At 35.8% G+C, this 57,671-nt stretch carries 60 protein-coding genes and 1 riboswitch (1 of these 61 only partly in view); of the genes, 57 read left to right on the top strand and 3 right to left on the bottom strand.

Translation table 11 applies throughout. The features are described from left to right. From mutS to HMPREF1504_RS03555, 20 genes are all read left to right on the top strand, one after another. Positions 1-1,678, top strand: partial view of a DNA mismatch repair protein MutS gene (gene mutS, locus HMPREF1504_RS03650; protein ID WP_038123519.1) — the 3' portion only. It extends 944 nt beyond the left edge of the window; the window shows 1,678 of its 2,622 coding nt (coding positions 945-2,622); its start codon lies off the left edge, out of view; its stop codon occupies positions 1,676-1,678. Further along, a complete protein-coding gene (gene mutL, locus HMPREF1504_RS03645) occupies positions 1,678-3,636 on the top strand; it encodes a DNA mismatch repair endonuclease MutL (protein WP_038123518.1) in 1,959 nt (652 codons plus the stop codon). Before mutS ends, mutL begins: the two co-directional genes overlap by 1 nt. 1 nt (position 3,637) lies before the next feature. Next, positions 3,638-4,441 (top strand): class I SAM-dependent methyltransferase, encoded by an 804-nt coding sequence (locus HMPREF1504_RS03640; protein WP_038123515.1) that lies wholly within the window; start codon positions 3,638-3,640, stop codon positions 4,439-4,441. Next, positions 4,429-5,352 carry a tRNA (adenosine(37)-N6)-dimethylallyltransferase MiaA gene (miaA, locus tag HMPREF1504_RS03635; protein WP_038123513.1) on the top strand — a complete coding sequence of 308 codons (924 nt, stop codon included), beginning with the start codon at positions 4,429-4,431 and terminating at the stop codon, positions 5,350-5,352. Before HMPREF1504_RS03640 ends, miaA begins: the two co-directional genes overlap by 13 nt. Positions 5,353-5,369: 17 nt before the next feature. Then, positions 5,370-6,608 carry a methionine gamma-lyase family protein gene (locus HMPREF1504_RS03630; protein ID WP_038123511.1) on the top strand — a complete coding sequence of 413 codons (1,239 nt, stop codon included), beginning with the start codon at positions 5,370-5,372 and terminating at the stop codon, positions 6,606-6,608. Between the two features lie 198 nt (positions 6,609-6,806). Beyond that, positions 6,807-7,868, top strand: coding sequence for a tRNA 2-thiouridine(34) synthase MnmA (mnmA, locus tag HMPREF1504_RS03625; protein WP_038123508.1), 1,062 nt, complete (start codon positions 6,807-6,809; stop codon positions 7,866-7,868). Between the two features lie 38 nt (positions 7,869-7,906). Continuing rightward, positions 7,907-9,706, top strand: a complete 1,800-nt coding sequence (lepA, locus tag HMPREF1504_RS03620) for a translation elongation factor 4 (RefSeq protein ID WP_038123505.1) — start codon at positions 7,907-7,909, stop codon at positions 9,704-9,706. A gap of 1 nt (position 9,707) precedes the next feature. Beyond that, on the top strand, positions 9,708-10,886 hold the full coding sequence (hemW, locus tag HMPREF1504_RS03615) for a radical SAM family heme chaperone HemW (RefSeq protein WP_038123504.1): 1,179 nt from the start codon (positions 9,708-9,710) through the stop codon (positions 10,884-10,886). Between the two features lie 81 nt (positions 10,887-10,967). Next, positions 10,968-11,570, top strand: a complete 603-nt coding sequence (locus HMPREF1504_RS03610; protein ID WP_005379020.1) for a nitrite and sulphite reductase 4Fe-4S domain protein — start codon at positions 10,968-10,970, stop codon at positions 11,568-11,570. 278 nt (positions 11,571-11,848) lie between these two features. After that, on the top strand, positions 11,849-12,865 hold the full coding sequence (hrcA, locus tag HMPREF1504_RS03605; RefSeq protein WP_038123502.1) for a heat-inducible transcriptional repressor HrcA: 1,017 nt from the start codon (positions 11,849-11,851) through the stop codon (positions 12,863-12,865). Positions 12,866-12,877: 12 nt separating this feature from the next. Further along, complete coding sequence (gene grpE / locus HMPREF1504_RS03600; protein ID WP_038123500.1) at positions 12,878-13,429, top strand: nucleotide exchange factor GrpE; 552 nt, start codon at positions 12,878-12,880, stop codon at positions 13,427-13,429. Positions 13,430-13,456: 27 nt separating this feature from the next. Continuing rightward, positions 13,457-15,295 carry a molecular chaperone DnaK gene (gene dnaK / locus HMPREF1504_RS03595; RefSeq protein ID WP_038123498.1) on the top strand — a complete coding sequence of 613 codons (1,839 nt, stop codon included), beginning with the start codon at positions 13,457-13,459 and terminating at the stop codon, positions 15,293-15,295. 16 nt (positions 15,296-15,311) lie between these two features. Beyond that, the gene (dnaJ, locus tag HMPREF1504_RS03590) at positions 15,312-16,469 is read left to right on the top strand and encodes a molecular chaperone DnaJ (RefSeq protein WP_005383294.1); all 1,158 of its coding nucleotides are present in this window, start codon (positions 15,312-15,314) and stop codon (positions 16,467-16,469) included. A gap of 55 nt (positions 16,470-16,524) precedes the next feature. Further along, positions 16,525-17,388, top strand: a complete 864-nt coding sequence (locus HMPREF1504_RS03585) for a 50S ribosomal protein L11 methyltransferase (protein ID WP_009661238.1) — start codon at positions 16,525-16,527, stop codon at positions 17,386-17,388. Then, a complete protein-coding gene (locus HMPREF1504_RS03580; RefSeq protein ID WP_038123496.1) occupies positions 17,385-18,116 on the top strand; it encodes a 16S rRNA (uracil(1498)-N(3))-methyltransferase in 732 nt (243 codons plus the stop codon). Before HMPREF1504_RS03585 ends, HMPREF1504_RS03580 begins: the two co-directional genes overlap by 4 nt. A gap of 52 nt (positions 18,117-18,168) precedes the next feature. Then, entirely contained in the window at positions 18,169-19,464 is a 1,296-nt protein-coding gene (mtaB, locus tag HMPREF1504_RS03575) for a tRNA (N(6)-L-threonylcarbamoyladenosine(37)-C(2))-methylthiotransferase MtaB (protein ID WP_038123494.1), read from the top strand. A gap of 16 nt (positions 19,465-19,480) precedes the next feature. Continuing rightward, entirely contained in the window at positions 19,481-19,825 is a 345-nt protein-coding gene (locus HMPREF1504_RS03570; protein ID WP_005378992.1) for a histidine triad nucleotide-binding protein, read from the top strand. 188 nt (positions 19,826-20,013) lie between these two features. Next, entirely contained in the window at positions 20,014-20,193 is a 180-nt protein-coding gene (gene rpsU / locus HMPREF1504_RS03565; protein ID WP_004695751.1) for a 30S ribosomal protein S21, read from the top strand. A gap of 120 nt (positions 20,194-20,313) precedes the next feature. Next, the gene (locus HMPREF1504_RS03560; protein ID WP_005379010.1) at positions 20,314-20,757 is read left to right on the top strand and encodes a GatB/YqeY domain-containing protein; all 444 of its coding nucleotides are present in this window, start codon (positions 20,314-20,316) and stop codon (positions 20,755-20,757) included. 161 nt (positions 20,758-20,918) lie between these two features. Continuing rightward, positions 20,919-22,820, top strand: coding sequence for a glutamine synthetase (locus tag HMPREF1504_RS03555; RefSeq protein WP_038123491.1), 1,902 nt, complete (start codon positions 20,919-20,921; stop codon positions 22,818-22,820). 77 nt (positions 22,821-22,897) lie between these two features. Here HMPREF1504_RS03555 and HMPREF1504_RS03550 read toward each other — a convergent pair whose 3' ends face one another. Both HMPREF1504_RS03550 and tpx read right to left on the bottom strand, forming a co-directional pair. Beyond that, positions 22,898-23,293 carry a phosphate-starvation-inducible protein PsiE gene (locus HMPREF1504_RS03550; RefSeq protein WP_005378783.1) on the bottom strand — a complete coding sequence of 132 codons (396 nt, stop codon included), beginning with the start codon at positions 23,291-23,293 and terminating at the stop codon, positions 22,898-22,900. Positions 23,294-23,353: 60 nt separating this feature from the next. Further along, positions 23,354-23,869, bottom strand: coding sequence for a thiol peroxidase (gene tpx / locus HMPREF1504_RS03545; protein ID WP_038123489.1), 516 nt, complete (start codon positions 23,867-23,869; stop codon positions 23,354-23,356). A 198-nt stretch (positions 23,870-24,067) separates the two neighbouring features. Between tpx and HMPREF1504_RS03540 the strand changes: the two genes are divergently transcribed. The 11 genes from HMPREF1504_RS03540 (at position 24,068) to HMPREF1504_RS03490 (ending at position 34,979) form a co-directional block, all read left to right on the top strand. Beyond that, positions 24,068-25,783, top strand: coding sequence for an ABC transporter ATP-binding protein (locus HMPREF1504_RS03540; RefSeq protein WP_038123487.1), 1,716 nt, complete (start codon positions 24,068-24,070; stop codon positions 25,781-25,783). Beyond that, a complete protein-coding gene (locus HMPREF1504_RS03535) occupies positions 25,783-27,513 on the top strand; it encodes an ABC transporter ATP-binding protein (RefSeq protein WP_038123484.1) in 1,731 nt (576 codons plus the stop codon). The genes HMPREF1504_RS03540 and HMPREF1504_RS03535 overlap by 1 nt, the downstream gene beginning before the upstream one ends. After that, positions 27,495-28,289 (top strand): RNA methyltransferase, encoded by a 795-nt coding sequence (locus HMPREF1504_RS03530; RefSeq protein ID WP_038123483.1) that lies wholly within the window; start codon positions 27,495-27,497, stop codon positions 28,287-28,289. Before HMPREF1504_RS03535 ends, HMPREF1504_RS03530 begins: the two co-directional genes overlap by 19 nt. Before the next feature lie 253 nt (positions 28,290-28,542). Continuing rightward, positions 28,543-29,397, top strand: coding sequence for a ChbG/HpnK family deacetylase (locus HMPREF1504_RS03525; RefSeq protein WP_016475564.1), 855 nt, complete (start codon positions 28,543-28,545; stop codon positions 29,395-29,397). Beyond that, positions 29,394-30,380 carry a lysylphosphatidylglycerol synthase transmembrane domain-containing protein gene (locus tag HMPREF1504_RS03520; RefSeq protein ID WP_005383313.1) on the top strand — a complete coding sequence of 329 codons (987 nt, stop codon included), beginning with the start codon at positions 29,394-29,396 and terminating at the stop codon, positions 30,378-30,380. The genes HMPREF1504_RS03525 and HMPREF1504_RS03520 overlap by 4 nt, the downstream gene beginning before the upstream one ends. A gap of 16 nt (positions 30,381-30,396) precedes the next feature. Then, positions 30,397-30,846, top strand: coding sequence for an ACT domain-containing protein (locus HMPREF1504_RS03515; RefSeq protein WP_005379031.1), 450 nt, complete (start codon positions 30,397-30,399; stop codon positions 30,844-30,846). A 42-nt stretch (positions 30,847-30,888) separates the two neighbouring features. Next, entirely contained in the window at positions 30,889-32,178 is a 1,290-nt protein-coding gene (locus tag HMPREF1504_RS03510; protein ID WP_038123479.1) for a homoserine dehydrogenase, read from the top strand. Positions 32,179-32,182: 4 nt separating this feature from the next. Beyond that, positions 32,183-33,109 carry a homoserine kinase gene (gene thrB / locus HMPREF1504_RS03505; RefSeq protein WP_038123477.1) on the top strand — a complete coding sequence of 309 codons (927 nt, stop codon included), beginning with the start codon at positions 32,183-32,185 and terminating at the stop codon, positions 33,107-33,109. Positions 33,110-33,155: 46 nt separating this feature from the next. Beyond that, positions 33,156-34,016, top strand: a complete 861-nt coding sequence (htpX, locus tag HMPREF1504_RS03500; RefSeq protein ID WP_005379787.1) for a zinc metalloprotease HtpX — start codon at positions 33,156-33,158, stop codon at positions 34,014-34,016. Between the two features lie 18 nt (positions 34,017-34,034). Further along, positions 34,035-34,442, top strand: a complete 408-nt coding sequence (gene ndk / locus HMPREF1504_RS03495) for a nucleoside-diphosphate kinase (RefSeq protein ID WP_005378852.1) — start codon at positions 34,035-34,037, stop codon at positions 34,440-34,442. Between the two features lie 21 nt (positions 34,443-34,463). Next, complete coding sequence (locus HMPREF1504_RS03490; RefSeq protein WP_038123476.1) at positions 34,464-34,979, top strand: cob(I)yrinic acid a,c-diamide adenosyltransferase; 516 nt, start codon at positions 34,464-34,466, stop codon at positions 34,977-34,979. Positions 34,980-35,017: 38 nt separating this feature from the next. Here the strand turns inward: HMPREF1504_RS03490 and HMPREF1504_RS03485 are convergent, their stop codons facing one another. Continuing rightward, positions 35,018-35,356, bottom strand: a complete 339-nt coding sequence (locus tag HMPREF1504_RS03485; RefSeq protein ID WP_005379051.1) for a hypothetical protein — start codon at positions 35,354-35,356, stop codon at positions 35,018-35,020. Between the two features lie 64 nt (positions 35,357-35,420). Here HMPREF1504_RS03485 and cobU point away from each other — a divergent pair, with 64 nt between their 5' ends. From cobU to dapA, 26 genes are all read left to right on the top strand, one after another. Next, the gene (gene cobU, locus HMPREF1504_RS03480; RefSeq protein WP_038123474.1) at positions 35,421-35,999 is read left to right on the top strand and encodes a bifunctional adenosylcobinamide kinase/adenosylcobinamide-phosphate guanylyltransferase; all 579 of its coding nucleotides are present in this window, start codon (positions 35,421-35,423) and stop codon (positions 35,997-35,999) included. Beyond that, positions 35,992-37,518 (top strand): cobyric acid synthase, encoded by a 1,527-nt coding sequence (locus HMPREF1504_RS03475; RefSeq protein WP_005378845.1) that lies wholly within the window; start codon positions 35,992-35,994, stop codon positions 37,516-37,518. Before cobU ends, HMPREF1504_RS03475 begins: the two co-directional genes overlap by 8 nt. Before the next feature lie 5 nt (positions 37,519-37,523). Then, entirely contained in the window at positions 37,524-38,516 is a 993-nt protein-coding gene (gene cbiB / locus HMPREF1504_RS03470) for an adenosylcobinamide-phosphate synthase CbiB (RefSeq protein ID WP_038123472.1), read from the top strand. A gap of 7 nt (positions 38,517-38,523) precedes the next feature. Then, complete coding sequence (gene cobS / locus HMPREF1504_RS03465) at positions 38,524-39,411, top strand: adenosylcobinamide-GDP ribazoletransferase (RefSeq protein ID WP_038123469.1); 888 nt, start codon at positions 38,524-38,526, stop codon at positions 39,409-39,411. Between the two features lie 45 nt (positions 39,412-39,456). After that, on the top strand, positions 39,457-40,335 hold the full coding sequence (locus HMPREF1504_RS03460) for a hypothetical protein (RefSeq protein ID WP_016475569.1): 879 nt from the start codon (positions 39,457-39,459) through the stop codon (positions 40,333-40,335). A 13-nt stretch (positions 40,336-40,348) separates the two neighbouring features. Beyond that, a complete protein-coding gene (locus tag HMPREF1504_RS03455) occupies positions 40,349-41,479 on the top strand; it encodes a histidinol-phosphate transaminase (RefSeq protein WP_038123466.1) in 1,131 nt (376 codons plus the stop codon). 9 nt (positions 41,480-41,488) lie between these two features. Continuing rightward, positions 41,489-42,127, top strand: coding sequence for an alpha-ribazole phosphatase (gene cobC, locus HMPREF1504_RS03450; protein ID WP_038123465.1), 639 nt, complete (start codon positions 41,489-41,491; stop codon positions 42,125-42,127). A gap of 35 nt (positions 42,128-42,162) precedes the next feature. After that, complete coding sequence (locus tag HMPREF1504_RS03445) at positions 42,163-42,861, top strand: pseudouridine synthase (protein WP_038123461.1); 699 nt, start codon at positions 42,163-42,165, stop codon at positions 42,859-42,861. Between the two features lie 70 nt (positions 42,862-42,931). Continuing rightward, the gene (locus HMPREF1504_RS03440; RefSeq protein ID WP_038123460.1) at positions 42,932-44,005 is read left to right on the top strand and encodes a Xaa-Pro peptidase family protein; all 1,074 of its coding nucleotides are present in this window, start codon (positions 42,932-42,934) and stop codon (positions 44,003-44,005) included. A 15-nt stretch (positions 44,006-44,020) separates the two neighbouring features. After that, complete coding sequence (efp, locus tag HMPREF1504_RS03435; RefSeq protein WP_005378924.1) at positions 44,021-44,578, top strand: elongation factor P; 558 nt, start codon at positions 44,021-44,023, stop codon at positions 44,576-44,578. A 131-nt stretch (positions 44,579-44,709) separates the two neighbouring features. Further along, the gene (locus HMPREF1504_RS03430; RefSeq protein ID WP_038123458.1) at positions 44,710-45,099 is read left to right on the top strand and encodes an Asp23/Gls24 family envelope stress response protein; all 390 of its coding nucleotides are present in this window, start codon (positions 44,710-44,712) and stop codon (positions 45,097-45,099) included. 11 nt (positions 45,100-45,110) lie between these two features. Beyond that, positions 45,111-45,482, top strand: a complete 372-nt coding sequence (locus tag HMPREF1504_RS03425) for an Asp23/Gls24 family envelope stress response protein (RefSeq protein WP_005383334.1) — start codon at positions 45,111-45,113, stop codon at positions 45,480-45,482. A 9-nt stretch (positions 45,483-45,491) separates the two neighbouring features. After that, complete coding sequence (nusB, locus tag HMPREF1504_RS03420) at positions 45,492-45,896, top strand: transcription antitermination factor NusB (RefSeq protein ID WP_038123456.1); 405 nt, start codon at positions 45,492-45,494, stop codon at positions 45,894-45,896. Then, positions 45,896-46,834, top strand: a complete 939-nt coding sequence (locus HMPREF1504_RS03415; protein WP_038123455.1) for a metallohydrolase — start codon at positions 45,896-45,898, stop codon at positions 46,832-46,834. Before nusB ends, HMPREF1504_RS03415 begins: the two co-directional genes overlap by 1 nt. A gap of 7 nt (positions 46,835-46,841) precedes the next feature. Beyond that, complete coding sequence (xseA, locus tag HMPREF1504_RS03410; protein WP_038123452.1) at positions 46,842-48,065, top strand: exodeoxyribonuclease VII large subunit; 1,224 nt, start codon at positions 46,842-46,844, stop codon at positions 48,063-48,065. Then, the gene (gene xseB, locus HMPREF1504_RS03405) at positions 48,040-48,246 is read left to right on the top strand and encodes an exodeoxyribonuclease VII small subunit (protein WP_038123450.1); all 207 of its coding nucleotides are present in this window, start codon (positions 48,040-48,042) and stop codon (positions 48,244-48,246) included. The genes xseA and xseB overlap by 26 nt, the downstream gene beginning before the upstream one ends. 6 nt (positions 48,247-48,252) lie before the next feature. Then, entirely contained in the window at positions 48,253-49,131 is an 879-nt protein-coding gene (locus HMPREF1504_RS03400; protein ID WP_038123447.1) for a polyprenyl synthetase family protein, read from the top strand. A gap of 20 nt (positions 49,132-49,151) precedes the next feature. Continuing rightward, the gene (locus HMPREF1504_RS03395; RefSeq protein WP_005378985.1) at positions 49,152-49,637 is read left to right on the top strand and encodes a divergent PAP2 family protein; all 486 of its coding nucleotides are present in this window, start codon (positions 49,152-49,154) and stop codon (positions 49,635-49,637) included. After that, entirely contained in the window at positions 49,634-50,437 is an 804-nt protein-coding gene (locus tag HMPREF1504_RS03390; protein ID WP_038123445.1) for a TlyA family RNA methyltransferase, read from the top strand. The genes HMPREF1504_RS03395 and HMPREF1504_RS03390 overlap by 4 nt, the downstream gene beginning before the upstream one ends. Positions 50,438-50,448: 11 nt before the next feature. Then, complete coding sequence (locus HMPREF1504_RS03385) at positions 50,449-51,333, top strand: NAD(+)/NADH kinase (protein WP_038123442.1); 885 nt, start codon at positions 50,449-50,451, stop codon at positions 51,331-51,333. Positions 51,334-51,348: 15 nt separating this feature from the next. After that, positions 51,349-51,924, top strand: a complete 576-nt coding sequence (locus HMPREF1504_RS03380) for a class I SAM-dependent methyltransferase (RefSeq protein ID WP_038123440.1) — start codon at positions 51,349-51,351, stop codon at positions 51,922-51,924. Between the two features lie 344 nt (positions 51,925-52,268). Then, complete coding sequence (gene argR / locus HMPREF1504_RS03375) at positions 52,269-52,724, top strand: arginine repressor (RefSeq protein WP_005378897.1); 456 nt, start codon at positions 52,269-52,271, stop codon at positions 52,722-52,724. A 7-nt stretch (positions 52,725-52,731) separates the two neighbouring features. Next, positions 52,732-54,396: a DNA repair protein RecN gene (gene recN / locus HMPREF1504_RS03370; protein WP_038123438.1), complete on the top strand. Its 1,665-nt coding sequence runs from the start codon at positions 52,732-52,734 to the stop codon at positions 54,394-54,396. Positions 54,397-54,437: 41 nt separating this feature from the next. Then, positions 54,438-54,611, top strand: a riboswitch (Lysine riboswitch). Positions 54,612-54,689: 78 nt separating this feature from the next. Then, on the top strand, positions 54,690-55,487 hold the full coding sequence (dapB, locus tag HMPREF1504_RS03365) for a 4-hydroxy-tetrahydrodipicolinate reductase (protein ID WP_005378955.1): 798 nt from the start codon (positions 54,690-54,692) through the stop codon (positions 55,485-55,487). Positions 55,488-55,523: 36 nt separating this feature from the next. Further along, positions 55,524-56,555: an aspartate-semialdehyde dehydrogenase gene (locus HMPREF1504_RS03360; protein WP_005378803.1), complete on the top strand. Its 1,032-nt coding sequence runs from the start codon at positions 55,524-55,526 to the stop codon at positions 56,553-56,555. A 23-nt stretch (positions 56,556-56,578) separates the two neighbouring features. Continuing rightward, positions 56,579-57,466 carry a 4-hydroxy-tetrahydrodipicolinate synthase gene (dapA, locus tag HMPREF1504_RS03355; RefSeq protein WP_005378923.1) on the top strand — a complete coding sequence of 296 codons (888 nt, stop codon included), beginning with the start codon at positions 56,579-56,581 and terminating at the stop codon, positions 57,464-57,466. Positions 57,467-57,671 lie beyond the last annotated feature (205 nt).

Genomic DNA, 57,671 nt, shown 5'->3' with positions numbered 1-57,671 from the left:
TATATCTACTATTCAACGACGTCAAGCTGCTGTTGCGGAACTCATATCTCGCAATGGTGAAAGATGCGAAATTCAAAGTTATTTAGATTGTATTTATGATTTTGAGCGTATCGTAGGTCGTATCGAAACAGGTTCTGTATCGCCTCGCGATTTTACATCGCTTCGTGAATCCCTCCAAGTATTACCGCAAATTAAGAATCTTCTTAAAGAATTTTCTGGCCTTTCATTGTCATCTATTAATAATCGCATTGATAATCATGCTGATATATATGATTTATTGAATCGAGCTATCGCAGAACAACCGGCATTAACATTGAAAGATGGACGCGTAATTCGGGATGGCTATAACGAAGAATTAGATGAACTACGATCCTTAGCAACCAATAGTGAGGTTTGGCTTCAAAAGTTAGAGGATAAGGCTAGAGAAGAAACAGGCCTTAAACTAAAAACGAAATATAATAAGGTTTTTGGATATTTCTTTGAAGTAAGTAAATCTCAAATTGATAAGGTACCGGCCTATTTTATTCGGAAACAAACCACAGTCAATGCAGAGCGTTATATTACACCTGATTTAAAAGAATTTGAAATTAAAATTCTAAGTGCCAAGGAAAAAATTGTTTCCTTAGAGCAACAGCTCTATCAAGATTTACGCGATCAAATCAAAGGCGTTATTAAAAAGGTTCAGGAAACAGCTAGAGCTTTGGCAGAACTGGATGTACTTGCATCATTAGCGACTGTTGCCTATGAGTCTAACTATATTTGCCCGAATATCGTTATGAATGGTCAAATTAATATTCGTGATGGTCGTCATCCGGTGATAGAAAAATTCTTAAAAAGAGAGGTTTTTGTTCCTAATGATGTAGTACTCAATCATGATGATGAAGAATTTATGCTTATAACTGGACCTAATATGGCTGGTAAATCTACCTATATGAGACAGGTAGCGATACTTATGATTATGGCTCAAATTGGGTCATTCATTCCTGCTAGAGAAGCCACTATTTCTCCTGTAGATCGCGTATTTACACGTGTAGGTGCGAGCGATGATATTTCTACAGGTCAAAGTACATTTATGGTAGAAATGAAAGAGGTTGCGTATATTCTTGAAAATGCTACCTCTAAGAGTTTGATTATCCTTGATGAAATAGGACGTGGTACAAGTACCTTTGATGGTTTAAGTATTGCACAAGCAGTGGTAGAACATATTTGTAAACATATTCATGCAAAAACATTGTTTGCTACACATTACCATGAATTGATACCTTTGGAGGACGTATACCCTCGTTTGAAGAATTACACGGTAGCTGTAAAGGAAAAAGGTAAGGATATAGCCTTTTTACGCCGTATTATTAGAGGTGGTGCCGATAGGAGCTATGGTATTCACGTAGCAAAATTAGCAGGTTTACCAGCTCAAGTATTGAAACGAGCGGAAGTGATTCTTGAATCCTTAGAGGAACAAAATACCGATACTGATGATTTAAATAATCGCGTTATAACATCAGATTCTGTTGTTAAGTATACTAAACCATCTATCGAACAAGATGATTTTGGCAATTTATTCACCCATTCTGTTGTGGATTCCTTGTTAGCTATAGATGTGAATACGATGACACCTATAGAGGCGCTAAATGCAATTCATCAGTTACAAGCAGAGGCGCGTAATGGAGGCGGTAAATAATGGCAACCATACATGTTTTGGATGAAACTACAATCAATAAAATAGCAGCTGGTGAGGTTGTAGAACGTCCCGCATCAGTTGTAAAAGAACTGATTGAAAACTCTATTGATGCTGGTGCTACATCGATTGAAGTGGAAATTGGCGAAGGTGGTAGTGCATATATGCGCATTACTGATAATGGCAAGGGGATGACAGAAGAAGATGCCCGCCTTGCAGTTTTGCGCCATGCTACCTCTAAGATTCAAAATGTAGAGGATTTATTCGATATTGCATCCTTAGGGTTTAGGGGAGAGGCTTTGGCGAGTATCGCCTCTGTTTCTCATTTTATTTTGACTACTAGAACTGTAGACCAAGAACTTGGTACACGTATCCTCATCGATGGAGGAACCTTTACTGATTGTATTCCTTATGGTGCAGCACCTGGTACGACAATTGAAGTGAAGGAATTATTTTTTAATACACCAGCTCGTCGTAAATTTCTTAAAACTGAACGAACTGAATCATCTAAAATTCAAGACATTGTTGGTAAATTGGCGTTAAGTAATCCGCATATTGCTTTTAAATTAACTATTGATGATCGTGTAGCCATTATTACACCAGGATCTGGCTCCATACAAGATACAGTGGCTGCATTATATGGTTATAAGACCAAGAATGATATATTTCCTATCGCTTATGAAAGTGAACATATCTATATCGAAGGTGTTGTATCAAAACCAACATTGTTAAAAAGCACGCGTATTTGGCAAACTATTATTGTCAATAATCGAGTTATATCAGATAAAACAATTTTTAAAGCCATAGATAATGCGTACCATGCATTATTACCAAAATCTGGATATCCATTGGTTTTACTACATATAACTGTACCGGCTAGTATGGTGGATATCAATGTACATCCTCGGAAGAGTGAAGTTAAATTCGAAGATGATAAAATCATATTTAAAGCTGTGTATCATGCAATTCTAAATGCCTTAAATAACCCTCTTCATGAACGGTATGAACGTGAATCATCATCGTTTACTCAACCTTTAGAAACTGAATCACAAGGTAGTAGCTATAACTCGTACCAAGCTCCACAAGTTTTGAGTGATCATAATGATACGGCTGAACATATTGCTACAGCCATTGACTATGATAAGGTTTTTGGCGGACGGCGCACTAAGGGATATGAGGTATTACGTCAGGATACACGCGATTTTGTAGATGCTTTAAAAGAAAAAGGGTTTACACCACCAGCTCCAAAAGCAACGTATGAACAGGAAACATTTGAGGAATCCTCATTTACATCAGTTCCTACAGCTTATACTAGCTATACGACGGAAGATAAAGAGAAATTCCATCAAATACAAGAACAGCATATAGAAGATGAGTCTAGAGATATACAAAAATCAGGCTTTTTACCAATGGGGCAGGTTGCATCCTGTTATATATTAGCCAAAAAAGGTGATGATTTATATATTATAGATCAGCATGCAGCACACGAACGTGTCCGTTATGATCGTTTGTGTAAATCTTCGGAAGCTATACCAATGCAAAGCCTGCTTGTACCGACTTATAGCAATGCTACAGAGGATGAAATGAATCTTGTTGAGAATGAACAGGACGCTTTGTTGGATTTAGGCTTTGAAGTAGAGCTTGGCGGTCCTAATCAAATCAAATTAGTTGGTGCACCTGTAGATCTAGTAGAAAGTAAAGCTCAGGAAATTTTATCTTATGTATTTACTTTTTTGCATGACCATGAACAGCCTACTAAAGCTCAATTGCGTCATGAAATGCTAGCTTATGCATCGTGTAGGGGTGCCATTAAATCTGGACACAATCTTAATATGTACCAAATGACAACACTTATTGAAGATTTATTCCATACAGATAAACCTTATGTGTGTCCTCATGGTCGCCCAACAATTATTAAATTTACACCTGATGAATTGGGTAAGTTATTCTTAAGGTCTTAATATGATTATTACTACTTCACAAAAAGCGTCTTCAGCGATAAAAGAAGAAACAAAAGAATTAGCTAAATCATTAGATTTAGTATATCTAAATCGTCAAAAGAGACCTATTTCTGAACTACTATTAGAGGATACACCTATTGCGGTTGTTTCTAAGAATCAATTGACAATTCATTTTAACGAAGAACAGGAACATAGATTTCATTTATCCATGGCTCAATTGCGTATTTTACGCTTACAACGCGGAGATGATGACCACCTTGTAAACGCTATAGAATTGTTAACAACTGAATCATCTAATTCCATATCTATAGTTGATTGTACACTAGGCCTTGGCAGTGATAGTATTATCATGTCCTATGCATTCCCTAATGCACATATTATAGGATTAGAAGCGTCATATCCTATATGGCTATCTACATGGTTTGGATTGAAACATTATACTCATGAGGATATGACTGTAACAAATGCACTACGTCGTATTGATGCTCGTCATGATAATTTTGAAAGCTTTTTACAGGGGCTACCTAACGATAGTGTAGATATATTATATTTTGACCCTATGTTTGAAGTTCCTATTGAAGAAAGTCCTCAATTTAAACCGTTGCGTGGGCATACTTCGGAAGGTAGAATCACAGATTCTGTGATTCAGGACGCTAGGCGCGTTTGTCGATTAGGTTTTATTATTAAAGAACGACCGTTTAGTTCTGTATTTAAAGATTTCCCACCATCCACATGGGTGGGCGGCAAGTATAGTCGTATAGGATATGGTGTTTACAGTAATAAGGGGTTACAATGGAAAAATTAATAACAATTGTAGGTCCTACAGCTGTAGGTAAGACTGACTTAACATTAGCATTGGCTAAAGGCTATAATGGCGAAGTGATTTCTGGTGATGCATATCAGGTATATAAACATTTAAATATTGGTACTGCAAAGCCGACAACAGATGAATTAGCTACTATACCTCAACATCTCATAAACATTTTAGAACCTGACGATGATTACAGTGTTTCTATCTTTCAACAACAAGCTAAATCATTAATAAATCAATTAAATGACAATCATGTTGTACCAATCTTATCTGGTGGCACTGGTTTATATGTTCAGTCTTTGTTAGAAAACTATAATTTTAATGATATAAAGCCTAATACAAAATTAAGAATCGAATTAGATGAGTTATATACTGAATATGGCGTAGATGGATTACGTGAGTACGCTCAGAATTTGGCAGAAAAAGGTGGCATAGAAATTAAATATACCGATAAACATCGGTTGTACCGTGCTATTGAATTGATGACTGCTGGTGATTATAAATCGTTAATAAAGCAAACAAAAGAGGGTTTATCCTATAAAGGCCCAGTTATTGGATTACAACGAGAACGTAGTGATTTATATGATCGAATCAATCGTCGCGTAGAAATTATGTTTGAAAAAGGTCTAGTGAATGAAGTTAAACAATTACTAAAAAATGGAGTAAATCCAAATTGTCAGGCTTTTAAAGGTATTGGCTATAAAGAGGTTGTTCAGTATTTAGAAGGATTAATCAGTTATGACGCATGTGTAGATTTAATTCAGAAAAATACGCGTCACTTTGCAAAACGACAAATTACGTGGTATAAACGTATGCCGTACATAGAATGGATTACCATAGACTCACAAACAACAGAAGCCGAAATTTATGGTATGGCTTGTAATATAATTGACTCAAGTTTTTAATAGATAAAGGATAGAGAATGACATTAGAAGAAATACGTAGTAAAGCCCTTGAAATGGCTGAACCACAATTTAAAAAGTTTGAACCTATTGCATTAGCAAATACGAAAAAGGTATTAGAAGCATTTAAAGAGTGTCAAGTATCTGACTATCATTTTACAGGCACAACCGGTTATGGTTATAACGATGTAGGCCGTGAAAAATTAGATGAAGTATTTGCCTATGTATTCAAAGGCGAAAAGGCTCTCGTGCGCCCACATTTTGTATCGGGTACTCACGCATTAGCCACTACACTGATGGCTATTATGGGAAATGGCTCTAAAGGAACTGAATTTATCTATGCCGTTGGAGCTCCTTATGATACCATGCAATCCGTTATAGGCTATACTCGTCCTGTTAAGAGTTCATTGATTGAAAAAGGTTTTACCTATACAGAAGTGCCCCTTAACAATAACACCTATGATTTGGACGCTATAGGACAGGCTGTTAATTCCAATACACGTGTCGTCGTTATCCAACGTTCACGTGGGTATAGTACTCGTGAGCCATTGTCGATTGCGGATATTAAAGCGATCGTTGATGTTGTGAAAGCTAAGAATCCGGAAACCATTTGCTTTGTAGATAATTGCTACGGTGAATTTACAGAGCTTCAAGAGCCATTAGAGGCCGGTGCTGATATCATGGCAGGTTCTCTCATCAAAAATGCTGGCGGTGGTTTAGCACCAACCGGTGGCTATATCGTGGGCCGTGAGGATTTAGTTGAAGATGCGTCATACCAATTGACGGCTCCAGGGCTTGGTGATCATATGGGTTCCTATGCTCCTGGCTATCGTCTATTCTTCCAAGGCTTATTTATGGCCCCTCATGTAGTATTACAAGCCCTTAAAGGAGCTGTATATACAGCTGCAGTAGGTGAATTACTTGGATATGAAGTATTTCCTAAGGTAGATGCAGCGCGTTATGATTTGATTCAAGCCATCAATTTAAAAAATGGCGAGGAAATGGAGCATTTCTGTGTAGGTATGCAAGCTTACTCTCCTGTAGATGCGCATGTGCATCCAATTCCTGGGGATATGCCTGGTTATGAAGATAAAATTATCATGGCTGGCGGTACCTTTGTACAAGGGTCATCTATTGAGCTTAGTGCCGATGGTCCTGTGCGCCCTCCATATACAATCTTCATGCAAGGTGGTCTTGTATTCGAACATTCTATGCTCGGCATTTTAGGGGCGGCAGAGGAATTATTAAAACATAGATAATAATTAGAATCTCTTTCTTTGATGGGAAGAGATTCTTTTGTTTCAAATCTTTTCAATATACCTCGTTCTAGGCTATAATATAAGTTGCTATAATTTCATAGCAATACTACTCGGACTTTTACACCGAACTAGTGTTTTACACGTCAGGCTTTCACCCTGATTAGTTTTATGATCAAGAGATCATTAAAAGGAGAAAGTATGGAAAAAGTTATCGCTGTAGCTATGAGTGGCGGCGTAGACAGTTCTTTGACTGCTGCAATGCTACTAAAACAAGGCTATAAAGTATTTGGTATTACCCTATGGCTATGGGTGAGTGGGACACCGTATGATGAGGTGCCTCTTGCCGTAACAGATGCTAAGAAAATGTGTGATTTTCTTGGTATCGAGCATCATGTTATCGATGCTCGCGATGTATTCTACGAGAATGTAGTAGATTATTTCGTGAAAGAATATGCTTATGGGCGCACACCAAATCCTTGTGTATTCTGTAATAAAAATATTAAATTTGATTTAATGCTTAATCGGGCATTAGAACTAGGTGCTACACATATGGTAACCGGTCACTATGCACAGGTTAATTATAATGAAGACACTGGTTTATATGAATTGCATAAAGGTGTTGACCCAACTAAAGATCAAAGCTATGTTATGTATAATATGAATCAACGTATTTTGAGTCATCTTATGTTCCCATTGGGTGGCCAATGTAAAACAGAAACACGTAAATTAGCTGCTGAATATGATTTGCCAGTAGCTAAGAAACCAGACAGTGTAGATATTTGTTTCTTACCGCATGGTAATTATCAAAAACTCGTAGTAGAAGAAATGAAAACCAAACCAAAATCTGGTAATATTGTTACTGAAGATGGTGAAATATTAGGAAAGCATACGGGTTTATTCAATTACACGATTGGTCAACGTAAAGGACTAGGCATTGCTTATAAACACCCTTTATATGTTATTGGCTTTAATGGTGAACGCAATGAAGTTATTGTAGGACCTAATGAACGACTTTTTACAAATCGTATGATTTGTAAGTTTTATAATTTCTTAGATGATACAATCCATAAAGAGTTAAAGGCGGAAGGTAAAATTCGTTACGCAGCCAACCCATCGCCTTGTACGGCACGTATCTTAGACGACGATACGATGGAGGTTATCTTTGATGAACCACAACGGGCTATTACACCAGGTCAGTCCGTAGCCTTTTATAATGGCACTCAATTATTAGGAGGTGCTGTTATCGATCGCGTATGTTAGAAAGGAGAATACAAGTTCCTTGAACTTGTTCATATAGTATGTCAACGAAAAAAATTAGAAACTTCTGTATTATAGCTCATATCGACCATGGTAAATCTACCATCGCTGATAGATTAATTGAATATACTGGTACTCTACAAAAACGGGAAATGGAAGCTCAAGTATTAGATTCCATGGATTTAGAACGTGAACGTGGTATTACTATTAAAGCGCAATCCGTTCGTATTTTGTATAAGGCTCAAGATGGTGAAGAATACATTTTGAACCTTATTGATACGCCGGGCCATGTGGATTTCAGCTATGAAGTATCTCGTTCTCTTGCAGCTTGTGAAGGGGCATTACTCGTTGTAGATGCTGCACAAGGTGTAGAAGCGCAAACGTTGGCAAACGTGTATCTCGCTTTAGAACATGATCTTGAGATTATTCCTGTTATCAACAAAATTGATTTGCCTTCTGCCGATCCTGATCGGGTTAAACATGAAATTGAAGATATCATTGGTTTAGACGCATCAGAAGCAGTATTATGTTCTGCTAAATCTGGTATTGGCATTCCAGATATTTTAGAAGCCATTGTAAATAAGGTGCCTGCACCACCAGATAAATCTGATGAACCAACAAGAGCGTTGATTTTTGATAGCCGCTTTGATGCTTATAAAGGTGCTATTGCTTATGTGCGCGTACAAGAAGGTACTATTAAGGCAAAAGATACCATTCGTATGATGCATGATAATAAGGATTTTGATGTAACTGAGCTCGGTATCTTCACACCAAATCTTGTGCCTGTCCAAGAATTACCATGTGGTTCTGTAGGTTGTATTGCAGCAAGTATTAAGAATGTAGCTGACTGTCACGTAGGTGATACGGTAACATTAGCTGATAATCCTGCACCTGAACCATTACCAGGTTACCGCAAGGCTGTATCTATGGTATATTGTGGTCTCTACCCTACAGAGTCTAAAGACTACGAAAATCTTCGTGATGCATTAGAAAAATTACAGCTTAATGATGCTGCCTTAGAATATGAAGCAGAAACATCCTTGGCTCTTGGCTTTGGTTTCCGTTGTGGTTTCTTAGGCTTACTACATATGGATGTTATTCAAGAGCGCTTAGAGCGTGAATATAATCTAACACTTATCACTACGGCTCCATCTGTTAACTACAAGGTATATAAAACAAATGGGGAAATGCTAGAAGTGGATAATCCTGCTAAGTTACCACCTCCAACGGAAATCGATTATATTGAAGAACCATATGTTAAGGCTACGACCATTGTACCTAAGGATTTTGTTGGTACTATTATGGAATTGTCTCAAGATAAACGTGGCGAATATCAATCCATGGAATACTTGGATGAAACGCGTGTATCCGTTGTATATCACTTACCATTAAGCGAAATCATTTATGATTACTTTGATAAATTAAAATCTGCTACAAAGGGGTATGCATCTCTTGATTATGAATTGATTGGTTATAAACAATCTCCAATGGTTAAGATGGATATCTTGTTAAATGGAGAACCTGTAGATGCATTATCTATCATCGTTCATAAGGATCGCGCTGCTACACGTGGTCGTGCATTAGCTGAGAAATTAAAAGAATTAATTCCTCGTCAAATGTTTGAAATTCCTATTCAAGCAGCAGTAGGCACAAAAATTGTAGCTCGTGAAACTGTAAAAGCTTGGCGTAAAGACGTTTTAGCAAAATGTTATGGTGGCGATATTTCTCGTAAACGTAAACTCTTAGAAAAACAAAAGGCCGGTAAGAAACGCATGAAAGCTGTAGGTTCTGTAGAGATTCCACAAGAAGCATTTATGGCAATTTTAAAGGTAGAAGATTAATATGAAAACAAATCGTAACGATTTGTTTGTACAGCGGGATATGGGGATATACATCCATATCCCGTTTTGCAAACAAAAATGTATATATTGTGACTTTCCAGCGTATCAAAATTTAGAGGAATATTACGATACATATCTGTATGCCTTGGTTCAAGAAATGACTATGTTCGGTGATGCATATCCTAAATCTCGTACTAAACTTGTAGACACTGTTTATTTTGGAGGCGGTACACCGACGGAATTATCCTTATTACAGTTAGAACAAATTTTGAATACCATTAAAACTAACTATAACGTATCTCCTGATTGTCAGTTTACCATCGAATCAAATCCTGGAGAGGTAGATCAGGCTTATTTAAAGGGGCTGCATAAGTTAGGATTCTCTCGTATCAGTTTTGGGGTTCAAACTTTTAATGATACATCTCTAGTAAGTTTACATAGAAGTCACAATCGTGAGGATGCTATACATGCAGTTCAATGGGCTTTTAAGGAAGGATTTCAAGATATTAATATCGATTTAATATATGGATTACCGAATCAAACAACTGATGAAATTAATAAAAATTTAGATATTGTTAGTACATTGCCTATTAATCATATTTCTACCTATGGTTTACAAGTAGAAAAAGGAACACGATTATATCATTTGGTCGATAAAGGAGTCATTTCTTTACCTGATGAATCAACAGAGGATACGATGTATGACATGATGATGCAAGGGATTCAAGATTTGGGATTTGAGCGTTATGAAATATCCAATTTTGCGAAAGATAAAGCCTATAGTAAACATAATCTAAAATATTGGCAATATTGTGATTATTTAGGTTTTGGTGCTGGTGCTCATTCATTTTTTGATAGTGTAAGAAGAGCTAATAATCGCAATGTCATGCCTTATGCTAGAAAAATAGACTGCTTTGAATTTCCTGTTGTAGATGAGGAAGTTATCGATTCCAAAAGAGCTAGAGAAGATTATTGTTTTTTAAGCTTGCGAACCAAGTGGGGAATCAATACAGTCGATTTTGCTGACAGATTTAATATACGATTAGAAGATATATATGGCTCTATTTTAGATAATTTAATTGAAAAGAATTTAATTATACAAGATGGCGACTTATATTATCTTACGCCAGAAGGTGCTAAGCATGGAAATTATGTGTTTAGTCAATTCATAAAACAGTAAGATTTCTCATAGTTTCTCAATAAGTAACATGTTAGAATAAATAGGATGATGATGAATATGCATGCTTATTTAGGAGGAAAGATGAAGACATCTGTTATAATACATGGATTACATAATGAATTTTCTTTGGACCAAATGAAAGCATGTATATCATTAGCTGAAAAATACGGTGGTTCCTTTAGACATGTGGTGACTGGTATACAAATTACAGGTATTGATAAGGATGATAAAGAGGCTTTGATTGCTGAGTTACCTGATGGGGTTACTACGGTTATTCATAGAGGTGTCAATTCATTAATTGCCTGTGTAGGTAAAGGAAAATGTAAAAACGGTCAGATGGAGACTGCTGAATTAGCAGATTATATAGAACGTAAACATTATGGTCGTAAAACAAGTCACAAATGTAAAATAGGAATTAGTGGTTGTGGTCGTAATTGTCCTGATTCTATGGTTAAAGATATTGCCTTTATTGGTACATCTCAAGGATTTATGCTCGCCGTAGGTGGTAATACTGGTATGCGCCCTGAAGCAGGGAAAATACTAATGCGTAAATTATCTGTTGAACAAGCAAAGAAGGCTGCTGATATACTGATCGATTGGTATGCAGAAAATGGGGAACCAAAGGAACGGATGGGGAAATTGTTAGAACGTCTTGGCAATCCATTAGAAAATAAAACTTTATAATTTAACAATAGCTCCTAGTGATAAATTGACTAGGAGCTATTTATATTTCTATAAAACCTTATAAATATAGATAGGCCTTGTCTTTTTGACTATTTTTCCATATCTATTTGGTTGTCTTTTTGACCTATTATTCTGTGAAATCACATTGTCTTTTTGACTAAACTTGATTTTATTAGGTTTTTAAGGATAAATTTACTTGACATTTTATTTTGGTATGGTAATATTATACATGCGATTAGCACTCGAATATTTTGAGTGCTAACAAGTGAGGTGTCATTATGGATGAAAGAAAACAACGCATCTTACGAGCGATTATAGAGGATTATGTAAAATCTGCTGAGCCTGTTGGTTCTAGGACGATTGCTAAAAATTATAACTTAGGTATTAGTCCTGCCACGGTGCGAAACGAAATGGCTGATCTTGAGGACTTAGGCTATTTAGAAAAACCTCATACATCAGCTGGTAGAATACCATCGTCAAAAGGCTATCGCTTATACGTTGATTCTATGATGCATCAAGGTCCAATGGAGAATGAGGATGTGAAACAAATCCATTCTATATGGAATGATCCGCAGCTTTCTGGCAATGAAATGTTATTACATATGGCTCGATTAGTTTCTCAAATCAGTCATAGTATGAGCTTATTATTAGCCCCTGGACATGATCAAGCAATGTTAAAATATATACATATTTTACCTCTTGATGCTCACCAAGCTGTTATGGTTGTAATAACTGCAACCGGTGCACTTGATAATGAATTGATGTATTTTACATCACCAGTGAAAGCTGATGAATTACAACGATTAGCTATACAATTTAGCAATGCCGTTCAAAATAAGCTTTTACGTGATATTACATCGGCTCAAATAAGTGCAATTATCGCACACATAGACGGTTCAAAATCCGTATCATTACAAATCGGAGAAACCTTATTAAGGGCCATCACAAAGCGACGTTTATTTTATTCCGTTGGTACTACTGAGTTGTTACGACAACCGGAATTTAAAACGGTTGAAAAGGTACAGCCTGTACTTTCATTATTAGAAGAACAACAAGAATTAGGTCACATATTGCAAGATAATTCAAACAAACTAATTAAGATTAAGATTGGTTCAGAAAATCAAATGGAAGCATTAAGTGATATGAGTCTTATTCAAACTGATTTTTCTCAAGATAATAATCAACTTGGTACATTGGCTATATTGGGCCCTACGCGAATGGAATATAGTCGAATTATTAATATGCTTTCCTATATGAAACATTTAATGGAAACGATGGCAAGAAATCAAACATAGAAAGGATAAGGCATGTCTGAAGAAAAAATTAAACAAGATGTGGTAGACGAAGAAATTTCTGAGCCTACAGAAGCAACGAAGGCACAATCGGAAGCGCAAAATGCTGAAGAGTCTGTAGTTGATGCAAGTGAGGTGTTAGAAGAATTAAAAGCCGATTTTGATAATCGTTATAAACGCTTACAAGCGGATTTTGAAAATTTTAAACGCCGTACTAATCAAGAAAAAGAACAGTTGGCAGGCTTTGTTAAGGGCGATGTCCTAAAAGATTTGCTACCTGTATTAGATAATTTTGAGCGAGCTATACAAGCCCCTGCAGAAGGGGATACAAAGGTATTCCTTGATGGATTTATCATGATTCATCAAAACTTGATGGCTATGTTGTCTAAGCATGGTTTAGCTGTTATCGATGCAGTTGGTAAACCATTTGATCCAAATTTCCATCAAGCAATTATGCGCGTACCATCAGATGAATATGAATCTGATACGGTATGTGAAGTACTGCAAACTGGCTATACTGTGGATGGTCGTTGTATTCGACCAGCAATGGTTAAGGTTGTTGAATAGATTATAAGTATTAGGAGGTCATATATTATGGCAAAGGTAATTGGTATTGATTTAGGGACTACAAACTCTTGTGTTGCTGTTATGGAAGGCGGCGAACCTACGGTTATTACAAACCAAGAAGGTGCACGTACAACTCCTTCCGTAGTTGGTTTTGCAAAAAATGGCGAACGTTTAGTTGGTCAATTGGCTAAACGTCAAGCTGTATCCAATCCAGAAAACACAATTATTTCTATTAAACGTCATATGGGTTCTGACTACAAAGTAACTGTAGAAGGTAAATCTTATACACCTCAAGAAATTTCTGCAATGATTCTTCAAAAAATTAAAGCTGACGCAGAAGCTTATTTGGGCGAACCTGTAAAACAAGCTGTTATTACTGTTCCAGCATACTTTACAGATGCTCAACGTCAAGCTACAAAAGACGCTGGTTCTATTGCAGGGCTTGAAGTACTTCGTATCATCAATGAACCAACAGCTGCAGCTCTTGCATATGGTGTAGATAAAGACGAAGATGGTAAAGTTCTTGTATTTGACCTTGGTGGTGGTACATTTGACGTATCCATCCTAGAACTTGGCGATGGCGTATTCGAAGTATTGGCAACATCTGGTAATAACCACCTTGGTGGCGATGATTTCGACCAACGCATTATGAACTACCTTATTGAAGAATTCAAAAAAGAAACTGGTATCGATTTATCCAATGATAAATTAGCTGATCAACGTTTAAAAGAAGCTGCTGAAAAAGCTAAAATTGAATTGTCTGGCGTAGCTAGCACAAATATCAACTTACCATTTATCACAGCTGATGCTACTGGTCCTAAACATTTGGATGTAACATTGACTCGTGCTAAATTTGAAGAATTAACTGCTGATTTGGTACAAGCTACTATTGAACCTACTCGTAAAGCTATGAGCGATGCTGGCTTATCTGCATCTGATATCGATAAAGTATTGTTAGTTGGTGGTTCCAGCCGTATCCCAGCTGTCCAAGAAGCTATTAAAAAAGTATTGGGTAAAGAACCAACTAAAAACGTTAACCCAGATGAATGTGTAGCTATTGGTGCTGCTATTCAAGGTGGCGTATTAGTAGGTGAAGTTAAAGACGTATTGTTACTTGATGTAACTCCATTGTCTCTAGGTATCGAAACAATGGGCGGTGTATTCACTCGTATCATTGATCGTAACACTACAATTCCTACATCTAAATCTCAAGTATTCTCCACTGCAGCAGATAACCAACCATCTGTAGACATCCATGTATTGCAAGGTGAACGTGAATTCGCAGCGGACAATAAAACATTGGGCCGTTTCAACTTGGATGGTATCCCAGCTGCTCCTCGTGGGGTTCCTCAAATCGAAGTAACTTTCGACATCGATGCTAATGGTATCGTACATGTAAAAGCTAAAGATTTGGGTACTCAAAAAGAACAAAAAATTACAATCACTTCTTCTAGCGGCTTGAAAGAAGACGAAATTGAACGCATGGTTAAAGAAGCAGAAGCTCATGCAGCAGAAGATAAAGCTAGAAAAGAAGAATTAGATGTTAAAAATAATGCAGATTCTTTAGTATACCAAGCTGAAAAAGCTTTGAAAGACCTTGAAGGTAAAGGCGATGCTGCATTATTGAAAGATGTTGAAGAAGCTAAGGACAAATTGAAAAAATCCATCGAAGCTGGCAACATTGAAGATATCAAAAAAGATAGTGAAGCTTTGGAACAACCTTTGCACAAATTAGCTGAACAAATGTATGCTGCTGCACAACAAGCACAACAAGCTGCTGGTGATGCTAAACAAGGTGAACAAACAAAAGCTGACGATAATGTAGTTGATGCTGATTACACTGTAGTTGATGACGATAAGAAATAAGAAGGGTTGGTAACTAATGGCACGAGATTATTATGACATCTTAGGGGTCAGCAAAAATGCAACCCAAGATGAAATTAAAAAAGCCTTCCGTAAAAAGGCTCGCCAATACCATCCAGATGTAAATAAAGATAATCCAAAGGAAGCAGAAGCAAAGTTTAAAGAAGCTAACGAAGCTTACGAAGTATTGTCTGATGAAACTAAAAAAGCTCAATATGACCAATTCGGCCACGACGCCTTCAAACAAGGAGGCGGCGCTGGGGCCGGTGGTTTCCAAGGTGGCTTTGGCGGTTTCGGCGGTCAAGCTGGTGGCTTCAGTGATATCTTTGGTGATTTCTTTGGTGGCATGTTTGGTGGTGGACACCAACAACATGGTCCTCAAAAAGGCAATGATCTTCGTGAAGACATAGATATATCCTTTGAGGATGCTGCCTTTGGTAAATCAATGGCAATCAATATTCAACGTCATGAAGAATGTAATCATTGTCACGGTACCGGCGGTGAACCTGGGTCTAAAGTTGATACATGTCCTAATTGTCACGGCTCTGGTCAAGAGGTTGTGATTCAAAATACACCATTTGGTCGTATGCAATCTGCTCGTACTTGTTCTCGTTGTCATGGCTCTGGTAAGGTCATTGAAAAACCATGTTCCAAATGTCGTGGATCTGGTGAAATCTTAGTAAAACGAAAAATCGATATTAAGATTCCAGCTGGTGTAGATAACGGATCTCGTCTACGCGTTTCAAATGAAGGTGAACCGGGTATATTAGGTGGTCCAAAAGGCGACCTATACGTTTATATTTACGTACGCCCTCACAAAGAATTTGAACGAAATGGCAATGATGTTATCAGTCGTGTTACAATTAGCTTTGCACAAGCTGCATTAGGAGCGACTATACAAGTGAATACCTTAGATGGTAAAGTAGAATTGAAGATCCCAGAAGGCACTCAAACGGGAACTGCATTCAGACTTAAGGGCAAAGGTATTCCTTATTTACGCAATCCAAAACAACGTGGTGATCAACACGTAGTCGTTACGGTTCAAACACCTAAAAAATTAACTGAAACACAACGTGAATTATTACTTCGATTTGCCAAAGAAGGCAATGAAGATGTGAATAACTTACAAGTTAGTAAGAGTTTATTCGAGAAAATCAAGGATCGTTTAACTAAATGAACAGCTCTGATGCGTGAATGGTTTGTTCCTGCGCATCAATAGTAAAGGAGCATTTATGCAATGGATAGAAATATCTATTGTCTGCGAAAGAGTAGCCACCGATGAGGTGACTACTCTTTTTGGCGATTATGCAGACAATGGAATTATAGAAGAAGATGTAGATAATCAACCGAATTTAGTACAATTAACGCTTTATGCTGATGCATCATTAGATCCTAACACGATTAAGTCTGATATAAAGGGGCGTCTTAACGAAAGCAATATCGAAATCACATCAATAGATGCACATATATTAGATGAATCTACGTGGCTTAATTCTTGGCAACAGTATATAGAACCTACAGAAATACTACCTAATTTAATAATCAAACCTGCATGGCAAGAATATGATAATGAACAGAATAAAACTATTATCGAAATCGATTCAGATATATCATTTGGTACTGGTTCTCATGAAACTACGAGAACTTGTGCAGAACTTTTACAGGCCTATAGTAAATCCATGAATTTAGATTCTGTTACTTGTTTAGATATTGGGACTGGGACAGGCATTCTGTTGTTAGTAGCTGCTCATTTGGGTATAAAACATCTTGTAGGTATCGATATAGAAGAATATGCAGCTAAACAGGCAAGAATTAATTGTGATAATAATCATGTCGTAGCTGATATCATTTGTGGTAATTTAGATACTGATTTTAAGGGTACCGCTCAATTGATTTTAGCGAATTTAACAGTAGATCCTTTAAAAATTTTATTGCCACAAATTGGTAAAAAACTTGATGATAAAGGTATTCTCATCATTAGTGGTATTATTGATGATCGGTATGATGAGATTATGCCTTATATTAATAAAGAGTGGCATATTATTGAGGAGCGCATTGCTGGACCTTGGCATACATTTGCGCTGGAAAAACGATGAAAAAGATATTTATTTCTACACCATTAGATGAATCCATTGTATTACCTAAAGATGTGACTCATCATATATTACATGTATTTCGCCATAATATAGAGAAACCAATTACTGTCACAGGTAGCGATAACCGTTGTGGTATCTATCAGATTAATGATGAGATAAATGGCTTAGCACAAGCTAGTCTTATAGAATACATTGATTCTCCTACATCTATGCATAGAACCATATTAGTACAATCTTATTTAAAAGGTGAAAAATTAGAATGGGTTTTACAAAAAGCTACAGAGCTTAATGTTGATACCGTATATCTTGTACCTACATCGAACTGTGTTGCTAAGTACGATGCAAAAAAATTACAGTCAAAATATAGTCGTTGGGAAAAGATTATGTTAGAAGCTTCTCAACAATGCGGGCGCACACAGCTACCTACGCTCGTTGTGGGTGAGCCCCTTTCGAATGTATTAGACATCGAATCTGAATCTTTAAAGTTGGTTGCCTATGAAAATGAAGCGGGCTATACCATAAAAGATGCTTTAAAGGCTATTAATAGTGATTCAACTAATAGGGATATTTTAATTTGTATTGGCCCTGAAGGGGGCTTTCAAGAGAAAGAAATCAATGATATTATAGAATGTGGTGGACAATCAGTTACATTAGGTCATACTATATTACGTGCTGAAACGGCTGCGATTGCTGCATTATCGATGGTTCACTATGAATTAGAACTATAAAATACTATATACATATACTATATGATGTCTATATAAAGAAATGGGAGGTGCAATGAAAACCGTTGCCTTTACAACTCTAGGGTGTCGTGTCAATCAGTATGATACGGATGCTATGAAGGGGTTATTTTTACAACATGATTATGAAGCTGTTGATTTTGATTCTAAGGCTGATATTTACGTTATTAATACATGTTCTGTTACGAATATGGGGGAGAAAAAGTCTCGTCAATTAATTCGTAAAGCTAAACGTCAAAATCAAGATGCTTATGTTATCGTTACAGGTTGTTATGCACAACTTGATCCTGATGCAATTGCTGCCATTGATGGCGTTAATCTAGTTATTGGCACAAACAATCGCTCAAAAATTGTTGAACTTGTTGAACAACTCGAAACAACAGAACGTCAAATTAATGCTGTTCGCGATATCATGAAAGAGTCTAATTTTGAAGAGATGCCATTATTTGGTAATGAATCTGATAAATCGAGAGCTTTCATGAAAATTCAAGAAGGTTGTAATAATTATTGTGCATTTTGTATCATTCCTTATACGCGTGGGAAACTAAAGTCCCGTAAAGTGGATGATATTGTAAATGAAGCGAAACGTTTAGTAGAACATGGATTTCATGAGATCGTTTTAACCGGGATTCACCTTGGAAACTATGGCGTTGAATTACCAGGAAGACCTACGCTAGCCGATGTGGTAAAAGCCCTCTTAGAAATTCCAAACTTACATCGCATACGTTTTGGATCTATTGAGTCTGTTGAAGTATCGGATGAACTCATAGAATTAATGGCTACGGATAAGCGCGTATGTCCACATTTACATTTACCTCTACAAGCGGGGTCAGATCATGTTCTAACATTGATGAAACGTCATTATACGCTTCAAGAATATAAAGATTTGATTAAGAATTTAAGAAATCGCATCCCAGATTTATCGATTACTACTGATATCATTGCAGGATTTCCACAAGAAACGGATGAAGACTTTGATGAAACAATGAATACGGTAAAAGAAATTGGCTTTACTCATATTCATGCATTTCCATATTCTATTCGTGAAGGTACACCGGCTGCAATAATGCCAAATCAAGTACCAGAAGCCGTTAAGAAGGCTCGCGTAGCGCTTTTAAATGATCTAAGCGAAAAAGGTTTACATGCGTATGCAACATCTCGTATAGGTAAACCTGGTGAAATCCTCATTGAAAAAGAGGAAAATGGATATTATACAGGCTTAACAAATGAATATATTCATGGTAGAGTTAAATCAGATGGTCAACACTCTATAGGTGATCTTATAGGCGGTACTGTGGTGGCTGTTGAAAAAGATTTTGTAATCATTGAATAAGATAGAGGAGGTCCCCATGAGCGACTGCATTTTTTGTAAAATTATTAATGGTGAAATTCCATCAAAAAAAGTATTAGAAAACGATAAATTCTATGCTTTTTATGATATTGAACCTGTAAAAAAAGTTCATGTACTCATTGTTCCTAAAAATCATGTTGCTAATATTGCTCATATTACAGAGAAGAATGAAGACTATGTTGAAGGTTTATTACCATTTGTTCGTGATGTGGCAAAAGAACTTGGTATTTCTAAGGATGGCTATCGATTGATTTTTAATACTGGCGCAAAAGCTGGTCAAAGTGTATTCCATATGCATGCTCATCTATTAGGTGGCGAAGAAATGGGTTGGCCTGAAGCGTAATAGCTTGTAATAGGAAATTATTAATTTTGAAGTAGTAAGACATCAAAAAATATTGATTTGTAATAAAATTCCTATAAAATATAGCGGTATATATTGACAGAATCTAGTGTTCTACATATAATATGTATATGTGCGTAAATAAAATTATCAGCACTTCCCTGAGATTAATTTTGGAGGGAGGGATATAGATGTCTGAAATTAAAGTCGGTAAAAACGAAACGCTTGAAAGTGCTCTTCGTCGATTCAAACGCTCCTGCCAAAAAGCAGGTGTTTTGTCTGAAGTAAGAAAACGCGAACACTACGAAAAACCAAGCGTAAAAAGAAAGAAAAAATCTGAAGCAGCAAGAAAACGCAAATTCAGAGCATAAGATGATTACCCTAATTCTGCCTTTTCATGGCTTCATGAAATCCAGAATTAGGGTTTCTTTATATATTAGTTTCTAAGGTGCTAATATGTATTTAATGATTGAGTCGTATAGGAGGTTCCCATGAGTTTAAAAGATCAATTAAAAGAAGATATGAAAGCTGCTATGAAGGCTCGAGAAGAAGGCAAAATAGCTTTATCTGTTATTCGTATGGTTAATAGTGCCATTAAGAATACAGAAATAAATGATAAAATTGAACTTGATGATAATGGTGTATTAGGCATTTTAGCTAAAGAAATGAAAACACGCCAAGATTCTCTTACAGAATTTGAAAAGGCAGGTCGTGAAGATCTAATTAGTCATGTTAAGGAAGAAATAGCTGTTCTTCAAAAATATATGCCAGCGCAAATGACAGAAGATGAAATTCGCGATGTTGTAAAAAAAGCCATTGCTGAGTGCGGAGATAATGTAAATATGGGCAACGTTATGAAACATGTTATGCCACATACTAAAGGCCGTGCAGATGGTAAATTAGTAAATACCATCGTAAAAGAATTACTAGGTTAATATTCTGGTAAAATTCTATAGAAATTTGTTGACAAGAATTTTCTCACTATGGTAATATGTACTCAAGAAAATAATTAGTCAATGAAGACTCCACTGGATAGGTATGCAATTTGTATATCTATATTGTTGGAGTCTTTTTTTATAGTTTAGGAGGCACAAATATGGCTACAAAAGAATTATTGTATTACATTCCTGCAGGTCAATATGGTAAAGAAGGTGTTTTATCTCTATTAGAACAACATCCAGAAATTAAATTCGTATCTTTAGTAGGTATCGATTTAGCTGGTAATGATACAGATGAAAAAATCCCAATGGCTGCATTCTTTGATGATTATGAAGCATTCTTTGAAGGCCGTGCTGTTCAAACTGATGGTTCCTCTGTAGTATTGACAAATATCGCTACATTGAACAATGCTCGTGTTGATATGTGGGGCGACCCAAGTGTAAACTGGTTTGTTGATTACAACTACGAAAACATTGATGAAGCAACAGGTTTGCCAACTGGTACACTTCGTATTCCTGCATTCTTGATGCATAATTACCGCTATGTAGATTCTCGTTCTATTTTGAAACGCAGCTGTGACTATGTTCGTGCAGAATTGTTATCCTTGATCAAAGAAAAAGGTTTACCTGGTATGCCTCATGTGAAAGCTGATGATGTGTTAGATATTGTTTTCACATCTGCTACTGAATTAGAATTCTGGGTAAAAACACCTTCTAAAACAGTTACTAAAAAAGAATTATCCGTTTCTCAACGTTTGCAAGAACAATACTGGCAACGTACACACGGTACTGTTCGTACTGCATTAGAACAAGCCGTAGAACGTCTTGATAAATACGGTATGGTGGCTGAAATGGGCCATAAAGAAGTTGGTGGTGTAAAAGCTAAACTTGATGAAGATGGTCATGAATCCGTTGTATTGGAACAATTGGAAATCGACTGGAAATTCTCTGGCAACCCATTACAAACAGCAGATAACGAATTACAAGCTCGTATTATCGTTCGTGAAGTATTCCGTGAAAATGGTCTTGATGTAACATTCAATGCAAAACCAATTATCGGTGTTGCTGGCTCTGGTGAACATACTCACTTTGGCGTAATGGCAAAATTAAAATCTGGCAAACTTGTTAACTTGTTCAGTCCAGAAGATATGAAAAAAGAATCTGCTAGCTCATTGGGTATTGGTGCAATCATGGGTCTATTGAAACACTATGAAGCTATTAACCCATTCATCAGCTCTACAACAGATTCCTTGAATCGTTTGAAACCTGGATTCGAAGCTCCAGTTTGTATCGTAACTTCCTTAGGTAATGATCCTTCTGAACCTAGCCGTAACCGTACAATCCTTTGCGGTTTGATTCGCGATATCGACAATCCTATGGCTACACGTTTTGAATTGCGTTCTCCAAACCCTTATACAAATACATACACTGCATTAGCATTGATTTTCATCTCTGCATTTGATGGTATGAAATATGCCATTACAAGTGGTAAAACGCAAGCACAATTGGAAGCAGAACTTTCCAAAGAAGCTGGTCAAGATGCGGATTACTTACCTAAAGAACGTGCATTCCGTTCTGAAAAAGATGTATTCGAAGACTACACTCAAGAAGAACGCAATCAAATGTTCGGCGTAGCGCCTGCAACAGTATGGGAAAACATTAAAGGTTATAAAAATAATCCTGAACTTGTAAATACATTGGCACAAGGTGATGCATTTGCTCATGATTTAATGGATTCCTTCATTGCATCCATTTTGAAACGTTGGAAACTCGTATTGGCTCATCGTATCATTCCTGATAATATGGATACAGTACGTAAAATGGTTTCCATTCACACAGATAGCCGCAATAGCATTGATGACAAACGCTTTGCAGAAGTTAATGACTTACGTTTCTATCTTGCAAAAGATAGCGATGATCGCAAATCCTTGTTCACACGTATTGTAGAAGCTTTACAATCTGAAGATTATGATACTGCATCTGCATTACAAATCGAAATGAATGACAAAATGGAAGAATTAGAAGCTAAATACGCTAATTACAGCAAAAACATTTTCTAATCCTTTGGATATGGATAAAGGTCCTACCGAAAATCGGTAGGACCTTTTTGAGTATTATAGAATCATAAATAATTATATTATTCATCGTGACCAATATATTTTTTTACCAATACTAAACTACATACGAGCACAAAAATAGAGATAGCCCATATGAGGATGTCAAAGGCTGTATCATGGGCAATAATTACTGATCGAACAATGGCCGTAATACCAATATATAGGAAAAAGTCTAAAGGAAAGTGAAAGTTATTTTTAAAGTACTTTACAATTAACGCAATAAACTCGAAATAGAGGAAGAAGGTAATTAATTCTTCAATAAGATTGTAATATGTGCTTTCATCATTAATATTGGCCCATGTAATAACACCTAAATTAATTAGTGAATTAACTAAAGCGATACACAAGGCTATACCAACGCCGAGGAGGGCGATATTTTTTATAGTTAATAATAGTTTTGAAAATTTAATCCACATACATAACTCCCATGAATAGAAAAAGGCCGTACGATGTACGACCTTAACAAGTAGCTAATATTAGATATCAGCTTTAATTGCTTCTAATGCTGCGTCAAAATTAACAGCTTGAGTTACTTCTGGAACATATTCAACATATGTTACTTTGTTATCTTTATTGATAACTACAACACCACGGGATAATAGACGTAATTCTTCGATTAAGAAACCATAGTTTGTACCGAAAGAAGCATCTTTGTGGTCAGATAATGTTTCTACTTTATCTACGCCTGCAGCACCGCACCAACGTTTTTGAGCAAATGGAAGGTCCATAGAAACTGTCAATACTACAATATCATCAGATAAACCTGTTGCATCTTGGTTGAACCAACGAGTTTGTGCATCACATACGCCAGTATCAAGAGAAGGTACTACGGAAATTACCTTTACTTTACCTTCATAATCTTTCAAAGTTTTAGGTTGTAAATCATTAGATAATACTGTGAAATCAGGTGCTTGTTGACCTACTTTAATTTCTGGGCCTACCAATGTAATAGGGTTACCTGCAAATGTTACAACACCAGTACGTTTTTCCATGTTTTATTCCTCCTAAGAGTTTATATACTAAATAGATTAAACAATGTTTCTATAGTTAGTATACCATTTCTATCCATTTTAGTAAACTAATTTTTTCGATATAGTTTGTTATTAATTTTGGATATAGTTCAGTTTAATGTTTTAGGTAGAAGAATTATGTAGTAAATGGTACGATAGAAAGAAAACAGGAGGTAGTCGATGAATCCATATGCAATTTTCAAGGAATTTTTTCGCCGTGAAGGTATATATTATCTCATCGGATTAACTATGCTAATCGCAATCGATGTAGCTTTTTTAATTGTACCACAATTAATTGGTAGTGCCATCGATACATTGAGTCATAATAAAGAGGGCTTAACCCATTATATATTGTATTTCATTGGTTTATTAATCATTATTACTGTATTGAAAGTTATATCACGTAGAACATTATTAGGATCTATTCGACGCATGGAGTATTTATTCCGCCAAAAATTATGTGCTCGTGCTTTAGAAATTCCTACTACATATTATGATGTTAACGGACCTGGTAAGGTAATGGCTTTAATGACAAATGATGTTACATCATTACGCGTTGCCCTAGGTTTAGGTGTTATGATCGTCGTTGATATTATTTTATATTCTATATTGGGCTCTATCATATTAATTCAAAAAATAGATTTTATTTTAGCCTTACAGATTATGACACCGGTTATTTTTATTTTAGGTTCAATTTTTACACTAGGCCGGCGTTTACGAAAGAAACAACGTCAGGCTCAAACTACATATAGTGACATGACAGAATTTGGGCAAGAACTATTCCAAGGCATGGATGTTATACGAGCTTTTAATAAAGAATCGATTATAGGAGGATTGTTTAATCGTATTAACAAGAAAAATTATTCCGATAATATGAGTGTAGCTATTCTTGATGCTATTTTATCGCCTCTAACTATGATTGCGCCATTTATATGTATCAGTATTAGTATGTATATATGTGGTACTTTAGCCGTAGAAGGCCTTATGACTGTCGGTGAATTCGTTACAATCAATGCTTTTATTATGCTTATTATAGGACCATTGATTTCTTTAGGTTCATTAGTAGCCATAGTTCAAAAGGGGATGGCCTCCCTTGATCGAATTATTGATTTTATGAGTCTACCTGCAGAATGTAATGACACTGATGGTAAACAACTTGGTTTAGGCGATATTGATATAAAATATTTAAATTTTACCTATGATGAATCTAAATCACCTGCATTACGTCAAATTAATATTACCTTCAAAAAAGGAGAGTTTGTAGGTATAGTGGGTAAGCCTGGCTCTGGTAAAAGTACACTCTTCAAATTATTATTAGGACTTCAAAAAGCACCATCAAAGACTATTTATATTAATAATCAAGATATTACGACATTGCCTATTGGTACTGTTAGAAATTCGATTTCTTATGTACCAACCCAGTCATATCTACTAAGTTCAACAATTGCTGACAATATTAGCTTCGGTTATGAAAATAAAAATCATACTACCGTTGCTGAAGCAGCCAAAAAAGCTCAATTATATCGTGACTTAGGAAAGGATTTGGAGAATCCATTAAGCGTATTAGCAGAGGAAGGGCGCGATTTATCAGGTGGTCAAAAACAGCGCATCAATATTGCACGTGGATTTTACAAAAATGCACCTTACTTATTATTAGATAATTGCTTCTCTGCTTTAGATGCCATAACTGTAGATAAAATGTTAGAAATATTGCAATCTACAAAGGATAAAACCATTTTATGTATATCTCAACGACTAGAGGTAATCAAGCATGCGGATCGTATCATTGTATTTGATGAAGGTAGAATTTGCGAAGTTGGAACACATGATGAGTTAATGTGTAAAAACGGTTTATATTATCAGATGTATACAGCTCAAAATAAGGAGGCCCAATAATGAAACTAAAGTATAATGATTGGCGCCTATTTACATATTTAACAAAATATATTAGGCCTTATTTATGGCTACTCATTTTGGCTAGTATAGCTCTTATTAGTAATCTATTATGCTCGCTTATACGTCCATATCTTTCTAAACAAGCTATCGATTTAGGCTTTGCTATGAAAGATTTGAATACTATTCAGCATTATGCTGGACTATATGCATTAACTATAGTTGGCAGCATTGTCTTTATTCTCCTACAAAACTATTTATTATCTACATTTGGGCAGAAGATTATTTTTCATATACGCAGTACGGTATTTGAAAAAATTCTTCATAAATCCGCCGAAGATTTTCAGTCTTTGCCTATAGGTAATTGGGTGACCCGTATTACCAATGACGTAGAATCATTGCGTACATTATATACAGATGTATTGCTAAAACTCATAAGCAGTGCATTGATGATTTTGGGCATATTAGCTTTTATGTATGCTATTAATGTGCCCTTAGCAATTGTTATGACCTTGTTGATTCCTATAATGGGGTTTATTATCTGGGTGTATCAAAAGTTTTCCAGAAAAGCTTTTAGACAAGTTCGTTCTTCTGTAGCAGCATCTAATTCGAGCATCAAAGAATTGTTAAATTACATATTAATTGTAAAAACTTATTTAGGTGAAAGAAGTATTGAACAACGGTATGATTCTGTTAATCGTGAGTTTTTAAAAGCCGGTATATTTGAGGTTACAACATTTTCTATTTTTAGACCTCTCGTAGATGGTTTGTTCTTTGTAGCACTTATTGTTATTTTTACAATGACAAATCTATTAGAATCCGTAGCAGATGCAGGCACGGTATTTGCATTTATACAATATATGGATCGATTCTTTCAACCTATGAAAGAAATTGCTGATAAATATAATTCCTTGCAAAGTGCATTGGCCGGTGCAGAACGATTGATTCCTATTTTGAATGAACCAAAGCGCGAGTTGATAACAACTGTTCCCAATGAATTTAAAACGATTGATACCATCGAATTAAAAGATGTGTATTACTCCTATGATAACAGTGATGTATATGCTTTGAATAACATTTCTTTTACAGTAAAAAAAGGGGAGTATCTTGGTATTGTAGGACTATCTGGTAGTGGAAAATCAACATTACTTTCATTATTGATGGGCATATTGCGCCCTACAAAAGGCAACATTTATATTAATGGTCATGATATTAGCCAATATGATTCTTCAATGATTAGAAATATTATGGGCTATGTATTTCAAAATGCATACTTATTTAAAGGTACGATTCAAGATAATCTTAATTTATATGATTCCTCTATCTCTATGGACACTATTATAGACGCTACTAAAAAGGTCAAATTACACGATATGATTGAATCTTTGCCAGATGGATATCAAACATCAGTAGGATATTTGGGATCGCTATTATCAGATGGCCAAAAGCAATTATTAGCCTTTGCAAGAACGTTGATTTTAAATAGACCGATTTTATTGCTTGATGAAGCAACGGCAAATATCGATAGTCATACGGAATCACAAATTCAAGAAAGTATTGAAACTATACGTGGTGAAAAAACAATTATAAATGTAGCGCATCGTTTATCAACTGTACAAAAAGCAAATAGAATTCTAGTTCTTTCTTATGGTAAGATTGTGGAAGATGGAACATTTGATGAGCTTATGCAACATAAGGGGGATTTTTACGAGTTATGGAATCACCAAAAATAGATTATATTCAATCGAAAGACAATAAGACTATAAAACATATTATCAGTTTACAACAGCGAAAATATCGGCAAAAATTTGGTGAATATACGGTGGAAGGAATTCGTGCTGTAACGGATATAGGAAAAAAAGATTGTTTGCGCTCTATTTTAATTAGAGAATCAAAGCGAAGTGAATTGGAACCACTAGTGCAAAAAGGTTTTACTGTTTCTTCCGTCTATGTAGTACAAGATCCAATATTTGATAAAATTGAGCACTCTGTAAACGGACAGGGTATACTAGGTATAGCGAAAAAATGTGTTAATGATTTGCATTCATTGATAGTAGAGGATGGATTATATGTCGCACTAGATGGTGTACAGGATCCGGGAAACTTAGGTACCATAATTCGTACAGCGGTGGCTGCTGGTGCAAAAGGTATATTCTTGTTAAAAGGAACCGTAGATCCTTATAACGAAAAATGCGTACGTAGTACGATGAGTGCGCTTTGTAATATTCCTATTTTTGAAGATGTAACATTATCTGAATTTTATGATTTCATAAAGGATAATACGATACAAACCTATGTTACCTCACTAGAAAATGCAAAACCTTATCATACCATTTCATATCCTAAACGAACCATGATTATACTCGGTAATGAAGGAAATGGAGTGTCTAGAGAAATTATTGAAATGTGTGATCAGGCTATTACAATTCCCATGTATGGTGATATAGAATCTTTAAACGTATCAATTGCGGCCGCCCTATGTATGTATAAAGTAAGAGAACAAATTTAATATATATTATAACGATACCCTGTCATCGATCATTTTTGATGACAGGGTATATAATTTTCTATAGTAGTATAAAATATGATTATCTATGATAGAAGGGTATATAAATTATGTGAAAACGATATAAAAAGTCCGTTTCCAGTATACAAGTATTACTATTTTGTATTGATTTTATATACCTGTATTTGTTAAAATAACATATATCTTTTCTGAGTGAACATTGTTTTTCCGTTTTTACGAATAAAGAGGCACGCATATGTCAAAATTAATTATAAATGCTGACGATTTTGGCCTTCATTCAGCTATAAATGAAGGTATTATCGTAGGGCATACTAAAGGTGCTATTACAAGCACATCTATATTGGCAAGTGGTGCTGCTTTTAATGAAGCAGTAGATATGGCAAAGGAATATCCAAAGTTGGGTATAGGTATTCACATTGCTTTGGTGGGAGGAATCGCTCCTGTAAGTGATCCTAGTGAAATTCCTAGTCTTGTAACAAACGAAGGTGTTTTTGTTGATAATTATATAGAGTTTATGAAGCGCATATATAGTGGCTCTATTAATTATGATGAAGTGAGAACAGAGATTACAAAGCAAGTTTCTAAAATTATGGAATCTGGTGTAAACGTAACTCATATTGATGGACACCAACATATGCATGTATTACCTAGTATTCTACCTATAGTTTTAGAACAGGCTATGCGATATAAAATTAAAGCTATACGTGTGCCAAATGAAAAAATAACATTTTTAAATGGCGTGCATAATCCTGTTCGTATTATGGGGAAATGTGGTTTGAGCACCGTGGCTGCTCAAGCATTGCCTAGCATTCGCGACAAGGGGATTTACTTTACACAATACTTCTGGGGTATGATTAATGGTGGTGCTTTAGGAGAAACAGAATTATTATCGATTTTAAAACAAGTTAGCTCTCTATCTGGGGCCCATGAAATTATGACGCATCCAGGTATTAGTGATGAAATTTTAAGAAATCAATATAATTGGGGTTATCATTGGCAAGATGAATTATCTGCTATGACATCCGATAATGTACGTAGATATATTTCACAACATAATATAGAACTCATTAATTATGGGGATTTGTTATGAGTAAGATGATGAGACGCGGCATATTTATGTTTGTCCTACTTTTTGCCGTATCTTTAGGAATCATTTATTATACTATCGATTTAGAAGCCCTAAAAACAATAACGACATTTAATGGTGAATCTTTGTTGCTTGCCATTATTGCACTTGCTTTAGGGATGTATTTTGATGGATTAAGATTGCAGCGCCTTGTAAAAATTGGCGGTTATCATTTATCAATAAAAGCTGTACTTCGGGTTATATTTAGCAATTATTTTATGGCTATGCTCACACCAGGTGCCAGTGGTGGAGCTGTGGCTCAAGTACTCGTATTAAGAAGCTATGATGTCCCGATAAGTAAGGGAACTCCAATCGTATTGATACGTACGGTTTTTTCAATCATGTTTTTAGTCATCATGTTACCGATTGTGTTTTTATATGACTCCATAGAAATACCATATATTTCAAGAGATATGTTATTACTATTTTCCTTCTTGGCCGTCATGGCCACCTTATTAGGAACATATCTTTTACAAACGGTATATATGAGGAAATTCGTATATAATCTAGCACAACGTTTTAAGGCCCATAAGACCAAAGATTGGTTGGCGAAATTAGAAACACTAAATCAAGGGCTTGCATTATTGTATAAAAAACCTACTCAATCCTTTATTGTATTTATCGAATCAGGATTAAGTTTATTATGCTTATACTGTATAGCACCGGCATTGATGTTTGCTTTTACTAATGATGTACCAATTATTACGATATTAGATAGAATGATATTATTGAATTTAATACTTTATTTTGCACCCACTCCAGGGGGAACAGGTATTGCTGAAGGATTATTCATTTTACTTTTTGCACCATTCGTACCGAGTGGCACTGTAGGTATTATAGCTGTGGCGTGGCGTGTGATGGCAGAATATGTACCATTTTTTATAGGTATGTATGCAGTATTAACTTTATATGGACGTCAGTTTGTTGCTCAGGAAACATCTAATTAATGTAAGGAGAATTAGTATGACAAAACCGAAAAAGGACAAATTTTATTTAGTTCAAGAAGATATTTTACCAGAAGCGATTAAGAAAACGATTAAAGTAAAAGAGATTTTGAAACTAGGTGAAGTAAAAACTATAAATGAAGCTGTTGAGAAAATGGATTTAAGTCGATCTGCTTATTATAAATATAAAGATTATGTATTTCCATTTTTTGAGATTGCTCAAGGAAAAATTGTTAGCATTACCGTTTCCATGTCCAATGAATCAGGTATGTTATCAAGTGTTTTAAAAGCAATAGCCGATAAAAACGGAAGTATCTTGACCATAAATCAAGATATTCCATTACAGGGTATTGCTAATAGTAGTATTTCTTTCGAAACCAAAAACTTGCAAGGTTCCTTAGAGGAATTATTACATGATATTCGCAATATGAAAGGAATTATTAAAGTAGAAATTTTAGGTCAAGCATAATATAAATGCTATATTGACCAGTCAAAAGAGAGTAGGACCATTATGAAGACCGTTAAAATAGCCTTATTAGGATTTGGTACTGTTTCCCAAGGAACATTTAATTTATTACAAGATAATGTCGATTTGATTACTAACAGAAGCGGTGTAACTATCGAGATTTCAAAAATATTTGTTCGCAACCCAGATAAATACACAAATATTACATTACCAAGCACTGCACAATACGTGACTAACATCGATGATGTGCTTAATGATGAATCGATTGCTATTGTCGTTGAATTAATGGGGGGCACTACATTTGCGAAAGATTGTGTTGAAGCAGCTTTAAAACATGGAAAAAGTGTTGTTACAGCCAATAAGGATTTATTAGCAGAAGCAGGCCCATATTTATTTGACTTAGCGTATAAAAACCACGTAGATTTACGTTTTGAAGCATCTGTATTAGGTGGCATTCCAATTATTAGAACATTATACGATTCTCTTGGCGGTAATCGAATTACTGAACTTGTTGGTATCATGAATGGTACAACAAACTTTATTTTATCTAAAATGACAGATGAAGGATTAAGTTACGGGGATGTATTAAAAGAGGCTCAAGATTTAGGCTATGCAGAAGCTGATCCAACTGCCGATGTAGAAGGATTAGATGCAGCTCGTAAACTTGCTATTTTAGCATCCATTAGCTTTAACCGTCGTATATTCTTCGAGGATGTAACTGTAGAAGGTATTACTAACATTGATACAGAAGATATTTCCTTTGGTAAGGAATTCGGATACAATATTAAACTTATTGGCATTGCAAAAGAATCGTCAAAGGGTTTATCTCTCAATGTATACCCTGCTTTCGTACCATTAACACACCCACTTGCATCTGTACGCGGCTCGTACAATGCAATTTATATTAAGGGTAATGGCATTGATGATGCCATGTTCTATGGACGTGGCGCCGGTAGTTTACCAACAGGCAGCTCCGTTGTTAGCGATATTATGGAAGTAGCTCAAAACGTAGCTTTTGAATCTACAGGACGTTTTAAACCATTCTACTTTGACCAAAAGAATATTTATTCTCCAGGTAAAATACAATCTAGTTACTACATGCGATTAGCTGTTGATAATAAAACTGGCGTTCTTGCAAAAATTGCTACAAAATTAGCAGAGCAAAAAATCTCTGTTCTTTCAATCGTTCAACGGAATAAAGATCCTGAAACAGCAGTACTTGCTATTGTGACTTCTAAATGTCCACATTCCTATATTTTAAATTTAATCGATTCTTTTAATAGCTTGCGCTCTGTGAAAGAAGTAAGCAGTGTAATCAGAATTATGGAAGCGTAATATTATGACAACTATTCGTGTACAAGTACCTGCTACAAGTGCCAACTGTGGTCCAGGATTTGATTGCCTTGGACTAGCATTAAATCTATATAATATTTTTGAATTTACACCTGATGCAAATGCTACATCTTTTAGCTATACATTTCATGGATATGGCGCTGATATATTAGAAAAAGAAGATCCTAAAAAGAATCTCATCGGCATAGCTATTGAACAAGTATTTGCTAAAGCACAAGAACCAATACAATATGGTCATATTAATTCAGAAACACTGATTCCGCCATCGCGTGGCCTTGGTAGTAGTAGTACCGCTATTGTAGGTGGGCTTTTACTAGCCAATAATCTCGTAAATAAACCACTTTCAAAAGAAGAGTTACTCATCATTGCCAATCGTATGGAAGGGCATCCAGATAATGTGGCACCAGCCATTTTTGGTAATCTTTGTTGTGCTACAGGCCTAAAAGATAAAGTGTTGAATACAGTTATCCCTGTACCAGAGTCACTTCATTTTGCTGTAGTCGTACCAGAGGTATTAGTTTCTACAGAATATGCACGATCTGTATTACCAAATCATGTGCCTTTTAAAGAGGCTGTTCAAAATGTGAGTCATGCATCGTTATTTGTAACTAGTTTAATTACGAACCAATTGGATAATCTTGCGGTTGCCTTGGAGGATAATCTCCATGTACCGTATCGAAAAACGTTGATTCCACATTGTGATAAGGTATTCTCTGCCGCAAAAGCCGCTGGAGCTTATGGTGCAACTATCAGTGGATCTGGTTCTACCTTGATTGCATATACAGATAAAGCTCACGTACAAACAGTAGCTGATGCAATGGGGCAAATCTTTGATTTCCATGGTATTGAGAACAAGGTATATGTGTTAGAGGCAGATACAGCAGGAGCCACAACTATTCAAAATGTGGTATAATAAATCTAGTTAAGGCATAGTCCAAAAACTTATGTTGGAGGACTCTATGAATAATTTTAAAACAACAATGTTACTAGCCACTTTAATAGTGATACTAGTATTATTAGGCGATGCCTTTGGCGGCGCTCGTGGAATGATGTTAATGTTCATCATATCTGCAGGCATGTCAATAGCATCGTATTGGTATAGCGATAAGATTGTGTTAGCACAATACAATGCACAACAAGTTACCGCTCAATCAAACCCAAAACTATATGGTATGGTTGAACAATTAGCTAAAAACGGTAAACTACCAATGCCAAAGGTTTATATCATCCCTACGGACGTACCAAATGCATTTGCAACTGGTCGTAATCCAGAACATGCTGCGGTAGCTGTAACAGCCGGAATTCAACGTTTATTAACAGATGATGAATTAGCGGGCGTTTTAGGTCATGAATTAACACATGTTAAAAATCGTGATACCCTAATTAGTACTATTGCTGCCATTATTGGAGGCGCTATATCTACTATTGCCCATTTTGGTATGTTCTTTGGTGGTCGCTCTGATGACCGCGATGATAATGTCAATCCACTTGCGTTGATTGGTATGGTTATTTTGGCGCCTATAGCAGCTGCTATTATTCAGATGAGTATTTCTCGTACTCGTGAATATTTAGCTGATGAGGGTGGGGCTATGTTAAGCAAGAACCCTTTAGGACTTGCATCGGCATTGGCTAAAATTGAAGAATATTCTAAATATGGAACATTACCTAATGCCAATAATGCTACAGCGCATATGTTTATAATTAATCCTATGATGGGTATTGGTGCTAGTTTGTCGAATCTTTTTAGCACACATCCTAGTACTAAGGATCGTATTGCTAGATTGAAAAAACTATCTCTAAATCCACATTATAGATTTTAATAAAAGGGAGGTTTAAAGATGGAAGAAACTTTAGTTCTTATTAAACCAGATGGTGTAAAACGTCAAATCTGTGGTGAAATTCTTACACGTTATGAACGTAAAGGCTTAATCATTAAAGCTATGAAATTACTTCAAACTCCAAAAGAATTAGCACAAGAACATTATGCAGAGCATAAGGATAAACCATTCTTTGGTGAATTGGTTGATTTTATCACTTCTGGACCTGTACTAGCTTTTGTACTAGCTGGTAAAAATGCCGTTACTTCTGTACGTACTATCAATGGTGCAACTAATCCTGTAGATGCCACACCTGGTAGTATTCGCGGTGACTATGCCTTAACTATGGATTCTAATGTTGTACATGCATCTGATTCAGTTGATTCAGCAGCACGTGAAATTCATTTATGGTTCCCAGAATATAAATAACATCTAATTAGGAGGTAAGCCATGGGTAGTAGTGTTTATACAAAAACAGGTGATCAAGGTACAACAGGTCTTTATACAGGTGAACGTGTAAAGAAATCTTCTCTTCGCGTTGAAGCCTATGGTACGATTGATGAGCTTCAAGCCTTCTTGGGATTAGCTCGAGCTTATGCAAAGAACGTAAGAGTACAAGCTGAGTTACTCGATATAGAACGTTCCTTATGGACGTTAATGGCTGATATTGCTAGCTTGAATCAAGCACCACAAATAACAGATCAACAAGTAAAACATTTGGAAAAGGTTATCGACCGTTTTGATGCAAAATTAGAACCTCTTGCAGAATTTATTCTACCTGGTGAGAATAAATCTTCTGCCTACTTACATGTATCTAGAACAGTTGCTCGTCGTGCAGAACGTGATTTATGGCGTGTATTAGACGCTGGTGAAAGCGTACATGAATCTAATTTGCGATACTTAAATCGACTATCTGATTTATGCTTCATATTAAGTCGTGTAGAAGAAGAAATCGGAGAAGAATAAACAAAAAAAGCTATGTCTTCACATAGCTTTTTTCTTTATTAAGATTGTGTAATTTCTTGATTCAATACATCATGTGGACTTGGATAGAAAAAGAAGATATGAGGAATTTGATATCTAAATTTTTCACGCAATAAATCTGCTAATGTTGTCTCAAAATTTATAATTTTAGATGCATCAAAAGAAAAATCCTCTACTAATACAAACATTTGTGGTTCCACAATAGGTGCATTAGGAGGTAATTCAGAAGGGTCTAGCGGAACATTAACAACTACACGACATGTACCAATATATCCACCTTGACCATCTTCAATAGCTACACGATAGGTATTTTCCCAAAGGGTAGACATCATTTTTAATTTCATATTCATAATTTCCATAGTGTATCTCCTTTTGTTATACTAATAATGATACAGAAATTATATATACTTGTATAGGTGGTTTATGAAATCTACAATTATTCTATGCTCCGGAGGAGCTCGTAGTGGAAAAAGTGAATTTGCAGAACAATTAGCCTTATCCTTAAAAGGGCGCAAGGCATATGTTGCTACAGGGCAAGCTTTTGATGACGAAATGAAAGATCGTATTAAAAAGCATCAATTGCGCCGTGGTAAAGAGTGGATTACCTTCGAAATTCCACTATACTTACACAAAAATTGGGAACAAATTAAGAATGTAAGTGATGTCATCTTGATTGATTGTCTTACAATGTTTACATCAAATCACGTCTTTGCTCATGGGGATATCAATTCGCAGGAAGATGCTAATCGTATTGAATCTATTATTTTAGAAGAGTTGCGACTATTATTACAGGAAATTAATAACAGTAATGATAAAACTGTTATTTTTGTGACCAATGAAATTGGATTAGGTATTGTACCGGAAAATAAATTGGCAAGATATTTCCGCGATATAACTGGTCGTGTAAATCGAGAGGTTGCTAGTGCTGCCAATAAAATGTACTTAACAATTAGTGGAGTAACCATAGAATTAAAATCTCAGGAGGTTCATATAAATGGCTAAAAAAATCATGTTCCAAGGAACGAGCTCTAATGTAGGCAAAAGTATTTTATGTACTGCATTATGCCGCATTCTTTATCGAATGGGCTATAAAACGGTGCCATTTAAAGCACAAAATATGGCTTTAAACTCCTATGTAACCAAATGGGGTGATGAAATTGGACGAGCACAAGTTGCCCAAGCTGAAGCAGCTGGTATTGATCCTATTGTACAGATGAACCCTGTATTGCTTAAACCTACAGGAAATCAGTCATCTCAAGTCGTATTAATGGGCAAACCAGTTGGTGTCTATAGTGCTAAAGAATATCATACTCATTACTCCTTAACAGCTCTTGATAAGGTCAAAGAATCTCTTGCCTTTCTCGATGAAAATTTTGAAATGATTGTCATCGAAGGTGCTGGTAGTCCTGCTGAGGTTAATTTAAAAGCTAATGATATCGTAAATATGCGTATTGCTAAAATGACACAAGCGCCTGTATTTCTCATTGCCGATATAGATAGAGGTGGTGCTATTGCTTCTATTGTTGGTACATTAGAATTACTCGAACCAGAAGAACGCGATTTAATAAAGGGGATCGTAATTAATAAATTCCGTGGCGATATTAAGTTATTAGAACCAGCATTGACTTTCATCGAAGAAAAAACAGGTAAAAAAGTAGTTGGTGTTATTCCTGCCATAGAAAACCTTGATATTGATGAAGAAGATTCTGTAGCTTTGGAAAATAAAAAGAGTGTAGGTTCTAAAGACATTCAAATTGCTGTAATCCAAACACCTAAAATCTCTAATTTTACAGACTTTGATGCATTGAACTATGAACCAGATGTATCCGTTCGTTTTGTCGGTTCTGGAGATGTTATTGGTACGCCTGATTTGATTATTTTACCAGGTTCTAAAAATACATTGGCTGACTTAACATATTTAAAAAACTCCGGCTTAGCTAATGAGATTAAAGAGCTCGCGGAAAAAGGAACTCCTGTAATCGGTATTTGCGGTGGTAACCAAATGCTTGGTACTGCTATATATGATCCGCATCACATGGAAGGGGATATTGAGGAGAGTGAAGGTCTCGGTTTAGTTAACTCTACTACAACCATGAAGGATCAAAAAACGACACATCAAGTCACATTTGATGTTGAGAATTTACATTTCCTTAACGGTACATTTTCTGGTAGTGAACTTGTAGGCTATGAAATTCATATGGGGGATACAACACCAAATGATAATACTGTAAAACGTTGTTTTACCATTACTAAACGTAGTGAAACTCCTATAACGGTCGTAGATGGGTTTATCGATGGTCGTCATCAAGTTATGGGTACCTACATTCATGGTGTTTTTGATAATGATGAATTCCGTCGTTTTATTATAAATCAATTGCGTTTACGTAAAGGATTAGATGAAACACCTGTTGTTTTCCATTATTTCGAACATAAAAACAATGCGTATAATCGTTTAGCAGACATCGTAGAAGAACATTTGGATATGGATTACATTATGACTCTATTAAAGGATAATGGGTGATATTAATGGATTTAAACATTCTCTTAGAGTGGTTTAAACACTACAACTATGTGTGTATTCCAATTTTGGCATTTATTATTGATACGATTATTGGGGATCCCAATAGTAAGTTTCATCCTGTTGCCCTAATTGGTCGTGTCATATCATTTTTTGAGGCTGTATTTTATAAAGATACAGATAATGATACAAAAAAACTTTGGTATGGTGGTATTGCAGTTGGATTTATATTGTTAACCATTTATATCATAGCCTCATTAATTCTATGGATTGGTAGTCTCATTAATGAATGGGTAGAATATTCTATTCAAGTTCTCATCGTGTACATTACAATTTCACCTCGTTCATTAGGTGCGGCTGGATTTGAAATTAATAGATTGCTTAAACAAGGTCGTATCGATGATGCAAGACATCGCGTTTCATGGATTGTAGGGCGCGATACAGAAGATCTTGATGAAAGTGAAATCACTCGGGCCACAGTAGAAACGATATCAGAAAATACTATTGATGGCATAATTTCACCACTATTTTTCTTTATATTAGGTGGTCCTATAGGAGCTATATTATATCGCACAGCTAATACTATGGATTCCATGTTGGGATATAAGAACCAAAAATATATGTTCTTTGGGCGTGTGGCGGCTCGTTTAGATGATATATTAAATTGGATTCCAGCACGACTAACATTCCTATTATTAGTTATTTCTGCCTTTATATTACGATTTGATGGCAAATCCGCATTTCGTATTGGTCTTCGCGATGCCTATAAACATCCTAGCCCTAATGGTGGCTATGCAGAAGCGCCTGTAGCAGGGGCATTGCACATTCGCCTAGGCGGTTATAACCAGTACTTTAAAAAGATGACGTTTCGTGAATATATGGGTGATGCATTAGAAACACTAAATCGACTACATATTACTCGATCTATATATATGATGTATTTGTCAACAATACTTATGATAATCATCACCACTATAGTCGCTTATCAATTTATGGAGTAATACATAGATGACACCTTTCTTTATAGCTTTACAATTTCTAACTAGACTAAAAATAGTAAATCAAACAGAATGGTCCATGGAAGATTTTGGTAAGTCTGTTGGTACATTTCCTTTTGTTGGATTGATCATCGGTATATTTTTAACCCTAATTTATTTTATATTCTCTCAATTTTTGTCACCTATGCCATTAATGCTTATTATCGTTATTAGTGAATTTTTGTTCACCGGTGGTTTACATGCTGATGGATTAATGGATACAAGTGATGGACTTTTTTCTGGCCGTGAAAGAGAGAAAAAACTAGAAATAATGAAGGATAGCCGTGTAGGTTCCTTTGGGGTTGTAGCTTTTGTATTTATCACATTGTTAAAATGGCAACTGTTAACTGCAATTCCTATACCTGAATTTATACCTATTATACTTGTAATGATGCCTCTCATGAGTAGATACACATTGATTTTAAGTATTCGCTCTTATCCATATGCTCGAAAATCGGGTATGGGACAGGCCTTTGCAGTATATGCACCAAAACATGTCATCACATGGAGCACGATTTCTACTTTCTGTATGCCTATTATTATTTGTTTACTTTTATCGTTACTATATGTAATCGCTTTAGGTATAACAAGTATACTTTCGATTCCCTTTATACCATATAACATAGCTATTTTTGGCCTAGCATACGCTTTGGTAGGCTTAATGGAAATCAATATTTTCTCGATGATCGTTAGCTATATCATCAACCGTATTATCAATCATTATATAGTTAAACAACTAGGTGGAACGACTGGTGATACATATGGCTTCGTTGTTGAAGTAACAGAGGTCTTGTTGATATTAGTATATATAATTACGTTGACATTATTATCTTCTGTTGTGAAAGCTCCTATTCTTTAATCATTTAATTATACATAGATTGTTTTATTGTGTAAGGAGGATTTAGTGACTTATTATGTTCGTGCACCAGGCACTTGTGGGGAATTTATCCAAGGGGCCATTGATGGACAATCATTTCTTGTGACATGTCCAATCAACCGCTATTCCTATGCACTGAGCCAGGTAACACATCCATTGCCACACTATTATTGCTCCTTACAACCTAAGTCTAGTCAAGCTCGCAACTTAGTAAAGGATATTTTACATATTCCTAGCCGTGATAATACTGCTATCTATATAAGATCAGATATTCTTCAAGGAAAAGGAATGGCTTCTAGTTCTGCGGATATAGCAGTAGCAGCAATGGCCACTGCTTTATCATGTAATAGAGCATTAACACCAAAAGAACTAGAAACCATCTGTTTATCAGTAGAGCCGACGGATGCTGCTTTTTATCCTGGTATTACACAATTTGATTATATAAATGGGTCCATCTGTAATTTTTTAGGAACGTGTCCGCCTTTAAAAATACTCATATTTGATGAAGGTGGTACTATTGATACCATCTCTTTTAATCAACAAAAAGATTTATCCCATAAAATACAGGAGAAAGAGCCTATCATTAGAGAATCACTAGAGCTCTTCAAAAAAGGTCTAGAAACACATGATATTACGTTGATAGGACAGGCCGCTACATTGAGTGCCTTTGCTAATCAACGTATTTTATATAAACCAAATTTATATGAATTTCATGACATTGGTAATGCTTTTCATAGCGTCGGTACAATCATTGCTCACAGTGGTACAATAATGGGACTATTATTTCCAAGTGATTATACGGCTATCGATGAATGTAAGCGATACATCGAAAAAAAATTACCTACCTTACAATATATTGATATTGTGGAAACAACAAATGAAGGACTAACATATATAAAACGATAAAGGAGGATCTCCTATGCCAGATACACATGGCGGAAATATCTTTAAATTTTCTCATGACCACAAAATAAATCTATCTGAAGTAACTGATTTTAGTGCCAATATTAATCTATTAGGACCTAGTCCAAAAGGCTTAGAAGCACTAAACGAACGGTTGCGATATATATCTCATTATCCAGATGTTACAAATGATGATGTTATGAATACTATTGCCGATGTATATGGTATAGAAAAAGATTCTATACTTCTTGGTAACGGAGCTGCAGAGCTCCTCTATGCAGTTGGACGATTATCTGGATTTACAGGGGCTTTTGTTCCTGCGCCTGGCTTCTCTGAATACCAAGCCTCTATGGATGCTGCGAACATACCTGTAAGGGAAATTTTTTATCGTCAGCGACAAAATGATGATGGCACCCCATATTTTGAAGTACCTTATTTAGCATTACAAACATTTGCTGCTGAATTAAAAGGTCAAGATGGACGCATTATCGTATTTTTAGGTAACCCTAATAATCCAGATGGAACATTGTTGGATAAACAATCAATCAAGGTATTAGCACAAATGTTAAAAGATGCTAATAGCTTACTTGTTATCGATGAATCGTTCATTGATTTTATTGGTAATGAATCGTTACGAGACAATAGCCACTCTATGCGCGAGCTCATTAATCAATATGACAATGTAATTATCGTACATTCTTTTACAAAATTTTATGCTGTACCAGGACTTCGTATTGGTGCAGTGTTCGCTAATCCTACATTAATACAAGAATTGCGTCAATATATTCCTGCATGGTCTGTAAATACATTGGCACAAGCTTATACTGAATCCGCACTAACCGATACTAAGTATATTAACGATAGTAAGATGGTATTGGCTAATGAAGCAAAGTATATGTATGAATCATTATCTGCTATTAAAGATTTAGTAGTCTATAAGCCATCTGCCAATTATATCTTAATGGAAATTAATGATCCTGATATTACAGTTACAGATGTACAAACTAGATTAGAAAAACATAATCTATTAATTCGTAGCTGTGCTAATTATAAAGGGTTAGGTCCAAAATGGATGCGGATTGCTATAAAAGATCATGCACACAACGTGGAACTTATTCATTTATTAAGTACCATATTTGAGAAATAGGAACACAACATGAAAACATTATATATTATTAGACATGGCGAAACAGAATGGAATAAGATAGGTCGCTATCAAGGCATAACCGATGTTCCTTTGAATGATAATGGAATAGCACAGGCAAAAGCTTGCGCTAATGCATTGAAGAATGTACATTTTGATCGTATTTTATCAAGTGACCTATCTAGAGCCCTCGTAACAGCAGAAACGATTCGTGGTAATCGAAATATCGATATTACAATAGATCCTCGGATGCGAGAAATTGATTTTGGTGACTGGGAAAAATTATTGTTCTCAGAAATCGAAGAACGATGGCCAGGCCTTATTGATCAAATGTATCGACAACCTGATATTGTCAAGCTACCAAATGGAGAAAGCTTTCAAGAAGTACAAAATCGTGCATGGGATGGTCTTTCAGAATTTATAAGTCAAAATGATGATGACGAAACAATTTTAATAACCTGTCATGGTGGGACGATTCGTACACTTTTATGTAAAATGCTTGATATTCCCATTGGTCACTGTTGGAATTTCAGCCAAGGTAATACAGCAATTAATCGCATATTTTACAATGGTATGGGACCATCGGACCATAATATTTTAAACTTATTAAATGATACTGCTCACGTAGATAATTTAAGAGGGCATGTATAATTGATTCTTTCAAATGCTATGAAAGAGGAATTAAGATGCGATTAGATAAACTATTAGCCAATAAAGCCTTTGGTAGTCGCAAAGAGGTTCACCAAATTATAAAGGATGGACGTGTTACTGTAAACGGTGTTGTTATCCTAAAAAAGGACCAATCCATACATATAGATGATGATATCATTGCAGTTGATGGCGTACAAATATCAACAAAACAACAGTATTATATTAAATTTCATAAACCTGCTGGATATATTACGGCTGTAGAAGATCCTATGCATCCTGTAGTGATGGATTTATTACCACCTGAGTTTAAGAAAATGGGTGTATTTCCTGTGGGACGCCTAGATAAAGATACAGAAGGTCTATTATTACTCACAAACGATGGTATTTGGGCGCATTCTATCATTAATGGACACAAACATGTACCGAAGGTATACTATGTGGAATTTAATGGTAAACTCACAAAAGAAGGTCTTGAACGTATAGAAACAGGAATAGTATTAGGGGATGGAACCCAATGTAAACCGGCTAATATAGACGTTCTTTCTGAACAGTCTCTACATATAACCATTGAAGAAGGCAAGTACCATCAAGTTAAACGTATGATTGGGGCCGCTGGAGGCGAAGTTACCTATTTAAAAAGATTGTCCATAGGTCATATTACATTAAATGGCATTGAGGCTATTAATACATATTCAGAAATAGACGACCAAGATGTAGTAGACTTTAAAAAATAGCATGAAAATCTATTCAATATAGGCATTTTATGGTATTATAAGGTGTACTTTATAGACTAGGAGCATGATTATGAACGGATTAAATCAGCTACAAAAGTATATTAAAGAACAAGAATTAACTGGTGTCGTTTTAATTGACCCTATAAATTTACATTATTTTGCTGGTTTTACAGGTACCACAGGATTTGCTATTGTCACACAAGATAAAGCTTTCATGATTACCGATTTTAGATATACAGAGCAAGCTACAAAACAATGTGAAGGCTATGAGGTTATTCAATATGAAACATCAGTTATGGATACTCTTGTAGATATTTTTAATGACAATCACATCCACGATGGTCTCTTTGGTATTGAAGGAAAATATATGCCTGTTGATACATATGAAACCTTATGTGATACTTTAGATGAACGCTTTAATTTTACATCTATCAATTTTGCAAAATTACGTGCTGTAAAACGAGAAGATGAATTAGAATTAATGCGTAAAGCTGCTAAAATTGGAGACGATGCATTTGCAGCATTATTACCGCAATTAAAGGTGGGTATGACGGAGAATGACGCGCGTATCATACTCGAATCAGAAATGTTAAAACGAGGTTCAGAGGAATCTTCATTTGCAACAATTGTAGCATCCGGCAATCGCTCTAGTATGCCTCATGGTGTGGCTAGTGATAAGATTATAGATGCCGGTGATTTTATCACCTTTGATTTTGGCGCCGTGTATAAAGGGTTTCATTCAGATATGACTCGAACCGTCGTTATGGGCCCCGCATCAGAGCAACAAAAGAATTTGTATAGTATAGTTTTAGAAGCTCAAAAACGAGGTGTTGCAGCAGTTCGTGCAGGAATTACAGGCAAAGAACTTGACGCAGTATGTCGTGACTATATACGAGAACGAGGATATACCAAGGAGTTTAATCATGGTACGGGACATGGTGTGGGTCTAGAAATTCACGAAGAACCAGTAGCCAATGCAAAGTCCGATACGGTATTTTCCGAAAATATGATCATTACGGTAGAACCAGGTATTTATCTTTCTGGTGAAATCGGATTGAGAATAGAGGATAGTGTTATTGTTAAAGCTGATGGCTGTGAATTATTAACACATAGTCCAAAAGAGTTAATCGAAATAGGTATTTAGAAGGAGAAGAGTTAGATGATTTCCAGTAATGATTTCCGCCCAGGTGTAACCGTTGAGATCGACGGTAATGTATGGCAAGTAGTTGATTTCCAACACGTTAAACCAGGTAAAGGTGCTGCATTCGTGCGTACAAAAATGAAAAACTTGCAAACTGGTTCCGTAGTAGAACGTACTTTCAACGCTGGTGAAAAAGTGCCAAAAGCACATGTTGACCGTCGTCGTATGCAATACTTATACGAAGCTGATGGCGCATACACATTCATGGACAACGAAACATATGATCAAGTGGAATTGAATGTTGAACAACTAGGTGATGCTAAAAACTTCCTTCTTGAAAACATGGAAGTATCCATCATGTTCTTCCAAGGTATTGTAATCGGTATCGACTTACCTGTAGCTGTAGAACTTCGCGTAGTTGAAACTGATCCTGGTATCCGTGGCGATACTGCAACAGGTGGTAATAAACCAGCTGTATTAGAAACAGGCTACACTGTAAAAGTACCTCTCTTTATCGAAGTAGATGATGTACTTCGTATTGATACTCGTACTGGTCAATACATCGAACGTGCCTAAAACTATTTCATTGATATAGTGGGCCAGATCTTTTAAATGTAATATAGTCCCCCATATATCTTTGTTAAGCTGAGCACTTGTCGTCTATGTCATTATATAGGGACAGGTGCTCTTTTTTGAAAGAGGCCTATATGACTAAGAAAAATACTGAGTTAGAAACTGGTAAAATTAAAATCGCAGACAATGTATATGCTATTATTATTAGTATGACCGCATTGGATACTAAAGGAATCCATCATATGAGTTCTACCTTTAATGATGGGGTTAATACCTTTTTTGGACGTAAAAATACCCATGAAGGTGTAAAGATTTCCTTTAACGATGACGGAGTAATTTCAGTTACATTATATGTGAGTATCTCCTATGGGTATCGCATACCTGATATTGCACTGCGCTTACAAGAGCGGATTAAAACTGCACTCGTCAATTACACAGAAATAGAAGTTGAAACAATTGACATCGTAGTCCAAGATATTATTTTTGATGATTTTACACCTGAACCAATTCAGCGTAACGAATAATAGGAGGGCCTATGAGTCAAGACGATAAATTAAACTATGGCTTAGATACAGCAACAGTAGATATTGCAGATTCCGTCATCATTGATGTTGCTATTAAGCCCTTAAGTACAATTCCTGGTATTCATTCTTTAAGTCCACGCTTATATGATGAAATTGTTGATGGTATAACGAACGCTTTTGGACAAAAAAATTTACCAGGCATTAATGTAAAGCATAGAAAAGGCTTTATCGAAATTAATGTGTATATCCGTTGTCTATACGGATACAATGTAATAGATATAGCAAAACAATTGCAGTCTGAAATTAAACAAACACTAAAGAATACGCTTGACCTTGATCACGTAAAGGTTGATGTACATATTGAAGGAATTATCAAAGAATAAGGAGACAATATGTCTAAAAAGAGAAATAGACGTGAAGCACGTCAATATGCATTCCAAGTTCTATACGCTAATGAATTTCATACCTCTAATGATGATGTGTTTTTCCCAGATGGAGAAATCTCGTTGTCTATGGATATTGCTTATGCAAACCAAATAATAGATGGTGTGTTATCCCATCTCGAAGAAATCGACACAATACTTGAACCATATTGCACAAAACGGAAATTTGTACTTATGGATAAAGTAGACCGCGCCATTTTACGTCTTGCGATTTGGGAGCTCAACTACAATAGTGAAGAGGTATCTCCATCTATTGTTATCAACGAGGCTGTACAATTAGCAAAATCCTTTGGTTCTGATGCATCCTATAAATTAATCAATGCGATTCTAGATGCTTATAATAAGAGTAAATAATGAAACGATATTTTCTAGGAATTGACACAAGCTGTTATACGACGAGCTGTGCCATTATTGATGATGAACTAAATATAGTAGGGGAAGCTCGAAAAATATTAGATGTAAAGCCAGGAATGAAGGGACTTCAACAATCTAATATGGTGTTTCAACATACAAAGGTATTGCCTCGTCTTATCGAAGAATTACCTCAAGTTCCATTATCGGGTATTGGTGTTAGTGCTTTTCCTAGACGCTCTGATGATTCTTATATGCCGGCCTTTCTTGTTGGTCATGGTTTCGGTAGAGCACTAAGTCATATGATGCAAGTACCAATGTATGAATTTGCACATCAAGAAAATCATATTTTAGCAGCCCTAAGAGAAATTGGACATGTCCCTACGTTTCCATTCTATAGCTTACATCTTTCTGGTGGTACTACAGAACTCGTTTTAACAGAATATAAAGGTAAGGGAGTTTTTGAAAGCTCTATTATCGGTGGTTCTAAGGATCTACAAGGCGGACAATTTGTCGATCGTGTAGGTGTTGCATTAGGTATTCAATTTCCTTGTGGCAAAGAATTAGAACTGCTTGCTTCACCAACAGATACGTATGATCCGCTACCTTCCTCTGTTAAAGAAGGATGGATTAGCTTTGCTGGACCTTGTAGTGCTGCACTGCGTAATATTGAAAAAGGGGCGTCACCTGCATCTATGAGTAAGGCACTATTTAGTTGTATAGGAAATTCTCTGGAAAAATTATTAACCTATCATCTCAAACATACACCAGTATCAACATTAATTGCCGTGGGTGGTGTAATGAGTAATTCTATACTACGCAATCGTCTAAATGGTTTTTGTCATAAGAATAACGTAACTGTTCATTTTGCAAATCCTAAATTCTCCGTCGACAATGCTACGGGAAATGCTTATGGGGCATTTTTAGCAACACAAAAGTAGGTATATCGTGAATGTATTGAGTATTACCCAATTAAATAACTTAATAAAACGAACAATAGATAGAGAGTATCTACTAAAAAATGTCTATGTTAGTGGTACCATAACAAATGCTAAGCGTCATAGTAGTGGCCATGTGTATTTTTCCTTAAAGGATGAAGAATCATCTATAGATGTAACGATGTGGTCTAGTACGGTTCAAAGTAAAGGACTCGTTAATGCATTCCAAAATGGATTATTAGTAACAATCAAGGCATCCGTTAATTTCTATAACAAAATGGGCCGTTTAAATCTTATCGCATCGGATATGCAGGTTGGTTCTAAAAGCCCATTACAGCTTGAATTCGATGCTCTGCAAAGAGAATTATCCGCATTGGGCTATTTTGATGATGCTCATAAACAACCAATACCAGTTCTATCAAGTTGTATCGGTATTGTCACATCCTCTACAGGTGCCGTTTTACACGATATATTACACATTAGTGAACATAGAAATCCACTCATGCAATTTAAATTATTCTCTGTACCAGTTCAGGGAACAACAGCGGGTCCAATCATAGCTAAAGGAATTGAAGCTGCAGATAAAGATCCAGATGTTGATGTCATTATCGTCGGTCGCGGCGGTGGTTCAATGGAGGATTTATGGTGCTTTAATGATAGAGTTGTTATCGAAGCTATTTACAATGCATCTACACCTATTATTTCTGCAGTAGGTCATGAAACAGATTATACATTAGCTGATTACGCTGCTGATATGCGTGGTGCTACACCTAGTCATGCCGCAGAAATTGCAGTGCTTCCGTTGACTACACTACAACAGGATTTACAACAAAAATTTGATTATTTACAGTATGTAATGGATCAAACATTACAGCAAAAACGTATTGAATTAAGTACAATTTTTAATCGTCGCCTCGGGTTTCCTGCATTACAATTACTGCATAAACAAAATTCTCTCTTACAATCCTATAAGGAGAAATTACAAACTTTAGCGTCACAACGATGGCAACATGAAAAGCATAAACTTTCACTTATAACACAGGAATTATCACTACAAAATCCAATCCATTTAATGGTGAAAGGCTATTCCAAAATAGAAAAAGAGGGTCATACTATAAGTTCAATTCAAAATATGGCCAAAGGAGATGTATTTAAAATTACATTGCGTGATGGTTCTATAAAAGCAGTTGTAGAGGAGGTATTACCGGATGGCAGCATCACTGAAAAGTTATGAAAAAAAATATAAAGCTCTTGAAGATATCGTTCGTCAACTCGACGATGGTGAATTATCTATGTCAGAGCTGTTAAATCAATATAAAAAAGGCTTAACCTTAGTTAAGGAATGTGCAGATATGCTGGATTCTGTGGAAGGTGAAATTCAACAGATTATCGAAGAGGTACGCATCGGAGAGTAATAAGCTATGTTAAAGACATATTTAGAAACTAGCAAACAATCGATTGAACACTGGTTAAGTGCCGTATTAAATTCCCCTATACCAGAATATAAACGTTTATATGAATCTATGAACTATAGTTTATTACAAGGGGGAAAACGAATTCGTCCTATCTTAACCAAGGCTGTTTTAGATGCAATGAAGGTTGATGCATCATTATATAAAGAGTTCCTATGTGCATTGGAATGTATTCATACATACTCACTAATTCATGATGATTTACCAGCCATGGATAATGATGATTATCGCCGAGGCAATTTAACCAACCATAAGGTATATGGAGATGGCATGGCAATTTTAGCAGGTGATGGTTTATTGACCTATGCATTTCAACTTTGCACTGAAAATACAACCGCATCAGCTGAGCAAAAAATCAAGGCTATCCAATGTTTAGCGACCGCAGCTGGTCCTGAAGGCATGGTTGGCGGACAAGCTTTTGATTTACTATCCGAAGGAAAACATATCCCTCTAGAGGAATTAAAAGTTTTACATAGTGGAAAAACAGGTGCTTTATTTAATGCGGCCATTGAGTTAGGGCTCATCTTATCTAATGCTGACCAAGCAAAATATGCCGCCTATATGACATATGCCAATTGTCTTGGTTTGCTATTCCAGATTACAGATGATATTCTTGATGTAACGGGAACCATTGAAGAGTTAGGCAAAACACCTGGTAGTGATATACGACAAGATAAATCTACTTATGTTTCATTGTTAGGGCTTGATGAGGCACGTAATGAAGCACATATAGTCGCACAAAAGGCACATGCTGCTTTAGCAACAATAGAAGATGATACACACATACTAAGTGCTATTATTGATTATTTAATGGATCGTACACATTAAACATTAGAGGGTAAAGTTATATGTACCATATTTTAGAGGAAATTTGTCATAATTATATAGCGCAAGCCGCATTTTGGGGCTGGTTTTCAGCACAAGCCATTAAATTCTTATGGCAACTTGTCCGTTATCGTACATTGCGTTTTGAACGTTTAGTAGGTTCCGGAGGATTTCCTAGTTCACATACATCCTTTGTAATTTCTACTACTGCCGCTTTGTACTTTAAAAATAATGGTATTACTGATATATTTGTGGTAGCATTAGTATTTTCTATTGTAGTCATGTATGATGCGTCTGGTGTACGTCGTCAAGCTGGTCGACAAGCACAAATATTAAACCAAATTGTGGAGTATTTTAGTAAACGAAATATTCCTGTTATTTTAAAAGACCGAGAAATTGCATTAAAAGAATTACTAGGTCATACGCCAGTTGAAGTATTTGGTGGTTTAGTATTAGGTATTCTAATAGCTTATATTCAATATTTCTATGTGTATAATGGTGTCATATGAGTAATAAAGAACGTTTAGATATTCTCCTTGTTAACCGAGGTTTATTTGAAAGTCGCGAAAAAGCAAAAGCCGCTATTATGGCTGGTCAAATCTTTATGGATACAACACGAATCGATAAAGCTGGTACAAAGGTTCCTGTAGATGCAAATCTCACAGTGAAAGGTAATACCTTACCATATGTAAGTCGTGGAGGCTTAAAATTAGAAAAAGCTATTCAAATATATCCCATTGATTTAACCGATGCAGTCATGATTGATATTGGAGCTAGCACGGGTGGATTTACAGATTGTGCATTGCAAAATGGTGCATCCAAGGTGTTTGCAATAGATGTAGGATATAACCAACTAGCTTGGAAACTTCGCCAAGATGAACGCGTAATCAATATGGAGAAGCAAAATATACGTGCGGTTACTGCAGAACAATTGGGTGAACTTGTAGATTTCATATCTATTGATGTAGCTTTTATATCTCTCGATAAGGTATTACCTGTAGCTACTACACTATTAAAAAATACAGGTTCATTAGTAGCTCTCATCAAGCCTCAGTTTGAAGCCGGTAAAGAAAAGGTCGGAAAGGGAGGTATTGTTCGAGAGCGAGCAGTACATGAAGAGGTACTTTCACGTATATTACAGGTTGCTTATGATTGCAAATTATATTTACACGGATTAACCTTCTCACCAATTAAAGGGACGGAAGGCAATATTGAGTTTTTAGGATATTTTACTAAATCTGAAGAAGGTGCATTATCTATAACTGATGAATTAATTACAGCAGTTGTAGATGAGGCTCACACGCTATAGGAGAAAGATATATGCGTATTGGTTTTTTCCCTAATATGGGTAAAAGTACAATCATGGCCGTTCTTAAAATGGCAGCTCATATCTGTAGAGAAGAGCAAATAGAAGTATATTTACCAGATGATCTTGAAAGACCTGATACTTACAAGGTATTACAAATACCAAAGGAAAATGTACTTCCTAGACCAGAGATTTTTAAACATATTGATGTAGCATTTAGTTTTGGTGGCGATGGCACCATCATCCATTTAGCACGTCAAATTTTCTCTTATAATATACCTGTATGTGGTATTAACTTAGGGGAACTTGGTTTCTTAAATCAAATTGAAGTTCATCAATTACAAAGTCATATTAAACGCATTGCTCAAGGTGACTATACAATTGAAAAAAGAGGCCATCTTCATGCCTATATAGATAGGGGAGACGGAACAAGAGAAGACTTAGTCCCAATTATTAATGAAGTCGTTATTACACGTTCTGAACCAGCTAAAATGGCGCGTATCAATTTAGCTGTAAATGGACAACATACGCAGATGTATCCTTCTGATGGACTGATTATTTCATCAGCTACAGGGTCTACAGGATATAATTTATCGGCTGGTGGTCCTATTATGAAGCCAGATAATCGATCTATTATTATAACCCCAGTTGCGCCACATTTAATTCAAGGTATCTCTATGGTCTTAGAAGAACATGATACCATTCAAATTACAATGCCTGATCGTGAACCTCAACTGCATATATGCATAGATGGTACATTTGACTATTCATTTACTAACAAAGAAGCTTTACATATTTCATCGAATCCTGTGTATTGTTTATTTGTTCGATTTAAAGATCAATGCTTCTTTGGCACATTATTTAAAAAATTAGCATCTCGTAGGGACGAGTTATTATAAGGAGTGTGAACGCATATGATTAATATCAACAATGCAGTTCAATTTCAACATCTTATTTGGGATCGCATTATGAAATCTGCCTCTGTTGTAGTGGATGCAACATGTGGCAATGGCCACGATTTACTGTATTTAGCAGAACGAGCTCAATCTGAGTGTCATTTATATGGCATAGACATTCAAGAACAGGCTGTCAGTGCTAGCAGGGAATTACTAGCATCCAAGAAATTGCAGTCAAATGTAACAATTACATTTTTACACAATTCTCACGACATTGTACTTCATCAAGAAATCAAAGAAAATACCATTGATTTAATTATATTTAATTTAGGGTATTTACCAGGTGGAGATCATAGCATCATAACACGTCCTCATAATACGATTGAAGCTCTAAACAATGCATTTCCTAAACTCGCTAAGGATGGAATCATTACTATCGTAGCATATCCTGGCACACCTGAAGGTATGGAAGAGAAAGAAGCATTGCATGAATATATCGCACAGTTAGATCAAGCAAAGTATAATGTATGCCATTGGCATCCTATAAATCAAGCTAACAATCCACCTGAATTATATTTAATTCAAAAACGATAATTCTCATAACAGCTATTTTATACTTATAGTAAATAATCTATACTTTTACTATACTAAAAATGCATAATACGAAATAAAAGACCCATTAAAGGGTCTTTTATTTATGCAACTCACCTGTAAAAATCGTTAATCATAAATTCTCTATAAATAGATGAACCATATATTATGTGTGTTTATAAGAGGTGAAAACTCCATAAATTAACTAATTATTAATTATTAGTACAATATGCATAACACGTATGGTATATACGGAATATACCATATATTAATTTTGAATATATGGTATAATAATGTAAGAAAGATACTATTCTCTTTTATGTGCAAGTTTAAAAAGGGAGCAAAAAATGAAACGCTATCGCTATAACAAAATTAAGGAAATTGTTCAGTCTAAGGCGATTGAAACACAAGAGGAGTTAGCAGCGGCTTTATTACAAGAAGGCATAGAAGTAACACAGGCTACTGTCTCTCGTGACATCAAAGAATTAATGTTAATTAAAATACCAACTGGCGATGGACATTATCGATACGCATTATCTCCAGAAGAAAATGTAGTATTATCACGTAGTCGTATTAACCGTTTATTCCAAGATTCCTTGATCAAGGTTGATCATAGCTTAAATCAGGTCGTGCTACATACGATTCCTGGCTCTGCTCAATCTGTAGCATTTTCTATTGATCATGCAAAATGGTCTGAATTAATTGGTACACTCGCAGGAGATGATACAATTTTACTTATCGCGCGCTCCGAAGCTGAGGTACCTGCAATTCTTTCTAGAATTCAAGATTTAATGAAGGATTAGTAATTATATGTTGACGCAAATGAGCATTCGAAATTTTGCGTTGATTGAGCAAATGAATATTTCATTTAAAGATGGCATAACTATCTTTACCGGCGAAACTGGGGCAGGTAAATCCATATTAATGGATGCTTTCAGTATTCTATTAGGAGAACGCGCTAGCAGCGAGTTTATTCGTCATGGTAAAGATAGTTTTGTTATAGATGGCATATTCGATATTGCCAATCACCAAAGTTTATTAGATTTATTACAATCAAAAAATATATTGGTAGAGGATAATCAACTAATTCTATCTAGGTCCTTTAATACATCTGGTAAATCTATTATATTGGCTAATGATCAACCCATTCCTCTAAAGGCGCTTAAAGAGATTGGTCTATTATTAGCCGATATTCATGGTCAATACAGTAATCAAAAATTATTAAATCCTGATTCACATCATGAGTATTTAGATGGTTATAACCAGGCTGGTAGTAAGGCTTATAAAGAATATAAAGCAGCCTATAAAGAATATAAAGAGGCCAAGCAAGCGCTAGATATTTTATCTGAGCACATGGCTGAACGAGCCCGTGAACTTGATATGCTTCGTTTTCAAATCGATGAAATAGAAGAGGCTGGATTACAAATAGGCGAGGATGAATCTATTGCTGAAGAACTGAAACGTTTAGATAGCTTCGATCATATCGATAAGGTACTTGGTTCATGTTATGATGCTTTTTATGGAGGCAGGCATCCATTATTAGATACAGTTAATGCTATCAAGGTAGAAGTAAATGATCTTGTAAAATATGATGATGAGGTTAAAGAAATCTCTGAACTCGTTAATTCTGCATATTTTCAATTAGAAGAGGCTGCTCAATCTCTTGATCGATACCGAGATTCTATTAGTTATGACGAAGAACGCTATGCATACTGCCAAGATAGAGACTCTGTAATCTATGGTCTTAAAAAGAAGTATGGCGAAACAGTCCAAGATATATTAAATTATGAAGAAAAGGCGCAACAACGCTTAGAGGAATTAGAATCCGAAGTTTGTGAACAAGGGGCTTTAGAACAACAATTAGTGGAAAAAGAAAAGGTTGCAAAAACAGCTTTAGCAGCATTAATTTCTATACGTCATGAAAATGCAGATGTAATTGCTAAACAACTACGAGCTGAAATTGTTGATTTAGGTATGGAAAAAGGGGATATTCGTTTTTTCATAGATAAAAGTGAAGAACTTTTACCATTAGGCGCTAAATCAATTGAATTATTATTTACCGCTAATAAAGGCGAACAGTTGCTACCATTACATAAAGTTGCATCTGGTGGTGAATTGGCTCGCATTGCACTGGCACTAAAATCCGTATTCCGTACAGATAATCACAAAACACTTGTATTCGATGAAATCGATGTCGGTATAAGTGGAGATATAGCATTGAAGGTAGCTGAAAAAATCTTAGCTCTTTCCAAGACAAATCAAGTATTCTGTATTACTCATTTACCACAAACGGCAAGTATTGCAAAACAGCATTATCACTTATCTAAGCAAGAACAAGAAGGCCGCACTATTTCTACATTATCTGAATTGAGCGAGGAAGAACGGCTTTCACAAATCGCATCCATGATGTCCGGCAAGGGAATGTCTCATACAGCACTTGCTGCTGCACAAGAACTTATTGACCATTTTCATTGACTAAATACGCATAATTACTTATACTTATTATATTAACTCAATAATAAGGTAGAGGCGCGGGTATAAATAGTCATCATGAGGAGCTGGCAAACAATGATTCATGATAAAAGGTGTACTTGCCGAAGTGGGATGACAGCCAAATCATCGTGCTGGTTGTCTATTTAATAGGTAGACGACTGTCACCAATATTACATTGGTGGAGTGCTATCATAATTCTTGTTTAATGAACGATGTGTCATATATCGTATATATTAAGCCAGTGGATGCCTCCACTGGCTTTTTTGGAGGTAAATATGATTAGAGTAATGGTAAACGGTGCAGGCGGCAAAATGGGTCGCGAAGTCGTAAAAGCAGTACATGCAGATTCTGAATTGACAATGATTGGTGGCATCGATCCATCTAAAGCAGGTCAAGATGTGGGCACTGTAGTAGGAATTGAACCATTACATATCACAATGGCTGAAACTATTGACGAAGTATTGAGCGATAATAAACCTGACGTTATCGTTGATTTCACAAATCCTGCTGTTATTTTCGAAAATGCCAAAAAAATTCTTAGTGCTGGCGTGCATATTGTAATAGGCACAACAGGCCTAACTGAAGAACAACGCAACGAATTGAATGAAATCGGTTTAAAACATAATGCCAATTGTTTGGTAGCACCTAATTTCTCATTAGGCGCTGTTATGATGATGAAAGTGGCTGCTGAATTAGCGCCATATTTCCCTGATGTAGAAATTATCGAATTGCATCACAACCATAAATATGATGCGCCATCTGGTACATCTATTTTGACGGCTAAATTAATCAATGATGCAAAAGAGGCTGCAAATGTGACAGGTTCTGAAGATTTAACACGTGAAAGTTTGCCAGGTGCACGTGGTGCAAAAGTCGACAATGTTACTATCCATAGCGTTCGTCTTCCTGGTTATGTAGCACATCAACAAGTATTATTTGGTGGCTATGATGAAACATTAACAATTCGTCATGATAGCTTAAGCCGTTTATCCTTCATGCCTGGTGTCGTTCTAGCATGTAAGAAAATCGCCTCTAAACCAGGCTTAACATATGGCTTAGAACATTATTTATAATACTGAACAACAATTGATTAATTGAGGAGATACACAATGAAAAAACCTAATCTTGCAATTCTTGGTGCTACTGGTGCAGTAGGGGCAGAATTCATTACACTTATTGAAGAGCGTAATTTTCCTTATGAAAATTTAAAACTATTGGCTTCTGCTCGTTCTGCTGGTACTGAACTGACAGTTAATAGGAAAACCTACGTGGTTGAAGAAGCAAAACCTGAATCCTTTGATGGTATTGATATTGCATTATTTGCAGGTGGCTCTATTTCTAAAACATTAGCTCCAGAAGCTGCTAAACGCGGTGCTATTGTTATTGATAACTCAAGTGCATTCCGTATGGATCCAGAGGTGCCACTCGTTGTACCGGAAGTTAACCCTGAAGATATTTTGAAACATAAGGGTATCATTGCCAATCCAAACTGTTCTACAATCATCATGAGCCTTGGCTTAAAACCATTGCATGATATTTCTCCAATTAAACGCATTGTAGTATCTACATACCAAGCTGTATCTGGTGCTGGTAAAGAAGGTATTGAAGAACTTCAAAACCAAGTAAAAGAATATGCTGAAGGCAAGGAAATGACTGCTAACTTATTGCCAACAGGTTCTGCACCAAAACACTTCCCAATCGCGTTCAATTTGTTACCACAAATTGATGTATTCTTAGAAAACGATTATACTAAAGAAGAGATGAAGATGGTAAATGAAACACACAAAATTCTTCATGATGACACCATTCAAGTAGTGCCAACAACTGTTCGTGTTCCAGTATATCGCTCTCATTCTGAATCCGTATTAGTAGAAACAGAAGAACCAGTATCTGTAGAAGCATTCCGCAAGGCTTGTGCCGCATTCCCAGGATTACAAGTAAAAGATAATCCAGCAGAGCAAGAATACCCTATGCCACTATATACATCTAATCAAAATGACTGTGAAATCGGTCGTATCCGTAAAGATTTATACAATGATAAAGGCATGAATTTCTGGATCGTAGGTGACCAAATTCGTAAGGGTGCTGCACTAAATGCATTGCAAATTGCAGAATACTTGGTAGAAAAAGAAGCATTTTAATATCTATCAAGGGGGAGAAACATATGAAAACCTTTGGTCGTGTATTAACGGCTATGATTACATCATTTAACGAAGATGGATCAGTCAACATTGAAAATACAGTTGCCATTGCAGAGCATCTATTAAATCATGGTTCTGATGGCTTAGTTGTTTGTGGTACCACAGGTGAAAATCCTACTATATCCCGTGAAAGCAAGATTGCTTTATTTAAAGCGATTGCTGAAACGTGCGGTGATAAAGGTACTATTATAGCTAATGTAGGTTCCAATGATACAAAGGGCTCTGTAGACTTTGTTAAAGAAGTATCTACGATTCCTGGTATTGATGGATTGTTAGTTGTTGTACCGTATTACAATAAGCCTAATCAACAAGGTCAATATTTGCATTTTAAATCTATTGCAGAGGCTACAACGTTACCAATCATGGTATACAATGTACCTGGTCGCGTAGGAACTGGAATATTTCCAGCTACACTAGCACGCCTCCATAAGGAATATCCACATATTTGTGCCATCAAAGAGGCTAGTGGTAATTTGATGATTGCTTCTGAAATTAAGCGTTTAATGCCTAGTGAAGATTTCATGGTATACAGCGGAGATGATGGTCTTACATTGCCTATTCTTTCCGTTGGTGGCACAGGCGTTATTTCTGTAGTATCTCATGTGGCCGGTCAAGATATGAACGATATGATTGCTGCTTTTGAAGAGGGCAATAATCAAAAAGCAACACAATTACATCAAAAATTAGCTGAAATTATTAAGGCTATGTTTATTACAACAAATCCAATTCCAGTTAAATATGCAGCTCGAAAATTAGGTTTACCAGCAGGTATATTCAACTTACCTATGTGTGAACCTTCTCAAGAAGAAGCTGCATACATTGATAAGGCATTAGCTGAATATTTACAATAAAATATTACGATACTAAAACCAGTAGCTATGATTTGTAACTACTGGTTTTATTTTATAAGAAATACATTATAAATATTATTTTATATGCCTATAAATATATTTTTTTCTTATAAAGATTGTATTATGATATAATCTCACATGGAGATAGTATTTTTAACTATACTCTAGTCTACTGTTAATTCATGATAAACAAAATGATTGTGAT

This window comes from Veillonella sp. ICM51a, from assembly GCF_000524355.1.
Lineage (GTDB): Bacteria > Bacillota > Negativicutes > Veillonellales > Veillonellaceae > Veillonella > Veillonella atypica.
The sequence above is the reverse complement of the archived record's forward strand: the minus strand, read 5'-3'. Positions and strand labels throughout refer to the sequence as shown.

Excerpts from the sequence above, each read along its gene's own strand:
- HMPREF1504_RS03415 (WP_038123455.1), top strand. The coding sequence starts at position 45,896 with ATGAAACGATATTTTCTAGGAATTGACACAAGCTGTTATACGACGAGC.
- HMPREF1504_RS03440 (WP_038123460.1), top strand. The coding sequence starts at position 42,932 with ATGAACGGATTAAATCAGCTACAAAAGTATATTAAAGAACAAGAATTA.
- ndk (WP_005378852.1), top strand. The coding sequence starts at position 34,035 with ATGGAAGAAACTTTAGTTCTTATTAAACCAGATGGTGTAAAACGTCAA.
- cobS (WP_038123469.1), top strand. The coding sequence starts at position 38,524 with ATGACACCTTTCTTTATAGCTTTACAATTTCTAACTAGACTAAAAATA.
- HMPREF1504_RS03570 (WP_005378992.1), top strand. The coding sequence starts at position 19,481 with ATGAGCGACTGCATTTTTTGTAAAATTATTAATGGTGAAATTCCATCA.
- recN (WP_038123438.1), top strand. The coding sequence starts at position 52,732 with ATGTTGACGCAAATGAGCATTCGAAATTTTGCGTTGATTGAGCAAATG.
- HMPREF1504_RS03395 (WP_005378985.1), top strand. The coding sequence starts at position 49,152 with ATGTACCATATTTTAGAGGAAATTTGTCATAATTATATAGCGCAAGCC.
- HMPREF1504_RS03530 (WP_038123483.1), top strand. The coding sequence starts at position 27,495 with ATGGAATCACCAAAAATAGATTATATTCAATCGAAAGACAATAAGACT.
- HMPREF1504_RS03585 (WP_009661238.1), top strand. The coding sequence starts at position 16,525 with ATGCAATGGATAGAAATATCTATTGTCTGCGAAAGAGTAGCCACCGAT.
- HMPREF1504_RS03385 (WP_038123442.1), top strand. The coding sequence starts at position 50,449 with ATGCGTATTGGTTTTTTCCCTAATATGGGTAAAAGTACAATCATGGCC.
- mnmA (WP_038123508.1), top strand. The coding sequence starts at position 6,807 with ATGGAAAAAGTTATCGCTGTAGCTATGAGTGGCGGCGTAGACAGTTCT.
- HMPREF1504_RS03475 (WP_005378845.1), top strand. The coding sequence starts at position 35,992 with ATGGCTAAAAAAATCATGTTCCAAGGAACGAGCTCTAATGTAGGCAAA.
- argR (WP_005378897.1), top strand. The coding sequence starts at position 52,269 with ATGAAACGCTATCGCTATAACAAAATTAAGGAAATTGTTCAGTCTAAG.
- HMPREF1504_RS03425 (WP_005383334.1), top strand. The coding sequence starts at position 45,111 with ATGAGTCAAGACGATAAATTAAACTATGGCTTAGATACAGCAACAGTA.
- HMPREF1504_RS03515 (WP_005379031.1), top strand. The coding sequence starts at position 30,397 with ATGACAAAACCGAAAAAGGACAAATTTTATTTAGTTCAAGAAGATATT.
- HMPREF1504_RS03550 (WP_005378783.1), bottom strand. The coding sequence starts at position 23,293 with ATGTGGATTAAATTTTCAAAACTATTATTAACTATAAAAAATATCGCC.
- HMPREF1504_RS03360 (WP_005378803.1), top strand. The coding sequence starts at position 55,524 with ATGAAAAAACCTAATCTTGCAATTCTTGGTGCTACTGGTGCAGTAGGG.
- HMPREF1504_RS03455 (WP_038123466.1), top strand. The coding sequence starts at position 40,349 with ATGCCAGATACACATGGCGGAAATATCTTTAAATTTTCTCATGACCAC.
- HMPREF1504_RS03540 (WP_038123487.1), top strand. The coding sequence starts at position 24,068 with ATGAATCCATATGCAATTTTCAAGGAATTTTTTCGCCGTGAAGGTATA.
- hemW (WP_038123504.1), top strand. The coding sequence starts at position 9,708 with ATGAAAACAAATCGTAACGATTTGTTTGTACAGCGGGATATGGGGATA.
- HMPREF1504_RS03555 (WP_038123491.1), top strand. The coding sequence starts at position 20,919 with ATGGCTACAAAAGAATTATTGTATTACATTCCTGCAGGTCAATATGGT.
- miaA (WP_038123513.1), top strand. The coding sequence starts at position 4,429 with ATGGAAAAATTAATAACAATTGTAGGTCCTACAGCTGTAGGTAAGACT.
- nusB (WP_038123456.1), top strand. The coding sequence starts at position 45,492 with ATGTCTAAAAAGAGAAATAGACGTGAAGCACGTCAATATGCATTCCAA.
- dapB (WP_005378955.1), top strand. The coding sequence starts at position 54,690 with ATGATTAGAGTAATGGTAAACGGTGCAGGCGGCAAAATGGGTCGCGAA.
- HMPREF1504_RS03520 (WP_005383313.1), top strand. The coding sequence starts at position 29,394 with ATGAGTAAGATGATGAGACGCGGCATATTTATGTTTGTCCTACTTTTT.
- mutL (WP_038123518.1), top strand. The coding sequence starts at position 1,678 with ATGGCAACCATACATGTTTTGGATGAAACTACAATCAATAAAATAGCA.
- HMPREF1504_RS03390 (WP_038123445.1), top strand. The coding sequence starts at position 49,634 with ATGAGTAATAAAGAACGTTTAGATATTCTCCTTGTTAACCGAGGTTTA.
- HMPREF1504_RS03430 (WP_038123458.1), top strand. The coding sequence starts at position 44,710 with ATGACTAAGAAAAATACTGAGTTAGAAACTGGTAAAATTAAAATCGCA.
- HMPREF1504_RS03510 (WP_038123479.1), top strand. The coding sequence starts at position 30,889 with ATGAAGACCGTTAAAATAGCCTTATTAGGATTTGGTACTGTTTCCCAA.
- thrB (WP_038123477.1), top strand. The coding sequence starts at position 32,183 with ATGACAACTATTCGTGTACAAGTACCTGCTACAAGTGCCAACTGTGGT.
- cbiB (WP_038123472.1), top strand. The coding sequence starts at position 37,524 with ATGGATTTAAACATTCTCTTAGAGTGGTTTAAACACTACAACTATGTG.
- HMPREF1504_RS03490 (WP_038123476.1), top strand. The coding sequence starts at position 34,464 with ATGGGTAGTAGTGTTTATACAAAAACAGGTGATCAAGGTACAACAGGT.
- rpsU (WP_004695751.1), top strand. The coding sequence starts at position 20,014 with ATGTCTGAAATTAAAGTCGGTAAAAACGAAACGCTTGAAAGTGCTCTT.
- xseB (WP_038123450.1), top strand. The coding sequence starts at position 48,040 with ATGGCAGCATCACTGAAAAGTTATGAAAAAAAATATAAAGCTCTTGAA.
- htpX (WP_005379787.1), top strand. The coding sequence starts at position 33,156 with ATGAATAATTTTAAAACAACAATGTTACTAGCCACTTTAATAGTGATA.
- HMPREF1504_RS03525 (WP_016475564.1), top strand. The coding sequence starts at position 28,543 with ATGTCAAAATTAATTATAAATGCTGACGATTTTGGCCTTCATTCAGCT.
- HMPREF1504_RS03400 (WP_038123447.1), top strand. The coding sequence starts at position 48,253 with ATGTTAAAGACATATTTAGAAACTAGCAAACAATCGATTGAACACTGG.
- cobU (WP_038123474.1), top strand. The coding sequence starts at position 35,421 with ATGAAATCTACAATTATTCTATGCTCCGGAGGAGCTCGTAGTGGAAAA.
- dnaK (WP_038123498.1), top strand. The coding sequence starts at position 13,457 with ATGGCAAAGGTAATTGGTATTGATTTAGGGACTACAAACTCTTGTGTT.
- HMPREF1504_RS03445 (WP_038123461.1), top strand. The coding sequence starts at position 42,163 with ATGCGATTAGATAAACTATTAGCCAATAAAGCCTTTGGTAGTCGCAAA.
- HMPREF1504_RS03535 (WP_038123484.1), top strand. The coding sequence starts at position 25,783 with ATGAAACTAAAGTATAATGATTGGCGCCTATTTACATATTTAACAAAA.
- HMPREF1504_RS03560 (WP_005379010.1), top strand. The coding sequence starts at position 20,314 with ATGAGTTTAAAAGATCAATTAAAAGAAGATATGAAAGCTGCTATGAAG.
- hrcA (WP_038123502.1), top strand. The coding sequence starts at position 11,849 with ATGGATGAAAGAAAACAACGCATCTTACGAGCGATTATAGAGGATTAT.
- cobC (WP_038123465.1), top strand. The coding sequence starts at position 41,489 with ATGAAAACATTATATATTATTAGACATGGCGAAACAGAATGGAATAAG.
- HMPREF1504_RS03610 (WP_005379020.1), top strand. The coding sequence starts at position 10,968 with ATGAAGACATCTGTTATAATACATGGATTACATAATGAATTTTCTTTG.
- lepA (WP_038123505.1), top strand. The coding sequence starts at position 7,907 with ATGTCAACGAAAAAAATTAGAAACTTCTGTATTATAGCTCATATCGAC.
- HMPREF1504_RS03580 (WP_038123496.1), top strand. The coding sequence starts at position 17,385 with ATGAAAAAGATATTTATTTCTACACCATTAGATGAATCCATTGTATTA.
- grpE (WP_038123500.1), top strand. The coding sequence starts at position 12,878 with ATGTCTGAAGAAAAAATTAAACAAGATGTGGTAGACGAAGAAATTTCT.
- HMPREF1504_RS03380 (WP_038123440.1), top strand. The coding sequence starts at position 51,349 with ATGATTAATATCAACAATGCAGTTCAATTTCAACATCTTATTTGGGAT.
- dapA (WP_005378923.1), top strand. The coding sequence starts at position 56,579 with ATGAAAACCTTTGGTCGTGTATTAACGGCTATGATTACATCATTTAAC.
- dnaJ (WP_005383294.1), top strand. The coding sequence starts at position 15,312 with ATGGCACGAGATTATTATGACATCTTAGGGGTCAGCAAAAATGCAACC.
- HMPREF1504_RS03640 (WP_038123515.1), top strand. The coding sequence starts at position 3,638 with ATGATTATTACTACTTCACAAAAAGCGTCTTCAGCGATAAAAGAAGAA.
- HMPREF1504_RS03485 (WP_005379051.1), bottom strand. The coding sequence starts at position 35,356 with ATGGAAATTATGAATATGAAATTAAAAATGATGTCTACCCTTTGGGAA.
- tpx (WP_038123489.1), bottom strand. The coding sequence starts at position 23,869 with ATGGAAAAACGTACTGGTGTTGTAACATTTGCAGGTAACCCTATTACA.
- mtaB (WP_038123494.1), top strand. The coding sequence starts at position 18,169 with ATGAAAACCGTTGCCTTTACAACTCTAGGGTGTCGTGTCAATCAGTAT.
- HMPREF1504_RS03630 (WP_038123511.1), top strand. The coding sequence starts at position 5,370 with ATGACATTAGAAGAAATACGTAGTAAAGCCCTTGAAATGGCTGAACCA.
- efp (WP_005378924.1), top strand. The coding sequence starts at position 44,021 with ATGATTTCCAGTAATGATTTCCGCCCAGGTGTAACCGTTGAGATCGAC.